Source organism: Streptomyces sp. NPDC007205, assembly GCF_040634095.1.
GTDB lineage: Bacteria > Actinomycetota > Actinomycetes > Streptomycetales > Streptomycetaceae > Streptomyces.
Genome location: NZ_JBEYEW010000002.1, coordinates 284,472 through 340,549 on the forward strand (window position 1 = coordinate 284,472; position 56,078 = coordinate 340,549).

The 56,078-nt window shown below is 71.4% G+C and carries 50 protein-coding genes, 1 tRNA gene and 7 pseudogenes (2 of these 58 cut by a window edge); 31 read left to right on the forward strand and 27 right to left on the reverse strand.

Going from position 1 to position 56,078, the window contains the following annotated elements; genetic code table 11:
• Together ABZ624_RS04825 and ABZ624_RS04830 are read right to left on the reverse strand one after the other, a co-directional pair.
• Positions 1–497, reverse strand: the 5' portion of a protein-coding gene (locus ABZ624_RS04825; RefSeq protein ID WP_360082630.1) for a methyltransferase domain-containing protein. The gene continues 325 nt to the left of window position 1, outside the view; the window shows 497 of its 822 coding nt (coding positions 1–497); the start codon lies at positions 495–497; its stop codon lies off the left edge, out of view.
• A 112-nt stretch (positions 498–609) separates the two neighbouring features.
• Entirely contained in the window at positions 610–2,103 is a 1,494-nt protein-coding gene (locus ABZ624_RS04830) for a phosphatase PAP2 family protein (protein ID WP_360082632.1), read from the reverse strand.
• Positions 2,104–2,183: 80 nt separating this feature from the next.
• Between ABZ624_RS04830 and ABZ624_RS04835 the strand changes: the two genes are divergently transcribed.
• Both ABZ624_RS04835 and ABZ624_RS04840 read left to right on the forward strand, forming a co-directional pair.
• The gene (locus tag ABZ624_RS04835) at positions 2,184–2,840 is read left to right on the forward strand and encodes a histidine phosphatase family protein (protein WP_360082634.1); all 657 of its coding nucleotides are present in this window, start codon (positions 2,184–2,186) and stop codon (positions 2,838–2,840) included.
• A gap of 153 nt (positions 2,841–2,993) precedes the next feature.
• Complete coding sequence (locus ABZ624_RS04840) at positions 2,994–4,613, forward strand: ATP-binding cassette domain-containing protein (protein WP_360082636.1); 1,620 nt, start codon at positions 2,994–2,996, stop codon at positions 4,611–4,613.
• Positions 4,614–4,699: 86 nt separating this feature from the next.
• Here the strand turns inward: ABZ624_RS04840 and ABZ624_RS04845 are convergent, their stop codons facing one another.
• Entirely contained in the window at positions 4,700–4,960 is a 261-nt protein-coding gene (locus tag ABZ624_RS04845) for a hypothetical protein (protein WP_360082638.1), read from the reverse strand.
• Positions 4,961–5,251: 291 nt separating this feature from the next.
• On the opposite strand from ABZ624_RS04845, the gene ABZ624_RS04850 reads away from it, so the two are divergent.
• On the forward strand, positions 5,252–5,539 hold the full coding sequence (locus tag ABZ624_RS04850) for a DUF6158 family protein (protein WP_360082640.1): 288 nt from the start codon (positions 5,252–5,254) through the stop codon (positions 5,537–5,539).
• Positions 5,540–5,602: 63 nt separating this feature from the next.
• On the opposite strand, the gene ABZ624_RS04855 is transcribed toward ABZ624_RS04850, so the two are convergent.
• Genes ABZ624_RS04855 through ABZ624_RS04870 form a run of 4 tightly spaced genes read right to left on the reverse strand, consistent with a single transcriptional unit; the run spans position 5,603 to position 9,006 of the window.
• Entirely contained in the window at positions 5,603–6,145 is a 543-nt protein-coding gene (locus ABZ624_RS04855) for a type 1 glutamine amidotransferase domain-containing protein (protein WP_360082642.1), read from the reverse strand.
• Positions 6,094–6,819: a diguanylate cyclase gene (locus tag ABZ624_RS04860; RefSeq protein ID WP_360082644.1), complete on the reverse strand. Its 726-nt coding sequence runs from the start codon at positions 6,817–6,819 to the stop codon at positions 6,094–6,096. The genes ABZ624_RS04855 and ABZ624_RS04860 overlap by 52 nt, the downstream gene beginning before the upstream one ends.
• Complete coding sequence (locus ABZ624_RS04865) at positions 6,816–7,193, reverse strand: DUF2795 domain-containing protein (RefSeq protein WP_351244501.1); 378 nt, start codon at positions 7,191–7,193, stop codon at positions 6,816–6,818. Before ABZ624_RS04865 ends, ABZ624_RS04860 begins: the two co-directional genes overlap by 4 nt.
• 16 nt (positions 7,194–7,209) lie before the next feature.
• Positions 7,210–9,006, reverse strand: coding sequence for a thiamine pyrophosphate-requiring protein (locus tag ABZ624_RS04870; protein WP_360082646.1), 1,797 nt, complete (start codon positions 9,004–9,006; stop codon positions 7,210–7,212).
• Positions 9,007–9,535: 529 nt separating this feature from the next.
• Here ABZ624_RS04870 and ABZ624_RS04875 point away from each other — a divergent pair.
• From ABZ624_RS04875 to dnaK, 7 genes are all read left to right on the forward strand, one after another.
• Entirely contained in the window at positions 9,536–10,360 is an 825-nt protein-coding gene (locus tag ABZ624_RS04875) for a hypothetical protein (RefSeq protein WP_360082648.1), read from the forward strand.
• A gap of 275 nt (positions 10,361–10,635) precedes the next feature.
• The gene (locus tag ABZ624_RS04880; protein WP_360082650.1) at positions 10,636–11,892 is read left to right on the forward strand and encodes an aminotransferase class I/II-fold pyridoxal phosphate-dependent enzyme; all 1,257 of its coding nucleotides are present in this window, start codon (positions 10,636–10,638) and stop codon (positions 11,890–11,892) included.
• Positions 11,889–13,073 carry an MBL fold metallo-hydrolase gene (locus ABZ624_RS04885; RefSeq protein ID WP_360082652.1) on the forward strand — a complete coding sequence of 395 codons (1,185 nt, stop codon included), beginning with the start codon at positions 11,889–11,891 and terminating at the stop codon, positions 13,071–13,073. The genes ABZ624_RS04880 and ABZ624_RS04885 overlap by 4 nt, the downstream gene beginning before the upstream one ends.
• A gap of 79 nt (positions 13,074–13,152) precedes the next feature.
• On the forward strand, positions 13,153–13,590 hold the full coding sequence (locus ABZ624_RS04890; RefSeq protein ID WP_360082654.1) for a hypothetical protein: 438 nt from the start codon (positions 13,153–13,155) through the stop codon (positions 13,588–13,590).
• Between the two features lie 47 nt (positions 13,591–13,637).
• Complete coding sequence (locus tag ABZ624_RS04895; protein WP_360083235.1) at positions 13,638–13,961, forward strand: hypothetical protein; 324 nt, start codon at positions 13,638–13,640, stop codon at positions 13,959–13,961.
• Positions 13,962–14,006: 45 nt separating this feature from the next.
• On the forward strand, positions 14,007–14,432 hold the full coding sequence (locus ABZ624_RS04900) for an OsmC family protein (RefSeq protein ID WP_360082656.1): 426 nt from the start codon (positions 14,007–14,009) through the stop codon (positions 14,430–14,432).
• A 139-nt stretch (positions 14,433–14,571) separates the two neighbouring features.
• Positions 14,572–16,449, forward strand: coding sequence for a molecular chaperone DnaK (gene dnaK / locus ABZ624_RS04905; RefSeq protein ID WP_360082658.1), 1,878 nt, complete (start codon positions 14,572–14,574; stop codon positions 16,447–16,449).
• 102 nt (positions 16,450–16,551) lie between these two features.
• On the opposite strand, the gene ABZ624_RS04910 is transcribed toward dnaK, so the two are convergent.
• The 3 genes from ABZ624_RS04910 to ABZ624_RS04920 form a co-directional block, all read right to left on the reverse strand.
• Complete coding sequence (locus ABZ624_RS04910) at positions 16,552–16,689, reverse strand: respiratory nitrate reductase subunit gamma (RefSeq protein WP_360083199.1); 138 nt, start codon at positions 16,687–16,689, stop codon at positions 16,552–16,554.
• Between the two features lie 86 nt (positions 16,690–16,775).
• The gene (locus ABZ624_RS04915; RefSeq protein WP_360082660.1) at positions 16,776–17,639 is read right to left on the reverse strand and encodes a helix-turn-helix transcriptional regulator; all 864 of its coding nucleotides are present in this window, start codon (positions 17,637–17,639) and stop codon (positions 16,776–16,778) included.
• 99 nt (positions 17,640–17,738) lie between these two features.
• Positions 17,739–18,659 carry a helix-turn-helix transcriptional regulator gene (locus tag ABZ624_RS04920; protein WP_360082662.1) on the reverse strand — a complete coding sequence of 307 codons (921 nt, stop codon included), beginning with the start codon at positions 18,657–18,659 and terminating at the stop codon, positions 17,739–17,741.
• A gap of 36 nt (positions 18,660–18,695) precedes the next feature.
• Here ABZ624_RS04920 and ABZ624_RS04925 point away from each other — a divergent pair, with 36 nt between their 5' ends.
• The 3 genes from ABZ624_RS04925 (at position 18,696) to ABZ624_RS04935 (ending at position 21,146) form a co-directional block, all read left to right on the forward strand.
• Positions 18,696–19,901: an ADP-ribosylglycohydrolase family protein gene (locus ABZ624_RS04925; protein WP_360082664.1), complete on the forward strand. Its 1,206-nt coding sequence runs from the start codon at positions 18,696–18,698 to the stop codon at positions 19,899–19,901.
• Between the two features lie 185 nt (positions 19,902–20,086).
• Positions 20,087–20,392, forward strand: coding sequence for a 4a-hydroxytetrahydrobiopterin dehydratase (locus ABZ624_RS04930; protein WP_360082666.1), 306 nt, complete (start codon positions 20,087–20,089; stop codon positions 20,390–20,392).
• A 4-nt stretch (positions 20,393–20,396) separates the two neighbouring features.
• On the forward strand, positions 20,397–21,146 hold the full coding sequence (locus ABZ624_RS04935) for a class I SAM-dependent methyltransferase (RefSeq protein ID WP_360082668.1): 750 nt from the start codon (positions 20,397–20,399) through the stop codon (positions 21,144–21,146).
• Positions 21,147–21,407: 261 nt separating this feature from the next.
• Here ABZ624_RS04935 and ABZ624_RS04940 read toward each other — a convergent pair.
• Positions 21,408–21,488: pseudogene (locus ABZ624_RS04940) on the reverse strand (hypothetical protein); the annotation flags it as partial.
• Here ABZ624_RS04940 and ABZ624_RS04945 point away from each other — a divergent pair.
• Entirely contained in the window at positions 21,469–21,606 is a 138-nt protein-coding gene (locus tag ABZ624_RS04945; protein ID WP_360082670.1) for a hypothetical protein, read from the forward strand. The pseudogene ABZ624_RS04940 and the gene ABZ624_RS04945 sit on opposite strands and share 20 nt — an antisense overlap.
• Before the next feature lie 36 nt (positions 21,607–21,642).
• Here the strand turns inward: ABZ624_RS04945 and ABZ624_RS04950 are convergent, their stop codons facing one another.
• The gene (locus ABZ624_RS04950) at positions 21,643–22,407 is read right to left on the reverse strand and encodes a phytanoyl-CoA dioxygenase family protein (RefSeq protein WP_360082672.1); all 765 of its coding nucleotides are present in this window, start codon (positions 22,405–22,407) and stop codon (positions 21,643–21,645) included.
• 145 nt (positions 22,408–22,552) lie between these two features.
• On the opposite strand from ABZ624_RS04950, the gene ABZ624_RS04955 reads away from it, so the two are divergent.
• A complete protein-coding gene (locus tag ABZ624_RS04955) occupies positions 22,553–23,452 on the forward strand; it encodes a class I SAM-dependent methyltransferase (RefSeq protein WP_360082674.1) in 900 nt (299 codons plus the stop codon).
• Between the two features lie 59 nt (positions 23,453–23,511).
• Here the strand turns inward: ABZ624_RS04955 and ABZ624_RS04960 are convergent, their stop codons facing one another.
• Positions 23,512–24,219 carry a glycoside hydrolase family 75 protein gene (locus ABZ624_RS04960; protein ID WP_360082676.1) on the reverse strand — a complete coding sequence of 236 codons (708 nt, stop codon included), beginning with the start codon at positions 24,217–24,219 and terminating at the stop codon, positions 23,512–23,514.
• Between the two features lie 212 nt (positions 24,220–24,431).
• Between ABZ624_RS04960 and ABZ624_RS04965 the strand changes: the two genes are divergently transcribed.
• A complete protein-coding gene (locus ABZ624_RS04965; protein ID WP_360082678.1) occupies positions 24,432–25,043 on the forward strand; it encodes a hypothetical protein in 612 nt (203 codons plus the stop codon).
• 300 nt (positions 25,044–25,343) lie between these two features.
• Here the strand turns inward: ABZ624_RS04965 and ABZ624_RS04970 are convergent, their stop codons facing one another.
• The 4 genes and pseudogenes from ABZ624_RS04970 to ABZ624_RS04985 all read right to left on the reverse strand — a co-directional run bounded on the left by ABZ624_RS04970 (position 25,344) and on the right by ABZ624_RS04985 (position 30,634).
• On the reverse strand, positions 25,344–26,180 hold the full coding sequence (locus ABZ624_RS04970; RefSeq protein WP_360082680.1) for an aldo/keto reductase: 837 nt from the start codon (positions 26,178–26,180) through the stop codon (positions 25,344–25,346).
• Between the two features lie 87 nt (positions 26,181–26,267).
• Entirely contained in the window at positions 26,268–28,094 is a 1,827-nt protein-coding gene (locus tag ABZ624_RS04975; protein WP_360082682.1) for an AMP-dependent synthetase/ligase, read from the reverse strand.
• Between the two features lie 337 nt (positions 28,095–28,431).
• A pseudogene (locus ABZ624_RS04980) lies at positions 28,432–29,612 on the reverse strand (MFS transporter); the annotation flags it as partial.
• Positions 29,613–29,764: 152 nt separating this feature from the next.
• The gene (locus ABZ624_RS04985; protein WP_360082684.1) at positions 29,765–30,634 is read right to left on the reverse strand and encodes a LysR substrate-binding domain-containing protein; all 870 of its coding nucleotides are present in this window, start codon (positions 30,632–30,634) and stop codon (positions 29,765–29,767) included.
• Between the two features lie 179 nt (positions 30,635–30,813).
• Here ABZ624_RS04985 and ABZ624_RS04990 point away from each other — a divergent pair, with 179 nt between their 5' ends.
• Positions 30,814–31,848 (forward strand): bile acid:sodium symporter family protein, encoded by a 1,035-nt coding sequence (locus ABZ624_RS04990; protein WP_360082686.1) that lies wholly within the window; start codon positions 30,814–30,816, stop codon positions 31,846–31,848.
• Here the strand turns inward: ABZ624_RS04990 and ABZ624_RS04995 are convergent.
• Both ABZ624_RS04995 and ABZ624_RS05000 read right to left on the reverse strand, forming a co-directional pair.
• Entirely contained in the window at positions 31,798–33,672 is a 1,875-nt protein-coding gene (locus ABZ624_RS04995; RefSeq protein WP_360082688.1) for a sialidase family protein, read from the reverse strand. The two genes, ABZ624_RS04990 and ABZ624_RS04995, sit on opposite strands and share 51 nt — an antisense overlap.
• A 134-nt stretch (positions 33,673–33,806) precedes the next feature.
• Complete coding sequence (locus ABZ624_RS05000; protein ID WP_360082690.1) at positions 33,807–34,724, reverse strand: zinc-binding dehydrogenase; 918 nt, start codon at positions 34,722–34,724, stop codon at positions 33,807–33,809.
• Between the two features lie 126 nt (positions 34,725–34,850).
• On the opposite strand from ABZ624_RS05000, the gene ABZ624_RS05005 reads away from it, so the two are divergent.
• Both ABZ624_RS05005 and ABZ624_RS05010 read left to right on the forward strand, forming a co-directional pair.
• Entirely contained in the window at positions 34,851–35,288 is a 438-nt protein-coding gene (locus tag ABZ624_RS05005) for a MarR family transcriptional regulator (protein WP_360082692.1), read from the forward strand.
• Between the two features lie 19 nt (positions 35,289–35,307).
• Positions 35,308–35,856 (forward strand): isochorismatase family protein, encoded by a 549-nt coding sequence (locus ABZ624_RS05010; protein ID WP_360082694.1) that lies wholly within the window; start codon positions 35,308–35,310, stop codon positions 35,854–35,856.
• Between the two features lie 214 nt (positions 35,857–36,070).
• Here ABZ624_RS05010 and fdhD read toward each other — a convergent pair whose 3' ends face one another.
• Together fdhD and ABZ624_RS05020 are read right to left on the reverse strand one after the other, a co-directional pair.
• Positions 36,071–36,919, reverse strand: a complete 849-nt coding sequence (gene fdhD, locus ABZ624_RS05015) for a formate dehydrogenase accessory sulfurtransferase FdhD (protein WP_360082696.1) — start codon at positions 36,917–36,919, stop codon at positions 36,071–36,073.
• A 7-nt stretch (positions 36,920–36,926) separates the two neighbouring features.
• A pseudogene (locus ABZ624_RS05020) lies at positions 36,927–37,055 on the reverse strand (Fe-S-binding domain-containing protein); the annotation flags it as partial.
• A 22-nt stretch (positions 37,056–37,077) separates the two neighbouring features.
• Here ABZ624_RS05020 and ABZ624_RS05025 point away from each other — a divergent pair.
• The 3 genes and pseudogenes from ABZ624_RS05025 to ABZ624_RS05035 form a co-directional block, all read left to right on the forward strand.
• Positions 37,078–37,263 (forward strand): annotated as a pseudogene (locus ABZ624_RS05025) (MFS transporter); the annotation flags it as partial.
• Positions 37,264–37,502: 239 nt separating this feature from the next.
• Positions 37,503–38,450: a beta-ketoacyl-ACP synthase III gene (locus ABZ624_RS05030; RefSeq protein ID WP_360082698.1), complete on the forward strand. Its 948-nt coding sequence runs from the start codon at positions 37,503–37,505 to the stop codon at positions 38,448–38,450.
• Between the two features lie 151 nt (positions 38,451–38,601).
• Entirely contained in the window at positions 38,602–39,279 is a 678-nt protein-coding gene (locus ABZ624_RS05035) for a GntR family transcriptional regulator (RefSeq protein ID WP_360082700.1), read from the forward strand.
• Between the two features lie 10 nt (positions 39,280–39,289).
• Here ABZ624_RS05035 and ABZ624_RS05040 read toward each other — a convergent pair whose 3' ends face one another.
• Positions 39,290–40,489, reverse strand: a complete 1,200-nt coding sequence (locus tag ABZ624_RS05040; RefSeq protein WP_360082702.1) for a low temperature requirement protein A — start codon at positions 40,487–40,489, stop codon at positions 39,290–39,292.
• Between the two features lie 471 nt (positions 40,490–40,960).
• Here ABZ624_RS05040 and ABZ624_RS05045 point away from each other — a divergent pair.
• Positions 40,961–41,045 (forward strand) — tRNA-Leu (locus ABZ624_RS05045).
• Positions 41,046–41,186: 141 nt separating this feature from the next.
• On the opposite strand, the gene ABZ624_RS05050 is transcribed toward ABZ624_RS05045, so the two are convergent.
• A complete protein-coding gene (locus ABZ624_RS05050) occupies positions 41,187–42,554 on the reverse strand; it encodes a recombinase family protein (RefSeq protein ID WP_360082704.1) in 1,368 nt (455 codons plus the stop codon).
• A 493-nt stretch (positions 42,555–43,047) separates the two neighbouring features.
• Here ABZ624_RS05050 and ABZ624_RS05055 point away from each other — a divergent pair, with 493 nt between their 5' ends.
• The 6 genes and pseudogenes from ABZ624_RS05055 (at position 43,048) to ABZ624_RS05080 (ending at position 50,092) form a co-directional block, all read left to right on the forward strand.
• Positions 43,048–43,611: a dihydrofolate reductase family protein gene (locus ABZ624_RS05055; RefSeq protein WP_360082706.1), complete on the forward strand. Its 564-nt coding sequence runs from the start codon at positions 43,048–43,050 to the stop codon at positions 43,609–43,611.
• Positions 43,612–44,505: 894 nt separating this feature from the next.
• Positions 44,506–46,605: a hypothetical protein gene (locus tag ABZ624_RS05060; RefSeq protein ID WP_360082708.1), complete on the forward strand. Its 2,100-nt coding sequence runs from the start codon at positions 44,506–44,508 to the stop codon at positions 46,603–46,605.
• Between the two features lie 259 nt (positions 46,606–46,864).
• Entirely contained in the window at positions 46,865–47,413 is a 549-nt protein-coding gene (locus ABZ624_RS05065; protein WP_360082710.1) for a CorA family divalent cation transporter, read from the forward strand.
• Positions 47,304–47,561: pseudogene (locus ABZ624_RS05070) on the forward strand (CorA family divalent cation transporter); the annotation flags it as partial. The gene ABZ624_RS05065 and the pseudogene ABZ624_RS05070, both read left to right, overlap by 110 nt.
• Before the next feature lie 461 nt (positions 47,562–48,022).
• Positions 48,023–48,730 carry a hypothetical protein gene (locus tag ABZ624_RS05075; RefSeq protein WP_360083201.1) on the forward strand — a complete coding sequence of 236 codons (708 nt, stop codon included), beginning with the start codon at positions 48,023–48,025 and terminating at the stop codon, positions 48,728–48,730.
• A gap of 444 nt (positions 48,731–49,174) precedes the next feature.
• Positions 49,175–50,092, forward strand: a complete 918-nt coding sequence (locus ABZ624_RS05080) for a YihY/virulence factor BrkB family protein (RefSeq protein WP_360082712.1) — start codon at positions 49,175–49,177, stop codon at positions 50,090–50,092.
• Between the two features lie 209 nt (positions 50,093–50,301).
• Here ABZ624_RS05080 and ABZ624_RS05085 read toward each other — a convergent pair whose 3' ends face one another.
• The 4 genes and pseudogenes from ABZ624_RS05085 to ABZ624_RS05100 form a co-directional block, all read right to left on the reverse strand.
• A complete protein-coding gene (locus ABZ624_RS05085) occupies positions 50,302–50,997 on the reverse strand; it encodes a polysaccharide deacetylase family protein (protein ID WP_360082714.1) in 696 nt (231 codons plus the stop codon).
• A gap of 518 nt (positions 50,998–51,515) precedes the next feature.
• Entirely contained in the window at positions 51,516–52,184 is a 669-nt protein-coding gene (locus ABZ624_RS05090) for a rhomboid-like protein (protein ID WP_360082715.1), read from the reverse strand.
• A 366-nt stretch (positions 52,185–52,550) separates the two neighbouring features.
• Positions 52,551–53,420, reverse strand: coding sequence for a trypsin-like serine protease (locus tag ABZ624_RS05095; protein WP_360082717.1), 870 nt, complete (start codon positions 53,418–53,420; stop codon positions 52,551–52,553).
• Between the two features lie 327 nt (positions 53,421–53,747).
• Positions 53,748–53,997 (reverse strand): annotated as a pseudogene (locus ABZ624_RS05100) (ATP-binding protein); the annotation flags it as partial.
• 159 nt (positions 53,998–54,156) lie between these two features.
• Here ABZ624_RS05100 and ABZ624_RS05105 point away from each other — a divergent pair.
• Positions 54,157–54,566 (forward strand): annotated as a pseudogene (locus tag ABZ624_RS05105) (IS110 family transposase); the annotation flags it as partial.
• Positions 54,567–55,039: 473 nt separating this feature from the next.
• On the forward strand, positions 55,040–56,078 hold the 5' portion of the coding sequence (locus ABZ624_RS05110) for an alpha/beta hydrolase-fold protein (protein ID WP_360082719.1). Its footprint extends 23 nt past the window's final position; 1,039 of the gene's 1,062 nt are visible here — the first part of the coding sequence; it begins with the start codon at positions 55,040–55,042; its stop codon lies off the right edge, out of view.

Sequence of the window (56,078 nt, forward strand, 5' to 3'; positions counted from 1 at the left end):
AGATCCAGCCAGTCCTCCAGTCCGGGCACCGCCGGGTACCAGGTCATCGCCGCGTAATCCGCGTCCCGTACGGCGATGAACCCGTCCGGCCTCGTCACCCGGCGCATCTCGCGCAGCGCCTGCACCGGGTCGCCGACGTGCTGGAGCACCTGGTGGGCGTGGACCACACAGAAGGAGTCGTCGGGGTAGTCCAGGGCGTGCACGTCGGCGACCGCGAAGTCCACATGGGTCAGGCCCCGCGCGGCGGCGGTGGCCCGGGCCCGCTCCAGGACGTCCGGCGCCCGGTCGACGCCGGTGACATGACCGTCCGGGACCCGCGCCGCCAGGTCGGCGGTGATGGTGCCGGGCCCGCAGCCGATGTCCAGGATCCTCATGTGGGGCTTCAGCGAGCCGAGCAGATAGGCCGCGGAGTTCTCGGCGGTCCGCCAGGTGTGCGACCGCAGCACCGACTCGTGGTGCCCGTGCGTGTAGACGGCGGTCTCCTGCGCTTTCGGCATGACTGTTCCCCTTCACCCTCGTCGCCGCTGTCGCGGCCGGCGGCTACGCGTCACCGTACGCGCCCATGCCGAATAATGAGATCCAGATTTCACAGTCTGGACTGACGGTTCGTCAGAGGCCGGTCCGCAGCGGCCGGTAGACCGTCAGGGCCTCCGGCAGCTTCTCCACGGTGAGCTCACCCGACACCGCCGTCACCTCGCCGTCGTACGCCAGCGGGGTGCCCGGTGCGATGCCGCTGAGCCGGAGCCGGTTCACCTGCACCGCGGCATGCTCCGGGGATCGGGTCAGCGGGCCCGCCGCGGCGGCGGCCAGCAGCCGCAGCGCCGGCCGGCGACCGCCGTGCACCACTCGCACGTCCAGCAGCCCGTCCGCGAGATCGGTACGCCGGCCGGGCGCGAGCCCCATCCGGTGGTAGACGCCGTTGCCGACGAACAGCAGCCACAGCGGCCGCCGTTCACCGCCCACCTCCAGCTCCAGCGGATGCCGGTCCGCGCGCAGCACCCGCAGCGCGCCCAGCACCCCGGCCGGCCAGCCACCGATCCGGTGCGACCAGCGTCCCCGCTCGCGCACCAGCTCGGGGTAGACGCCGAGGCTCAGCGTGTTCAGGAACAGGCCTTCGCCGTCGCCGGTGACGAACCGGCCCGCGTCCACCCGCACCGCCTCCCCGTGCCGGACCGCACGGGCCAGAGCGCGTTCGTCCTCCACGCCCAGGTCGTAGGCGAAGTGGTTGAGGGTGCCGCCGGGCAGCACCGCGAGCGGCAGACCGTGCCGCAGGGCGATCCCCGCGGCCGCGTTCACCGTGCCGTCGCCGCCGCACACGCCCAGCACCCGCGCCCGGGCCGCCGCCTTCGCCAGGGCGTCACCGACCTCCTCCGGCGCACACTCGACGACCTCCGCCCCCGGCAGCGCCTCCCGCAACGCCCGGACCCGGTCCGCGGTGCCCGAACCCCGGTTGGCGACCATCACCAGACCGTCGCCCTCCGGCAGCGCGGGCGCCTCCGCGCGCGGCCGGGCCGGCCGCCACGCCTGGGCGCGGGTCGGCACCAGCCGCCGTACCAGGAAGGCCGCACCCGCGCCGAGCGCCGCCCCGGCCAGTACGTCGCTCGGGAAATGCACGCCCGTGTACACCCGGGACGCCGCCACCGAGAACGCCACCGGCGCCACCGCCGCCCCCCACGCCGGGGACTCCAGCGCGACCCCGGTCGCGAAGGCGGCGGCCGACGCGGAGTGCCCGGACGGGAAGGACGTGGTGATCGGCTGCCGCTTCAGCTGCCGTACCAGCGGCACCGGGTCCAGCACCGGCCGCGCCCGGCGCACCGAGCGCTTGCCGATCGTGTTGATGGCAAGCGAGGCCACGCTGAGTGACGCCAGGCCCCGGGCAGCCGCCCGGCGAGCCCTCGGCGTGCGGCTCGCGGCCATCACGGCGGCCGTCGCGAACCACAGCACGCCGTGGTTCGCGCCGCGGCTGAGACGGGGCAGCACCCGCTCCGCGCCGGGCCAGTGCCAGGCGGCGGCCGCCTCGAACAGCCGGCCGTCCAGATCCAGCAGGCGGCACAGCGGGCTGTGGCCGGTCGTACGGGCAGTCAGGTCCAGGTCTGGGCTCATGGGGTGCGGTTACCCTGAAGTGCCCGCTTCGTGTTCCCGCCCGCGCCGGGACCCGGCCGGCGCGCAAGGAGTTCCCCCGCATGCGCCTGCTCCTCGTCCGCCACGGCGAGACCCCGTCCAACGTGAACCACCTGCTGGACACCGCCGTGCCCGGCCCCGGACTCACCCCGCTCGGCGAGGCGCAGGCCGCCGCACTGCCCGAGGCGCTCGCCGACGAGGACATCGAGGCCGTCTACGCCTCCCCGCTGCTGCGCACCCGACTCACCGCCGCCCCGCTGGCCGCCGCCGTCGGCCTCCGGGTGCTCGTCCGCGACGGCATCCGCGAGGTGTCCGCCGGCGCCCTGGAGATGCTGCCCGGCGAATCCCCCGAGGGCCGGCAGTACATGCGCACGGTGTTCGCCTGGGCGGCCGGCGACACCGCGCTGCGCATCCCCGGCGGGGAGAGCGGCGAGGAGGCCCTCGCCCGGTACGACGCCGTGATCGCCGAGGCCGTCGCGAGCGGTGCCCGTACCGTCGCCATGGTCAGCCACGGCGCCGCGATCCGCATGTGGACCGCCGCCCGCGCCGCCAACGTCGACATCCCCTTCGCCGCCGCCCGCCCCCTGAAGAACACCGGCGTAGTGATCCTCGACGGCTCCCCGCCCGACGGCTGGAAGGCCCTGTCCTGGGAGGGCGCCACGGTGGAACCGGCCGGCGAGAGCGGTCCCACGGGAGAGCCGGTGGAGACGGCGGAGTAAGGGGCCCTCCGGGAGAGGGAAGCCTGTCAGGCCGCCCCACCCTGCCGTCGGGGCCGCCCCACCCCGCCCGCGCCGCCGGCACCCGGTGCCGCCGCCGCGCCCGCCCGATATCAGTTTGCCGTTCACCCGGGTCGACCCGGAGAATGCCTGGCCATGGGACACCTGGAAGCCGCACACCTCGAGTACCACCTCCCCGACGGGAGGACCCTGCTCGGGGACGTGTCCTTCCGGGTCGGCGAAGGGGCCGCCGTCGCGCTCGTCGGCCCGAACGGCGCCGGCAAGACCACCCTGCTCCGGCTGATCTCCGGCGAGCTGAAGCCGCACGCCGGCACCGTCACCGTCAGCGGCGGCCTCGGCGTGATGCGCCAGTTCGTGGGCTCCGTACGCGATGAGACGACCGTACGCGACCTCCTCGTCTCCGTCGCCCCGCCCCGCATCCGCCAGACGGCGAAGGCCGTCGACGACGCCGAGCACGCCCTCATGACCGTCGACGACGAGGCCGCCCAGCTGACCTACGCGCAGGCCCTCGCCGACTGGGCCGAGGCCCGCGGCTACGAGGCCGAGACCCTGTGGGACATGTGCACCACCGCCGCCCTCGGCGTTCCCTACGAGAAGGCCCAGTGGCGCCTGGTCCGCACCCTCTCCGGCGGCGAGCAGAAACGCCTCGTGCTGGAGGCGCTGCTGCGCGGCACCGACGAGGTGCTGCTCCTGGACGAGCCGGACAACTACCTCGACGTACCCGGCAAGCGGTGGCTGGAGGAGCAGCTCAAGGAGACCCGCAAGACGGTCCTGTTCGTCTCCCACGACCGCGAACTCCTCGCCCGTTCCGCCGAGAAGATCGTCTCCGTGGAGCCGGGCCCGGCCGGCGCCGACGCCTGGGTGCACGGCGGCGGCTTCGCCACCTACCACGAGGCCCGCCGCGAACGTTTCGCCCGCTTCGAGGAGCTGCGCCGCCGCTGGGACGAGAAACACGCCCAGCTGAAGAAGCTGGTCCTGAACCTGCGCCAGGCCGCCGCCGTCAGCCACGAGATGGCCTCCCGGTACGCGGCCGCCCAGACCCGCCTGCGCAAGTTCGAGGAGGCCGGCCCGCCGCCGGAGCCACCGCGCGAGCAGGACATCACCATGCGCCTGAAGGGCGGCCGTACCGGCATCCGGGCCGTCACCTGCGGGCGACTCGAACTGACCGGCCTGATGAAACCGTTCGACCTGGAGGTCTTCTACGGCGAACGGGTCGCCGTCCTCGGCTCCAACGGCTCCGGCAAGTCACACTTCCTGCGCCTGCTGGCCGGCGAGGACGTCGCGCACACCGGCGAGTGGAAACTCGGCGCACGCGTGGTGCCCGGCCACTTCGCGCAGACCCACGCGCACCCCGAACTCCAGGGCCGCACCCTCCTCGACATCCTGTGGAAGGAGCACGCCCAGGACCGCGGCGCCGCCATGTCGAGGCTGCGCCGCTACGAGCTGACCCAGCAGGCCGAGCAGACCTTCGACCGGCTCTCCGGCGGCCAGCAGGCCCGCTTCCAGATCCTGCTGCTGGAACTGGCGGGCGCCACCGCGCTGCTGCTGGACGAGCCGACCGACAACCTCGACCTGGAGTCGGCCCAGGCCCTCCAGGAGGGCCTGGAGGCCTTCGAGGGCACGGTCCTCGCCGTCACCCACGACCGCTGGTTCGCCCGCACCTTCGACCGCTATCTGGTCTTCGGCAGCGACGGGCGCGTCCGCGAGACACCGGAACCGGTCTGGGACGAACGCCGCGTGGAGCGCGTCCGCTAGGGGCCGCCGGGGGGCCTGGACAGCAGGACAGCCGGCGGTGCCGCTCCGGCCGTCGGGGCGCGGGCCGCAGCGCGTGTGCCGGCCCGTCACGGCCGCCACTTCCAGCGCAGCAGCGCGCCCGGGCCGCCCGCCGCGACCTCGGCGCCGGTGTCCCGGAGCACCGGGGTGAGCGACACGACCGGCGCGTCCGTCACCACGGCCGCCCGGACCAGCGCGTCGTCGGCGCGGTCCTGGCACGCGGCCGGCGCGTCGGCGATCTCCTGCGCGTTGCGCTCCCCGGTGTTCTCACCTTCAGCCGGAAGTGCCGTTCGGACCAGTCGGAGGCCTTCGACCGGTGCACCGGCCACTGCCGGCTGCCACTGCCGGCTGCCCGTGACATGCCCGGCCTCCTCCCGGCCACCGCGCCGCGCAGCTCAAAGTCGGCTCCGGTCCGGTTGACATTCGCGACCAGCGCCGCCGGGTCCTCACCGGCCAGGTCCAGCAGCGGCGTCACCCGTCTTCGTCGTCCGGGACGGGCCGACGTATGCGGAGGCCCAGGACCCCGGATGTTCGTACAGTGGACTCAGGAACGCGAGCTCCACGGATTACTCCCGGAAACCGCTCGGGAGCAGTGCACGCCGGGCGGGTACCCGTAGCCCATGAACGAACACGACGAGCGGGGCACCACGATGACCGGAGTCGACGCCAGCCGGCTGGACGACCAGCAGCTCATGAAGGAGCTGGAGACGATCCACCGCACGCGCCACGACACTCTGCTGTACGGCTCCAACGACGCGCTGCGGGCCCACAACGAGCGCATGGCACAGCTGGAGGGCGAATACCTGCGCCGCAACCCGCGCCGTCTGGTCAGTGCCGGACGCACCCGCGAGGGCGCCCGCGAGCGCGGCTGCGGCGAGACGGCGAGCCCCGGCGTGCCGGGCACCTGACCGGCACGCACACAGCGAACGGGCCGGCCCGCGCGGGCCGGCCCGTCCCCTGGACGCCGCAGGTCAGCCGGGCTCCCCGGCGAACACATGCAGGAACGCGTCGCAGAACGCCTTCAGATCGTCCGGCTTGCGGCTGGTCACCAGCTGGTTGGAGCCGTGGTCGCAGATCTTCACCTGCTCGTCCACCCAGGTGCCGCCCGCGTTGCGGATGTCCGTCCGCAGGCTCGGCCAGGACGTCAGCACCCGGCCCCGTACGACGTCCGCCTCCACCAGCGTCCACGGCGCGTGGCAGATCGCCGCCACCGGACGGCCCCGGTCGAAGAAGTCCTTCACGAACGCCACGGCCGCCGCGTCCATCCGCAGAAAGTCCGGATTGGCCACCCCGCCGGGCAGCACCAGACCACCGAACGATGCCGCCGACGCCTCACCCACGACCTCGTCCACGTCAAAGGTGTCCGCCTTGTCGAGATGGTTGAACGCCTGGATCTTCCCCGGCTCAGTCGACACCAGCACCGGCTCGTGCCCGGCATCGGACGCCGCCTTCCACGGCTCGGTCAGCTCCACCTGCTCGACGCCTTCGGGCGCCACGAGAAACGCGATACGCATGATGCTCCGTTCCCTTTTGCTCCGTTCCCTTTCTGTTTCCTCACCGCGGCCCTGTCGGCGCGGGCGCGCCCCTTCGCCGCCCGGGCCGCCCGCCTGCACCGCCACAGCTCCTCGCCGTACGGCAGCAGCACGAACGCGCCGATCGCCACGCCGATGCCCGCCAGATAGCCGGGCGACAGCGGGCGCCGGCGCGGCTGCAGCCGCCAGGCGCCGGGATCCCCGCGCCCGCCCCGCAGCAGTGACCGCACCTGATCCGCGTGCAGACACATCAGGGACGCCACAGCCCCGAACGGCAGCGACTCCAGAAAACTGTGGATGTGCTGCTCGACGGGCTTGACCTCACGGTCGCTGTCCACGGCCGTGCGCACATCCCACAGCGCGGTCGCCTCGTGCACCGCCGCCGCCCCCAGCTGCACGCTCAGCAGCAGCGGATTGACCCGGTAGCGCAGGGTCAGCGCGATCGGTACACCGACCTCCGCCATCATCAGCGCATGGATCACCGACTCCTTCGTGCCCGCGGTCTCCTCGATCCGGGTGCGCCGGTGCATCACCCAGTCGGCGAGCCCCGGCACGAACCAGCCGGGCAGCAGTCCGTACAGCAGGAACCGGGTCGTCGCCACCTCGACGTCGACGCCGGCCCCGCTCGCGATCTCGGCCGCCTGGCCCCGGCTCATCCGCGGCCCACCAGCGCTTCGGCGAGCTGCTGGACGTTCTCGTAACGGGCCGAGTGCGGCAACCCGGCCACCGCGTCGCCCAGCGCGGCCGGCGCGTTCCGCCGGCGCAGCATCCGCGCCAGATCACGCGCCGTCGCCGGGAAGCAACTGCGGCTCAGGGTCCGCGCCAGCTCGGTGCGCACCCGCTCCAGCGACGCCGGCGAACCCAGTCCGCCCACCGGCCCGCTCCACACCTCCGGGTCGTCGTCCGCGGCCGGCTCCGGATCGTGCCACTCCTCCACCCGTGTCGGATGCCCGGACCTCAAAAGGCCCTTCAGCTCGTGCTTCATCTCGTCGTCCCGGTGGACGCTCAGCCGGTCACTGCCTCGCTGCATGTCTCCCTCCAGGGGACTAGCGCTTGTCCTTGCCGGGCAGGAACTCCTGCACCTTCGCCTTCAGCCCCTGCTTGACCATCGAACCGCGGTCGGCGTCGCCCTTCAGGATCGACGCGGCCGTCGCCTCCATCTGCTCCCAGGTGGCATGCGGCGGGATCGGCGGTACGGCCGGGTCGGTGAGGAACTCGACCACCGCGGGCCCGTCGGCCTCCAAGGCCGCCCGCCAGGCCGCCTCCACCTCCTCCGGCTTCTCCACCCGGATCCCGGTCAGCCCCAGCGAACGGGCGAACGCCGCGTACTGCACGTCCGGGATCGACTGCGAGGGCAGGAACTGCGGTGCGCCCTCCATGGCCCGCATCTCCCAGGTCACCTGGTTCAGGTCCTGGTTGTTCCACACCGCCACCACCAGCCGCGGATCCGACCAGCGGTCCTTGTACTTGGCCGCCGTGATCATCTCCGCCAGGCCGTTCATCTGCATCGCGCCATCACCGACCAGCGCGAACACCGGCCGGTCCGGATGCGCGAACTTCGCACCGATCGCGTACGGCACCCCCGGCCCCATCGTCGCCAGCGTCCCGGACAGCGAACCGCGCATCCCCGGCCGCATCGTGATGTGCCGCGCGTACCAGTTCGCGACCGAACCGGAGTCCGAGGTCAGGATCGCGTTGTCCGGCAGCAGCGGGTCCAGCGCACGCGCCACGTACTCGGGGTTGATCGGGTCGGCCGACAGATGGGCCCGCCGGTCCATGGTCGCGTGCCAGCGCCGCACGTTCGCGCACACCGTGTCGTACCACTCACGCCCGCCCCGGTCGGCGTTCAGCAACGGGATCAGCCGCCGCAGCGTCGCCTTCGCGTCACCGACGAGGTTCACCTCGTACGGGAACCGCATCCCGATCATGTGCGGGTCGATGTCGATCTGCACCCCGCGCGCCTTGCCGAAGTCCGGCATGAACTGCGTGTACGGGAACGACGACCCGATCGTCAGCAGGGTGTCGCAGTCCCGCATCATCTCGTACGACGGCCGGCTGCCCAGCAGCCCGATCGGCCCGGTGACGTACGGCAGCTCGTCACTGAGCACGTCCTTGCCGAGCAGCGCCTTCGCGACCCCCGCGCCGAGCAGCTCGGCGATCTCCTGCACCTCCGCGACCGCACCCGCGGCGCCCTGCCCGACCAGGACGGCGACCTTGTCGCCCTCGTTCAGCACGTCCGCCGCGCGGCGCAGCGCCTCGTCCGTCGGGGTCGCCGTGTAGTCGCTCATGCCCAGGCTGGAGGGCACCATCTTGAACTCGTGCGTCGGCGGCGAGTAGTCCAGCTCCTGCACGTCGGCCGGGATGATCAGCGCCGTCGGGCAGCGCCGGGCGTACGCGGTGCGGATCGCCCGGTCCAGCACGTTCGGCAGCTGCTCCGGCACCGTCACCGTCTCCACGAAGTCCGAGGCGACATCCTTGTACAGCGTGTGCAGGTCGACTTCCTGCTGGTAGGAGCCGCCCATCGCGGTCCGGTTGGTCTGGCCGACGATCGCCAGCACCGGCACATGGTCCAGCTTGGCGTCGTACAGCCCGTTCAGCAGATGGATCGCACCCGGCCCCGACGTCGCCGCGCACACCCCGATACGGCCGCTGAACTTCGCGAACCCGACCGCCTCGAACGCGGACATCTCCTCGTGCCGGGACTGGATGAACCGCGGCCGGTCCTCGGCACGACCCCAGGCGGCGAGCAGCCCGTTGATGCCGTCACCCGGATAGCCGAAGACCTGTTCCACGCCCCAAGCGCGCAGGCGCTCGAGGATGTGGTCGGAGACCTTGGTGCTCATGGAGGAACCTCCCGGTGAGGTGCGAAGCGGACGATCCGGTCAGCAGATACCGAGTCACCTGCGCAGGGCACGGAAAACCTCACAAACGCGTCAGGGCGCGGCAGGGCGCGGGAGGACGCGGGAGGGCGCGGGAGGGTGCGGGAGGGAGGGTGCGGGAGGGTGCGGGCCCGAAACCCGCGGCCGGTGTGAGTCACCCGGCCGGCCGTCCCTGTCCCGCGAATGGGGGCCGGCCGCGCGCGCCACGTCGCCGCGGGGGCTGTGATGGCAGCGAGGGCACGCCCCGTGCCCCGTACCCGTGACACCGCCGGGCAGTGCCACCGGCACCGCCGGTACCCGTGCCCGAGGCACCGTCCCACCGGTGTCCGGCGCACTGCCGTCCCGGTGCCGGACGCACCATCGTCCGTGCCGGACGTACTGCCGTCCCGGCGGCGGACGCACCACCGTCCGTGCCGGAGGCACTGCCGTACCGGTGTCCGGCGTACCACCACCACCGCCGACCGCCCGCCGCGCCCGCCGAGGAGCCCGACCCATGCGCCGCACCGCCCGTGCCCTGTCCATCGCCTTCATAGCCGGTGCCGCGTTCGCCCTGACCGGGCCCGCCGCACCCGCAGCCGAGGCCGGCTCCAGCCCCGTGTCCCCGACTCACACCGCCGGCCCCGTGTCCCCGACCCACACCGCCGGCCCCCTGTCCCCGGCCCGCCCCGTCGGCGGCGCCGACACCGGCCCGTGTGCCGCGCCGCAGCAGTGCGACGCGTCCCACGCCTGCGCGGACGCCGCCGCCCCCTGCGGCGACGGTGCCACGCCGTGCCGGGAGAGCGAGCCCTGCGAGGAGGACAACGGCGGCTGCCGCAGCCAGGAGCCCTGCCCGGATCCGGACGGTACGGAGTGCAGGGCGGGTGAGGACTGCCAGGGCGGAGGCTGCAGGGCCGGCGAGGACTGCCGGCACAGCGGGACCTGCAAGGCGGGTGAGGACTGCGGGGGTGGTGCGGGCTGCAAGGCGGGGGAGGACTGCGCGGGCGGTGCGGGCTGCAAGGCCGGGGACGCGTGCTCCGGCGGGAACGCGTGCCGTGAGGGAGGCCAGTGCCACGACGACGGCGGCGAGTGCGCCGGCGGCGGAGACTGCCCCGACGACGGCCACAGCTGCGGCGGACCCGACGACCGGCAGGGCGACGCCGACGGATGCGACCCGGCCACCGTGGAGCACGGAGTCGAAGCCGGCCAGGGCGGCACCTTCACCGACTCGGCCCCGGCCCTCGCCGGCGGCGCCGCCTTCATCGCCGCGGCCTGCGGCGGAGCCGGCTACCGGCTCTACGGCCGCCGGCGCGGCTCCGCCAACCGGACCACGGACGTGTGACCGGAGCAACGCCCGCCACTCCCATGGACGGCCGCCCGGCGGGTACACACCCTCACGAGGACACCGTCAACCGGCTCCACACCAGCCACCCCAGGCCACGAACACCCGGCCACAGACGCACAGCACACAGCAGCGCACGACGACACAGCAGTACAAAGTCACAGCAGCACCAACAGCAAACAGCAACGGCACAGCAGCACCACAACGACACAGCCCGCCCCGGCGACACCGCACCCGGCCGGGCGGCACCGGCACCGGACTGCGCGGAGGCGGACATGCGGCGGACGGACCCCGAAGGGCACGGCCCCGTCCGCTACGGCCCGCCACTGCCCGGCGACGGACTGCCCGTACTCCCCGAACTCACCGGCGTACTCGCCGCCGCGGCAAGCCGCACCGACGCCCAGCCCGTCGGCGGCGCCCCCGCCCTGCTCGAAGCGGCCTGCGGCTACTGGACCCGGCGCGGCCTGCCCACCGTCCCCGACCAGGTGGCCGCCGGCCCCGGCGCCCCCGCCCTGCTGCTCGCCCTCACCGCCGCACTCGCCTCGGACGGCGGCGACGTCCTCGTCCCCCGCCCCTGCGCCGCCTGGTGGGCCCCGTACGCCCGCGTCCTCGGCCGGCCCGCCTACCACGTGCCCACACCTCCCGAGAGCGGCGGCGTCCCCGACCCCTACGCCCTGCTGGAGACCGTCCACCGGGTCCGCGCGGAGGGCGGCGTCCCCCGGCTGCTCGTGCTGTCCATCGCCGACGACCCCACCGCCACCGTCGCCCCGCCCGAACTCCTCCACGAGACCGTCGAGGCCGCCACCGCCGAAGGACTGCACCTGGTCAGCGACGAGACCTGGCGTGACACCCTGCACCACCCCCACGACACCGTCCTGCTCAGCCCCGCCGAGATGCGGCCCGACCTGGTCACCGTCGTCACCGACCTCGCCGGATCCCTGCTGCCGCCCGGCTGGCCCGCCGCCGTCGCCCGCTTCCCGGCCACCGCACCCGGAGCGCACCTCCACGCGCGCGTGCTCGACATCCTCACCGCGCTCGGCGCCCGCATCGCCGCACCCGTCGCCGCAGCCGCCGGCTACGCCCTCGACGAACCCCCACCCGTCACCGAGCGCCGTGAGAGCGTCGTACGCCTGCACGCGCGCGTGGCCGCCGCCGCGCACACCGCCGTCGTCGCCGCCGGCGCGCTCGCCCGCCCCCCGCAGGCCGGCCGCCACCTGTACGCCGACCTCGGTCCGCTGCGTGAGCCCCTCGCCGCCCAAGGCGTCGGCGATGCACAGGAGTTGGAGGACCTCCTCACCACCCGCCTCGGCATGCCCGCCCCCGGCGGCCACCGCTTCGGCGACGACCTCGGGGCGCTGCGCGTACGACTCGCCACGGGCCCCCTGCTGGGCGGTACGGACGAGGAACGCATGGAATGCCTCACCTCACCCGCGCCGTTGGAACTGGCACACGTGCAACGCGCGTTGATCTCCTTGACGGCGGTTCTCGACGATCTCCGCGACGACGCTCAGCGACGGGAGCCTCCTCGATGACGCAGCAGACGCACGAGACCCAGACGCACGAGACCCAGACGCACGAGCCCGCAACGACCGGGCCCGGATCCACCGCGACGACCTCGACGGCAACGGCGACGACCTCGACGGCAACGGCGACCACGACGCCGCCGACGACGACCGCACACACCGGCGAAGCCGCCGAAACCGTCACGCCGGCCCCCCTGGCGCCCCCTTTCCCCCCGCTGGCCGAACCCCGCCCCCTCGGCGAACACCGCGTGTGGCCCCGCACCTTCCACGACCGGCTCACCGCCCCCCTGCCCGGCCTCAAGGCCTTCGCCCGCTTCGCGCGCGAAGGCGCCGTACGCCCCGGCCCCGAAGGCCTCGCCGACCTCACCCGGCTCCCCTGCGAGCCCGCCCCGCTGCCCCGCGTCGACACCCGCACCCTCGCCGTCACCTGGGCCGGACACGCCAGCTGGATCCTCCGGATCGGCGGGCTGACCGTCCTCACCGACCCTGTCTGGTCCCGCCGTATCCTCGGCACCCCCGCCCGCATCACCCCCGTCGGCGTCCCCTGGCGGACCCTGCCGCGCATCGACGCCGTCGTCATCAGCCACAACCACTACGACCACCTCGACGCCCCCACCCTGCGGCAACTCCCGCGAACCACCCCGGTGTTCGTACCGGCCGGCCTCGGCCGCTGGTTCCACCGCCGCCGCTTCACCTGCGTCACCGAACTGGACTGGTGGGAGGGCGCCGAACTGGCCGGCATCCGCTTCGACTTCGTCCCCGCCCACCACTGGTCCAAGCGCACCCTCACCGACACCTGTCACAGCCTCTGGGGCGGCTGGATCCTCACCGACGCCGACGGACAGCGCGTCTACTTCGCCGGCGACACCGGCTACGGCCACTGGTTCTCCCGCATCGGCCGCCGCTACCCCGGCATCGACCTCGCCCTCATGCCCATCGGCGCCTACCACCCCCGCTGGTGGCTCAGCGATGTCCACTGCGACCCCGAGGAAGCCGTCCAGGCCACCCTCGACACCGGCGCCCGCCGCATGGCCCCCATGCACTGGGGCACCTTCATCCTCTCGGCCGAACCGGTCCTGGAACCGCTCACCAGGGTGCGGGCGGCCTGGGAGAGGGCGGGACTGGACAGAGAGGACCTGTGGGATCTCCCGGTCGGCGCTTCAAGGGTGCTGAAGCGCAGCACCCCGTAAGGGACGCGGGAAACCGCGACTCCCCGAAGCCTGCGGGCAGGAGTAGGGTCTGCGGCGAAACCGGAGGTGAGGGGACGCCATGGGACAACCGCGGGGCACCTCCGGCACACCCGCGCCCACGCCGGTGCGGGTCATCGCCATCGCCAGCCTGACCCCCCTGGAAGAACTGGAAGCGGACCCCTTCCTCGTCGACTCCCGCAGCCAGCACGCCATGTGCGCCCGCTGGGCCGCCGAACGCGGATACGTCATCGCCCGGGAACTCCTCGCCGGCGGACTGCGCTTCGACCACTGCGCCCTGTGGGACGGTATCCGGCCCGGCGTGCACGTCTTCGTCGCACCCAGCCTGCGCGTACTCCGGCGCGCCGTGTCCTCCGTCGAGGCATTCACCGCCGAGTGCGCCCGGCGCGGCGTCCGCGTGGAAACCGTCGGGCGGGCCGAGCCGTCGTACGACGCGCAGATGAAAGCCCGCGTGCACCGCCGCCTGTCCATGCCGACGGCCGGCTACGACGGCCGCTAGGCCCGCCCTGCGGGCGAACGACGGGAATGTGACCGCAGGACCTAGGAGTGCCCCACGCGTTCGGCAGGGGGGAGTACACACAGCGCGCGGTGTCGAGGCCCGCGCCGCCGTCCGTGCCCGCGCTGCGCCGGCCCGTGGAGGAGAGGTGCGCGGAGAGGAACACGGCGGTGTGGTGCCGGGTACCCACGGCACCGAGATACCGCTCGCCGGGCTCGATGACGAGTTCGATGGTCAACTTCGAGGAGCAGATCGGCGCCCACGGCGGCCTCGGCGGCGCCCAGTGCCACCCGTTCCTGCTCTCCCCGCTTCAGCGCGTTCGCCCCGCGTGGGCCGGTCTTCAGAGTGCGACGAGCCAGGATGTGATCGGATAGGGAACGGAAAACCCCGGAACCGGGATCCGACGGAAAGGAATCATCGTGGCCACCACGCGCACCGCGCACACGGTCTGGGAAGGCAACCTTCTCGAGGGCAACGGCGTCGTCACCTTCGACTCCTCCGGCATCGGCGAGCAGCCGGTCACCTGGGCCTCGCGTTCCCAGGACGCGAACGGGAGGACCAGCCCCGAGGAGCTGATCGCCGGTGCCCACTCCAGCTGCTTCTCGATGGCCCTCTCGCACGCCCTGGCCGGCGCCGGCACCCCGCCCACCCGGCTGGAGACCAAGGCCGACGTGACCTTCCAGCCGGGCGAGGGCATCACCGGCATCCACCTCACCGTGCGCGGCGAGGTGCCGGGCCTGGACGCCGAGGGTTTCGCCTCGGCCGCCGAGGACGCCAAGAAGAACTGCCCGGTCAGCCAGGCCCTGACCGGTACGACCATCACCCTGACGGCCGAGCTGGCCTGAGGCCTCGCACGACCCCGGATGCCGCGTCCCGCCCAGGGGGCGCGGCATCGCCGTTCCCGGGGAACCCGGGCATTGACAGCGTCGCAGGCACGTCATGTCCTGGGAGAGCGGCAGGCGCCCGGGCGGAAGGGAACGGACCATGACACGTGCGGTCGGGATCGATCTCGGGACGACGAACTCGGTGGTGGCCGTCCTGGAGGGCGGCGAGCCCACCGTCGTCACCAACGCGGAGGGTGCGCGGACCACCCCGTCGGTGGTGGCGTTCGCGAAGAACGGCGAGGTGCTGGTCGGCGAGGTCGCCAAACGGCAGGCCGTGACGAACGTGGAGCGCACCGCCCGCTCGGTGAAACGCCACATGGGCGATGCGAGCTGGCGCTTTCCGGAGCAGGGCACGGTCGACGGCACCCGCCTGCGCGCGCAGGAGCTGTCCGCTCGGGTGCTGCAGAAGCTGAAGCGGGACGCGGAGGCCTACCTCGGCGAGGACGTCTCGGACGCGGTGATCACCGTACCCGCGTACTTCGACGACAGTCAGCGGCAGGCCACCAAGGAGGCCGGGGAGATCGCGGGCCTGAAGGTGCTGCGGATCATCAACGAGCCGACCGCCGCCGCCCTCGCCTACGGCCTGGACCGTGGCGAGGAGCAGACGGTGCTGGTCTTCGACCTCGGCGGCGGGACCTTCGACGTGTCCCTGCTGGAGATCGGCGACGGCGTCATCGAGGTGAAGGCCACCAACGGCGACACCCACCTCGGCGGCGACGACTGGGACCAGCGGGTCGTCGAGCACCTGGTGAAGCGGTTCAAAGGGCAGTACGGCATCGACCTGGCCGCCGACAAGATGGCGGTGCAGCGGCTGCGGGAGGCCGCCGAGAAAGCCAAGATCGAACTGTCGTCGTCCTCGGAGACGACCATCAACCTGCCCTACATCACCGCCTCCGCCGAGGGCCCGCTGCACCTGGACGAGAAACTGACCCGGGCCCAGTTCCAGGAGCTGACCGCCGACCTGCTCGACCGGTGCAAGAAGCCCTTCCACCAGGCCGTCCAGGACGCCGGGATCGAGCTGTCCGCGATCGACCACGTCATCCTCGTCGGCGGCTCCACCCGGATGCCCGCCGTCACCGAGCTGGTCCGCGACCTCACCGGCAAGGACCCGCACAAGGGCGTCAACCCCGACGAGGTGGTCGCCGTCGGCGCCGCCCTCCAGGCCGGCGTCCTGCGCGGCGACGTCAAGGACGTACTCCTCCTCGACGTCACCCCGCTGTCCCTCGGCATCGAGACCAAGGGCGGCATCATGACCAAGCTGATCGAACGCAACACCACGATCCCCACCCGCCGTTCGGAGATCTTCACCACCGCCACCGACAACCAGCCCTCGGTCGGCATCCAGGTCTACCAGGGCGAACGCGAGATCGCCGCCTACAACAAGAAGCTCGGCGTCTTCGACCTCACCGGGCTGCCGCCCGCCCCGCGGGGCGTCCCGCAGATCGAGGTGGCCTTCGACATCGACGCCAACGGGATCATGCACGTCTCCGCCAAGGACCTCGCCACGGGGCGCGAGCAGAAGATGACCGTCACCGGCGGCTCCGCCCTGCCCAAGGACGACATCGACCGCATGATGCGGGAGGCGGAACAGTACGCCGAGGAGGACCGCAAACGCCGCGAGGCCGCCGAGACCCGCAACCAGGCCGAACAACTCGTCTACCAGACCGAGAAGTTCCTCCGCGACAACCACGACCGCGTCCCCGCCGACACGCGCGGCGAGGTCGAGACGGCCGTCACGGAACTGAAAACCCTGCTGGAACAGAACGCCGACACCACTGCCCTGCGCACCGGGGTGGAGAAGCTCGCCACCGTCAGCCAGAAGATGGGGCAGGCCATGTACGCGGCCGCCTCCTCCCAGTCCTCCACCACCACCGACGGCGGTCCGGCCACGGAACACGGCTCCGCCCCCGACGAGGAAGGCGTGGTGGACGCCGAGATCGTGGACGAGGACAGGGACGAGAAGGGAGGCGCGGCCTGACTCCCCAGCCCCTCCCAGCCCCGCCGCTCCGGCCGCGGGTCCAACCGCCGTGCATTTCGCGTGCGGTAGACGATATGCAGCTGTCGATATACGGCAGACGATTTACAGCAGACGATTTACAGCAGACGATTTACAGCCGTAACAGATACGGCAGACGGTATACAGCCGGAACAGATACGGCACCGGCGCGCTGACTGTATGCACCAGGCGGCTGCACGGCAGGAACGCGATCAGCATCATGCCGATCACCGCGTGCGGCCTGGTCCAGCTGGATCGGCCGGTGCGGGGGGCTGGTCCGGAGGAGACGTCATTGGGTCTGAGGGACGTCACAGGCTCCTGCGGAACTCCCGCAGGAGGGTCCGGGTGCGCTGTGCCGACGCCGCCCGCGCCGTCATGTGGTCCAGGACCTCCAGATGCGCGGCGACCTCACGGCGGGCGTCCAGGTAGAGGGCGCCGGTCAGGTACTCGGTGAACACCATGTCCGGCAGCTCCGGTTCGGCGAACCGGAACAGCGTGAACGGCGCGTACGTCCCCGGATGCGGGCCCGCCGCGAACTCGGCGAGCTGCAGGGTGACCCGGTCCCGCTCGGCGTACTCCAGCAGCCGGTCCAGCTGCGTGCGCATCACCTCGCCGCGCGTGCTCACTGGACGCCTGAGCACCGTCTCGTCCATGATCACCCACAGGTGCGGCGGGTCGTCCCGCTCCAGCAGCCGCTGCCGTTCCATGCGCAGCGACACATGCCGTTCCACGGTCTGCGGAGAGGTCTGCCCGATCGTCCCGGCCTGCAGCACCGCCCGCGCGTAGTCCTCGGTCTGCAGCAGTCCGGGGACGAAGTGCGGCTCGTAGGAGCGGATGATCCGGGCGGCGCCCTCCAGACTGACGTACAGGCTGAACCAGTCCGGGAGCACGTCGTGGAACCGCTGCCACCAGCCCGGCTCGTTCGCCTCCTCGGCCAGCCGCACGAACGCGGCCGCCTCCTCCTCGGCCACCCCGTAGGTGTCCAGCAGCACCTGCACGTAAGGGATCTTCAGCGCGACCTCGGCCATCTCCATCCGCCGTACGGTCGCGGGCGCCACCCGGAGCACCCGGGCGGCCTCCTCGCGGCCCAGGCCCGCCGCCTCCCGCAGCTCCTGCAACCGCTTGCCGAGGACCACCTGGCCCACGGTGGGCGCAGCCCGCCGCTCACTCACGCCACGCCCTCCCCTTACGCGCCGAAGTACCCGGGCAGTCTGCCATGCGATCCGCGCCCGCACACCGGTCCGAGGAGGATCCGGGCGGCGGGGTCGGCGTCAACCAGCCAGGGAGTGCAGGTACTTGGCGGTCGCCGGGTCCGCCGGCAGGAACGTCTCGATGGCGAGTTCCGCGACCGTGACGTCCATCGGCGTGTTGAACGTCGAGATCGACGACACGAACGACAGGATCCGGCCGCCGAGTTGGATGCGCAGCGGCAGCGCGAAGTACGCGACGGGCTCCTCCGCCTCGCCGGCCGGCGCGTCCTCCTGCGGCACCGGGTAGGCTGCCACCTCCTCGTACAGGGTGCGCAGCCGCTCCGAGCGCTCCAGGGCGATCTGCCGCTCCATCTGCGCCAGCAGATGCCCGCGCCACTCGCGCAGATTGCGGATGCGCGGCGCCAGCCCCTCTGGGTGCAGGGTCAGCCGCATGGCGTTCGGCGCCGGACTCAGCAGCTTCTCCGGCACGCCCTCCAGCAGCATCGCGATGCCCCGGTTCGCGGCGACGACCGTGTAACCGGCGTCGACCACCAGCGCCGGGTAGGGCTCGTAGCCCTGGATCAGGCGCTCCATGCCGTCGCGCAACGCGTCGAGCGCGGGGTCGTCCAGCGGGGTCTCCGGATAGCACGGGGCGTAACCGGCCGCCAGCAGCAGGGAGTTGCGCTCGCGCACCGGCACGTCCAGATGCTCGGCGAGCCGCAGCACCATCTCCTCGCTCGGCCTCGACCGGCCGGTCTCGATGAAACTGATGTGCCGGGCCGAGGAGTCGGCGCGCAGCGCCAGCTCCAGCTGGGAGATCCGGCGCCGCTCCCGCCAGGCGCGCAGCAGCGGGCCGACGCCCTTGCCGGAAGCGGCGGAAGCGGCGGAAGCGGCTGAAACGCCGGAAGCGGCTGAAACGCCGGAAGCGGCTGAAACGGCGGAGGCGACCGGGGCGGCTGGGGCGGTGGCGGACGCGGCGGGGCCGGCAGCGACAATGGTCATACGTCCGACCGTAGTCGAGGAGTTGCGGAGCCACCCATGAACGAACCGTGGTCGAAGCCGTGGCGGATCTCGTCCCCCCTGGCGTCCCTTCAGACCGCGGCCGTGTACCGGGCCCGGGTCCGCGGCTGTCTCCTCGGCGGCGCACTCGGTGACGCGCTCGGCTACCCCGTGGAGTTCGCCTCCCTGGACCGCATCCGCGCCTCGCACGGCCGGCACGGCGTCACCGGTCTCGTGCCCGGCGCGCAGGGCGCCGTCGGCCTGATCAGCGACGACACACAGATGACCCTGTTCACCGTCGAGGCCCTCATCCAGGCGCACGCCCGGGAACGCGAGAAGGGCATCGGCGGCGCCTGGCCGCTGCTGCTGCGCCAGGCGTACGAGCGCTGGCTGGAGACCCAGTCCAAGCCGGGCCCGCCGCAGCCGGGCCCGCCGCAGCCAGGTCCGCTGCTGTCCGGATCGCCGCAGCCGGGTGCGCCGCTGTCGGCACCGCCGCAGCCCGGCCCGGGGCAGCCGGCACCGTCGTATCCCGGCGTCCCGGCCGGCGGCCTGGTCACCGAGGCCTGGCTGTACGCCCGCCGCGCCCCGGGCAACGCCTGCCTGTCCGGCGTCGCCCAGATGTACGCGCCCGACCCCGCGCTGCCACTCGACGGCACACCGGGCGAGGTCAACCCCGACTCCAAGGGCTGCGGCACGATGATGCGCTCGGCCCCCTTCGGCCTGGCCGCCTCCGCCGACGCCGCCTTCGCGATGGCCGCGCGCGGTGCCCAGATCACCCACGGCCACCCCACCGGCTACTACGCGGCGGGTGCCCTCGCCGCGATCGTGGCCCACCTGGTCGCCGGGGACTCCCTGGAGGGCGCGGTGCTGCGCACGCTGCGGCTGCTGGAACGGCACCGCGGTCACACCGAGACGACGGCCGCCCTGCGCGCCGCCCTCGAACTCGCCGCCGACGGGGCACCGACGGCCGAGAAGGTGGAGTCCCTCGGCGCGGGCTGGGTCGCCGAGGAGGCCCTCGCCATCGGCGTCTACTGCGCGCTCGCCGAGCCCGTCGCCGTACGCGCCCTGCTGCTGGCCGTCAACCACTCGGGCGACAGCGACTCCACCGGCTCGATCTGCGGCAACCTGCTGGGCGCCCGGCACGGCGACACCGGCCTGCCGCACACCTGGGTGGCCCAGGTGGAGGGCCGGGCCAGGATCGCCGCACTCGCCGACGACCTCGCCGCGGAGTGCGCGCGCGGCTGATGTGAGCAGTGCGCGGCCGGCCGGCGTGGCGGAGTGTGCGGGCGGCTCATGCGGGGGAGTGTGCGCAGGACCGAACCAGGGGAGGGCGTGCGCAGGCGGCCGACGCGGGCGGAGTACGCGCGCGGCCGGCGTGGCAGGCTGATTGCGTACCCCTCCTTCCCGCCGCCCCGAAGGGAGCCCCGGCCATGGCCGTCGAACCGCTGTCGCAGAAGGAGATCGAGGACCGGCTCGCCGAACTGCCCGGCTGGTCGGTGGAGTCCGGCCGGCTCACCCGCTCCTACCGCCTCGCCTCGCATGTCGCGGCGGCGGCGCTGGTCATGCACATCGCCGCCGTCCAGGACGAGCTGGACCACCACTCCGACCTCGGCCTCGGCTACAACACCGTCTCCCTCAGCGTGCACACCCACAGCGCGGGCGGTGCCGTCACCGCGAAGGACTTCGGTCTCGCCCGCAGGGTGGAGGACATCGCCCCAGGCCACGGCGCACACTGAGGGCGTGCTCGACTACGACCAAGAAGCGGACGCCTACGACGCGTCCCGGGGCGGCGAGGCCCGCGCCGCAGCGGCCACCGAGGCGATCCTCGGCCTGATCCCCGACGGCCCCGGCCGTCTCCTCGACATCGCCTGCGGCACCGGCACAGTCACCCGCCGGCTGGCCGCCGGCCGCCCCGCGCTACGGGTGACGGGCGCGGACCTCGCCCCCGCCATGGTCCGCATGGCGGGCGCCCGGCTGCCGGGTGCGGTGGTACGGGCCGACAGCCGCCGCCTGCCCTTCGGCACCGGCACCTTCCACGCGGTCACCAGCATCTGGCTGCTGCACCTGATGGCGGACCCCGAGGACGTCCGGGCCATCGTCGCCGAGTGCGCCCGCGTGCTGCGCCCCGGCGGGGTGTACGTCACGACCGTCGACAAGGCCGCGGCGCACGACGTCGGCAGCGACATCGACGCCGTCCTCGCCTCCCGCCCGCACCGCCCCGCCCGGGACGCCGCCGCCGCCGTCACCGCGCACGCCGTCCGGCACGGGCTGCGGCCGGCCGGCGACACCGTGTTCCCCGGCATCGGCCAGGGCCGCAGCCCCCGCACCACCGTCGCCGACCTGCGCCGCGGCTGGTTCACCCTGCTGCCACCGGGTGATCCCCGAACGGCGGACTTCGCCACCCGCCTGACCCGCCTGCCGGACCAGGACCGCCCCCGGCCCGACCCGGTGTTCGCGCTGCGCGCCTACCGCAAACCGGTGGCGGGCTGAGGGGCGGGAGCGGCGCCTTCCCCGTGAGCGACGGCGAGCACGGCCGGGAGAACACGGTCTGCGCATGGTGGGGGTCCTTCCGAGCGCGAGCAGGCATGACGTGACGACCGGGCGGTCCCCCTGTGCGGGTGGGGAGCGCCCGGTTCTTGTGTGACCCCGTCGACCGGCGCCGGAGCCGTACGCGCGGAGCACCGGCGGGGACGATTCGAGGAGCTCCGCGTACGAGCCCATGGCCAGGGCGATGTCCGCCTGGGCCCAGAAGCGGTGGTAGGTGAAGACGGGTGCGGCGCCGCCCTTGAGGTAGGTCTCGATCTTCGACCGGATGTGCGACCCGACGTACACGGGCAACGCCCGGAACAACAACATGTCCGGTGCCCTGCCGAACGCGCCGCTGGCCGGGCACTGGTTCTCCGCCCAGTTCCAGCAGCTGATGGGGAACGCCCACCCGCCGCTGTCGTGACTCCGGCGCGGTGAACGTCCGCCGGGGCCCTGACCGTCAGCGGCCGAGGCCCCGGCGGATCGCCTGCTCCACCGGCGAGTACGCCCCGTCGGTCCGGTCCAGCTCGTACGGCACCGCCGGATCCAGCGGCGGCTGCGCCATGAAGCGGGGCCGGGTGCCGTGGTGCGGCTGGGCCGCGTGCACCAGGAAGGGATGACAGAGGTAGACGTCGCCGGGGTGGCCGGTGGCGTACGCGAGCGGGCGGTGCGCCGAGGCCTGCACGAGCTGCGGCGCGATCTCCAGGCCCGACACCCCGGCCTCGCCGTAGGGTTCCAGCAGCGGGGGCACGTCCAGGTGTGAGCCGGTCCGGATCCGGGTCGGCGCGTCCGCCTCGGTGACCTCGCTGAACAGGAACAGCATCAGCAGCGCGCGGTCCCTGGAGCGCAGGTTGGTGAAGTACCACTGCTCGCCCTCGGGCAGATAGCTGCCTTCGATGTGCCAGCCCGCGTCGTCCGGCTCGACCGGGTGCGGGAACCGCAGTGGGAAGGTGCCCAGCGAATACCGCGGCTCCCACCGGCCCTCTCCGACGAGCAGGTCGAACGCCTCGTGCAGTACGGGGGAGTTGGCGGCTGCCGCGAACGGCCCCTGCGCCATGCCGCCCAGCCGGACCACCGGCTCCTTCCAGGTGCTCGGGTCGTCCGGGGCGTACCCCGTCTCCCGCCACAGCAGCCGGGCGCAGTCCGCGGCGACGCGCGGGGGGAAGGCACCTTCGATCTTCACGAAGCCGTCGGTGAGGAAGCGTGTCACAAGGCCGTCGTCCACGGGTCCATGCTGGCCGCCCGGCCGGCTCCCGTGCATCCGAGTTTCTTGCGGCACCGGAGCATTTTTTGCGGCATCGGCAAGGAAGGTGGCACCGCCCCCGTGCGCTGTCGCAGGCTGGCCGCACCCGAGCGAGAGGCTGACCACCATGGCACACGACCACCACATCCCCCGCCGACAGCACGGCCACGCCCACGGCCACGGGGGCGACACCGACTGGGCCGCCATGGCGGCGCTGCTGGAGGCGGAGGCCGAGGTGTTCGGTCCGGCGTACGCCCGGGCCCTGGCCTGGCTGGCGAAGGAAGTGACCGAGCCCGGTCTGGTCGTGGACGTGGGCAGCGGACCCGGGGTCGTCGCCTGCCTGATCGCGGAGACGTTCCCCGGCGCGCGGGTGGTGGCCGTCGATGGCTCCGCGCCCCTGCTGGAGCGCGCCCGCGCCCGCGCCGCCCGCCAGGGCGTCGCCGACCGCTTCGGCACCATCGCCGGTGAACTGCCCGCAGTTCTGGCCGAGTTGGACTATCCGGCGGACCTGCTGTGGGCCGGCCGCAGCCTGCACCACCTCGGCGACCAGAAGGCCGCGCTCGCCGCGTTCGCCGCCCGGCTCGCGCCCGGTGGCACGCTGGCCGTCCTGGAGGGCGGCCTGCCCGCCCGCTACCTGCCCCGCGACATCGGCTTCGGCCGTCCCGGGCTGCAGGCCCGCATCGACGCGGCCCAGGAGGACCGCTTCGCCCGGATGCGCGCCGAGTTGCCCGGCGCGGTCGCCGAGACGGAGGACTGGGCCGCCCTGCTGGCCGCGGCGGGCCTGAAGCACACGGGCACCCGCAGCTTCCTCCTCGACGTGCCCGCCCCCGTCCCGGACCGGGCCCGGGCCTTCGTCGTCGCCGCCCTGGCCCGGGCCCGGGAGGTCAGCGCCGACGTCCTGGACGCCGGCGACCTCGCCACCCTCGACCGTCTCCTCGACCCCGCCGATCCCGGCAGCGCTCACCGGCGTCCCGACGTGTTCGTACTGGCGGCCCACACGGTGCACCGGGCGGTACGGCCCGTCTGACGACGTCAACGCCGTGGTCGTACGCCCGCCGGGTCGGCTCGACGGGCGTACGCGGGTCGTCAGCCGGCGGCGAGGAACTGTTTGGCCAGCTGGTCCCCGAGGGAGGCCGCGGCGCCGTGGCTCTCGATGGGGGAGACCTTGGAGTTCTTGAACAGGATGTAGGTCACGCCCGAGTCGACGCCGCCGTGGGCCGGGTCGGGGTCGATGCCGAGGGCCTTGGCGGTGGCGTACGACGCCTCGCCGATGAGCTGCGTGGGGCCGGTGTCGCCGACGACGGCGTACTCCACCTTGTCGCGGTAGATGACCGCGACCACTCCGCCGCCCTTGATGCCGGCGCCGGCGTAGTTCCAGATGCTGCTGGAGCCGGGGACCACGACGTACGGCAGCGACTCCGCCTTCAGCGGCTTGCCGTCGGACTGGTGGAAGGCGGTGTCGTCCTGGTACCAGGGGTCGTGGTCCTCGTTGCAGTAGGCGGTGCGCTGGCCGTCGCAGTCGACGTCCATGTCGGCCTTCCAGAACACCGCGCCGTTCTTGCCGCACACGGGGACGGTGGCCGATGTCTCGTCGTCCGTCTTGTACATGCCGTTCGATATCTGTGAACAGGACGTCACCTTGGCGAGCAGGTCGGCCGCACTGACCGAGCCCTCCTGGGCGCGGCGCGGGGCGGAGCGCGCCGCGGAGCGGGCGGAGGCGTGCGCCGGAAGGACTCCGGCGGTGAGCAGCGCGGCTGCCGAGGCCGCGGCGAGGGGCAGGGTTCGAAGGCGCACAGCGGGAAGCCCTTCTGTTAGGAAAGTTTCCTTATGGAATGCCATTCACCGTGGGCCTGTATGCATGTCCTCGTCAACTCCGCCGGGGCGAACCGGTGAAACCCTCGCGTATTGCGGTGATTTGTGACCATGGCAAGACTGAAGAAAACGGCCAGTGCGGACAGGTCGGCCACTGGCGGCCGACACGGTCACGGCCCCGGGAGGCGAGGCGCATGTTCGTACGCACGGTGTACGCGACCGGCGATCCGGCGCAGCTGGACACGGCCGTCCGGGCCCTGAACACCCGCGGGCACGACCTGCTGGAGGAGCGCCCCGGCTACCGGGGAGCGGGCGTCTTCGTCGACCGTGACCTCGGCAAACTGCTCACGGTCAGCTGGTGGGAGTCCGCGGACGCGCGGCGCGTCAGCGACGAGGTGATGAGCGCGCGGCGGCCGGAGCTGCTGCAGCCCTTCGCCGACACCGTCGCGGTCGAGAACTACGAGGCCGCCGTCTTCCACGCCGGGCAACGGACCCTCTCCGGCGGCGGCCTGCGGCTCACCCGGCTCGCGTTCGAACCGGCGGACGCGGACCTCGCCGCCGACACCTTCCACGCCGGCGTGCTGCCCCGGCTGGAGACACTGCCGGGATTCGCCGGGGCGGCCCTCTTCCTGGACCGCGAACGCGGCCGTGGCATGACCGGCGTCCTCTTCACCGACCGCGCCTCACTCGCCGCTGCCCGCGCCCGTCAGGCCGCGATCCGCCGCGAGGGCACGGCCAAGGCGCACGCCACGGTGATCGCCCTGGAGGAGTTCGAGGTCCTGCACGCGGACGTACGGGGCGACTGAACGGCGGAGCGCGCCGCCGAGCGGGGTGGGCGGGGCGCTGTGCGGGTGAGGGTCGGCGTTGTGAGGGCGGCGCAGCCGCGAGGGCCGGGGTCGGCACGGTCGCAGTGGCCGCGCGGCGCGCGGGCGCATCCGGAAGCACGCGGCCTGTTGACCCGGGCCGCCGTCTCCCGGTCCTTGTCGCGAGTGTGCTCGCACGGCCCCCGGCCGGTGACATGGCACGCGGCGGCCCCGGTCCCCGGAACGCGGACGGCCGCCCGTGCCGCCGGGCAGGCGGCGTGGACGGCCGTGGCGCGCGGGGGGTCAGGCCATGTCGAAGGTGGCCGGGTCGGGGCCCAGCCGCCGGTCCTCGTTGAGCGCGCTGATCGCCGCGAGGTCCTCGTCGTCCAGGCTGAAGCCGAAGACCTCGATGTTCTCCTTGATCCGGGACGGCGTCACGGACTTCGGGATCACGACATTGCCGAGCTGGATATGCCAGCGCAGCACGACCTGCGCCGGCGTACGCCCGTGCTTCTGCGCGATGGCGACGATCGCCGGGACCTCCAGCAGGCCCTTGCCCTGGCCGAGCGGCGACCAGGCCTCGGTCGCGATGCCCTGCTCGGCGTGGAACGCGCGGGCGGCGTGCTGCTGCAGATGCGGATGCAGCTCGATCTGGTTGACCGCCGGGACGACCGAGGTCTCGGAGATCAGCCGCCGCAGGTACTCGGGAAGGAAGTTGGACACGCCGATGGCGCGGACCCGGCCGTCGCCGAGCAGCTTCTCGAACGCCTTGTAGGTGTCGATGTAGGCACCGCGGGAGGGCAGCGGCCAGTGGATCAGATACAGGTCGACGTAGTCGAGACCCAGCTTCTCCAGCGACGCGTCGAAGGCGCGCAGCGTGGAGTCGTACCCCTGGTCGCTGTTCCAGACCTTGGTGGTGACGAAGATGTCGTCGCGGGGCAGACCGGAGGCGGCGATGGCCTTGCCGGTGCCCTTTTCGTTGCCGTAGATCGCCGCTGTGTCGATGCTGCGGTACCCGGCCTCCAGTGCCGTGGCGACGGCCTGCTCGGCCTCGTCGTCCGGCACCTGCCAGACGCCGTAGCCCAGCTGGGGCATCTCGACGCCGTTGTTGAGGATGATCGGAGGGACCTTGCTGCTCACGAGCTTCTTGATCCTTCGGTTGTCGACAGGTGGTACTTCCATCGTCAACGATCACGCCCCGCGACGCATTCCTGACCGCGCACCGGGTCAGGTCCGGTAGAGGGCCTCGACCTCGTTGCCGTACGCCTTCTCGATCGCCTTCCGCTTCAGCTTCAGCGACGGGGTGAGCAGGCCGTGTTCCTCGGTGAACGGCTGCGCGAGGATGCGGAAGGTGCGGATGGACTCGGCCTGCGAGACGAGGGTGTTGGCGGCGACCACCGCCCGCCGCACCTCCGTCTCCAGGTCCGGGTCGCACACCAGCTCGGCCGGGGTCATCCGCGGCTTCCCGCGCATCTGCAGCCAGTGCTCCACGGCCTCCTGGTCCAGGGTGACCAGGGCGGCGATGTAGGGGCGGTCGTTGCCGACGACGATGCACTGGTTGACCAGCGGATGCTCGCGGACCCGCTCCTCCAGCACACCGGGGGAGACGCTCTTGCCGCCGGAGGTCACCAGGATCTCCTTCTTGCGGCCGGTGATGGTCAGATAGCCGTCCTCGTCGAGGGAGCCGAGGTCGCCGGTGGCCAGCCAGCCCTCGTGCAGGGTCTCGTCGGTGGCCTTCGGGTTGTTGAGGTAGCCCTGGAAGACGTTGCCGCCGTGCAGCCAGATCTCGCCGTCGTCGGCGATGTGCACGGTCACGCCGGGGATGGCCTGGCCGACGGTGCCGTAGCGGGTGCGCTCGGGCGGGTTGGCGGTGGCCGCGGCCGTCGACTCGGTCAGACCGTAGCCCTCGTAGATCTGCACGCCGGCGCCCGCGAAGAACAGCCCCAGCCGGCGGTCCATCGCCGAACCACCGGACATCGCATTCCGTATACGACCGCCCATCGCCGCGCGGACCTTGGCGTACACGAGCTTGTCGAACAGCTGGTGCTGCATGCGCAGCCCCGCCGACGGGCCGGGCCCGGTGCCCCACGCCTTGGCCTCCACGGCCTCCGCGTACTTCACCGCGATGTCGACGGCCTTCTCGAACGGCCCGGACCTGCCTTCCTTCTCCGCCTTCCGGCGGGCCGCGTTGAACACCTTCTCGAAGATGTACGGCACCGCGAGGATGAAGGTCGGCCTGAAGGCCTGCAGGTCGGGCAGGAGGGCGGCGGCGTTCAGCTGCGGCTGGTGCCCGAAGCGGACCCGGCCGCGGATCGCGGCGACCTCCACCATTCGCCCGAAGACATGCGCGAGCGGCAGGAACAGCAGGGTGGAGGCCTCGTCGTCCTTCTTGGTGTGGAACACCGGCTGCCACCGCTGGATCATGGTGTCCGCCTCGTACATGAAGTTGGCGTGCGTAAGGACACAGCCCTTGGGGCGGCCGGTGGTGCCGGAGGTGTAGATGATGGTGGCGACCGACTCCGGGGTGACCGCCTGCCGGTGCCGGTCGACCAGCTCGTCGTCCAGGTGCGCCCCGGCGTCGTACAGCTCCTGCACACAGCCCGCGTCCAGCTGCCACAGCTGGCGCAGCTGCGGGAGGCGGTCGATGACGGTGGCGATGGTCATCGCGTGGTCCTCGTGCTCCACGATCGCCGCGGACACCTCGGCGTCGTAGAGCATCCAGAAGCACTGCTCGGCCGAGGACGTGGGGTAGACCGGCACCACCCGGGCGCCGATCGACCACAGCGCGAAGTCGAACAGGGTCCACTCGTAGCGGGTGCGGGACATGATCGCGACGCGGTCGCCGAAGCGGATGCCGCGCGCGAGCAGGCCCTTGGCGAGGGCCAGGACCTCGTCGCGGAACTCGCCGGAGGTCACCTCCCGCCACTGCCCGGAGGCGTCCTTGCGGCCGAGGGCGATGTGTGCGGGATCCGTCCGGGCATGCTCGAAGACCACATCGGCCAGACCGCCCACCGGCGGCGCCGACGTGAGCGGCGGGTTGGTGAACTCGCGCAAACCTCGCTCCCCGATCCTCGCTGCTTGGTCACGCCCGTGATACGCGGCACAGCGCGGTGAAAGCTACCCCACCCCGTCACCGGGCGGGAGGGGGTAGGAAACCGAGCAAACCTCACGTTTCTCCCCACGGGTGACCGGAAAATGCCCGCACATGGGGAAGGGCCGGACACGATACTGACGGGTCAGTAAGTTTCGGTGCCGTAATCTCCACCGAATCTGTACGCGGCGATTACCGTGCATACCGTACCCATCACTGCACACGGGGCACCGTCCGGTCCGGCGGACGCGCCCGCGCGAGAGCGGCTGCGAGTACCGCCCTCGGCCGGGCCGGGCGGGGTCACCGGTGGACCGGTACCACTTGCTGCGGCTGCACGCCGGACGGCTTCCGCGGCACCGGCCGGCCCCTTCGCACCAGCAGCAGCACCAGCACGCCCGCAGCCATGCCGGCCACCCCCGCCATCACCAGCGCGCCGTTCAGGCCCGAAGCGAACGCGGCGCGCAGCGTGTGCTCCGGGAAGCCGCCGCGCAGCGCACCGGCTCCGCCCCCGGCCAGGGCGTGGGCCGCGCCGCCCGGCAGCGCGCCGGCCATCCGGGAGGTGAGCACGGTGCCGAAGACGGCCACGCCCAGCGCGTACCCGAGCTGCCGGACCGTGTCACCGCGCCCCCCGCCATCCCGGCCCGCTCCGGCGGCACCGCGGCGAGCGCCGCCCCCGACACGGTCGGTACGACGAACCGGTGCCGGCCCCCACCAGCACGAACCCGGGCACCAGCGCCGTCCAGCCGGAGCCCGCGTCCAGCACCGCCTGGCACAGCGTGCCCGAGGCGATCAGCAGCAGCCCGCCGGCGACCGTCAGCCAGGCCGGCACCCCATGCAGCAGCCGCCCCACCGCACCGCCACCAGCATCGACACCACCGTCATCGGCAGCAGCGTCAGCCCGCCGCGCACCGGAGTGAGGCCCAGCAGAGTCTGCATCCACAGCGACAGATAGGGGATCCCGCCGAACGCCACCCCGTTGAAGGCGAACGAGCCCACCATCACACCGACGAACGCCGGCCGGCGCAGCAGCGACAGATCCAGCAGCGGATGCGCCACCCGCCGCTCCACCAGCACGAACACCGCCAGCGCCAGCGCCGCCACCGCGAACGCCGTCAGCGTCGCCGCCGTCCAGCCGTCCTCACCGGCACGCACCACCGCGACGTCGCACCGCCCGCGAACACCGCGAACGCCGCCGTACCCGCCCAGTCGACGCTCATCCCGCGCGCCCCGCGCGACTCCGGGACCACCCGCAGCGTCAGCCACACCTCCAGCACGCTCACCGGAAGGTTCACGAAGAAGATCCACCGCCAGCCCGGCCCCTCGGTGAGCAGCCCGCCGAGCACCGGCCCGACCGCCGCTGCCCCACCGCTGACCGCGCCCCACACGCCGAGCGCCGCCGACCGCTGCCGCCCCTGGTAGACCGAGCCCAGCAGCGGCAGGGTCGTCGCGAACATCGCCGCCGCGCCGAGACCCTGCACCGCGCTGTTCCGCAGCACTGCCGGTCTGTACACCTACCTCAGCGGCTCCCTCGGCGGCCTGGCCGGCGTCCAGCACGTGGAGACCACGCCCTTGCTGCGCCAGGTCAAGAACTCACCTACCCGATGCCCCGCTGACCGACCTCGGGCGACGGACCTCAGCCGCCCCGCCGGCTGAGGCGTTCCCCACCCGCCAGCACCGCCGCCGCCAGCGCGTTCGCGGCCCCCTCCGCCGCGCCCCTTCGGCGGCCGTGGACGAGCACGAAGTCGACCTTGCCCAGGCCGGGCAGGCCGGACCGCTCCGGCAGCCGGAACAGGCCGGGCGGCGTCAGGCGCCGGGAGTGGGCCATCACCCCGAGCCCGGCACGTGCCGCCGCGATCAGCCCGTTGAGGCTGCCGCTGGTGCACACGATCCGCCACGCCCGGCCCTCGCGCTCCAGCACCTCCAGCGCACGGGCCCGGGTGATGCCGGGCGGCGGATACACGATCAGCGGCACGGGCCGGTCGGCGTCCAGGCGCAGCCGCTCGGCGCCGATCCACACCAGGTCGTCGCGCCAGACCAGCGCGCCACCGGGATCCTCCGGGCGCCGCTTGGCCAGCACCAGGTCGAGCTTCCCGGCGGCCAGCTGCTCGTGGAGGGTGCCCGACAACTCCACCGTCAGCTCAAGGTCGACCTCGGGATGGTCGCGGCGGAAGCCCTCCAGGATCTCCGGCAGCCTGGTGAGCACGAAGTCCTCCGACGCCCCGAACCGCAGCCGGCCCCGCACCCGGGTGCCGGTGAAGAACGCCGTGGCCTGCTCGTGCACCTGCAGGATCCGCCGGGCGAAGCCCAGCATCGCCTCGCCGTCCTCGGTCAGCTCCACCGAATGGGTGTCCCGGGTGAACAGCTGCCGCCCGGCCGCGTCCTCCAGCCGGCGCACATGCTGGCTGACCGTGGACTGGCGCAGCCCCAGCCGGCGCGCGGCCTGAGTGAAGCTGAGCGTCTGGGCCACGGAGAGAAAAGTGCGCAGCTGCGCCGGGTCGTACACACCTCCAGGCTACGGCGTTATCCCATTTCATGATGACAGTCAGAGTGGTGTGCGGGATTCCCGATCGGCGTGGAGAGGGGGACGATGGAGGAGGCCCTGCGGGCCCGGAAAGCGACACCCCAGTACCGACCCCGTACAGCAATCGGAGCACTGTGAAACGCCTGCGCCCGCCGCGTTGGATGCCGATCGACCCGTACATCGTCCTGCTGCTCGGGACGGTGGGCCTCGCCGCGCTCCTGCCGGCCCGGGGCGCCGCCTCCGACGTGGCCTCGGGCGCGTCGACGGCCGCGATCGCCTTCCTCTTCTTCCTTTACGGCGCCCGGCTCTCCACCCGGGAGGCACTGGACGGACTGCGCCACTGGCGGCTCCATGCCACCGTGCTGGCCTGCACCTTCATCCTCTTCCCCGGGTTCGGGCTGGCCGCGCGGGCACTGGTGCCGGGACTGCTGACCCAGCCGCTCTACCAGGGGCTGCTGTTCCTGACGCTGGTGCCGTCCACGATCCAGTCGTCCATCGCGTTCACCTCGATCGCCCGCGGAAACGTACCGGCGGCGATCTGCGCCGGGTCCTTCTCCTCACTCATCGGCATAGTGGTCACCCCGCTGCTCGCGGCCGGACTGCTCGGCAACAGCGGGGGCGGGTTCTCCGCCGACTCACTGATCAAGATCGTGCTGCAGCTGCTGGTGCCGTTCCTCGCCGGGCAGGTGCTGCGGCGCTGGATCGGAGGCTTCGTGGCCCGGCACAAGAAGGTGCTCGGCCTGGTCGACCGCGGCTCGATCCTGCTGGTCGTCTACACCGCCTTCAGCGAGGGCATAGCCCGCGGCATCTGGCACCAGGTCAGCCCGGCACGGCTGGGCGCGCTGCTCGCCGTCGAGGCCGTCCTGCTCGCCGTCATGCTGCTGCTGACCTGGTACGGCGCCCGGGCGCTCGGCTTCGGCCGCGAGGACCGCATCGCCATCCAGTTCGCGGGCTCTAAGAAATCCCTGGCCTCCGGTCTCCCCATGGCCGGCGTCCTGTTCGGGGCGCAGGCCTCCCTCGCCGTGCTGCCGCTGATGCTGTTCCACCAGATGCAGCTGATGGTGTGCGCGGTCATCGCCAAGCGGCGCGCCCGGGATCCGGAGGACGCCCCGGACGCCCCGGACGCCCCGGACGCTCCGGGCGCGTCAGCCGCGGACGCGGTCCAGGGGCAGCCACAGGACCGTGTCCTTCGCTGACCTGAGCGCCTTCGGATCCGACAGCTCCTCGTCGGTGAGCGCCCGGCCCCAGACGTGCACCTCGTCGATCGCGCCGGTGAAGAAGGCCCGGCTGTCCATGCGCTGACCGATGTGCACACCGAAGGGGGAGTTACGGCTGACCGTCCCCGGTATGTCGTCGACGGACGACTGCATACCGTCGACGAACAACGACAGCCGCCCTCCGCCCCGGCGCAACGCCAGGTGATGCCACTGGCCGTCGTTGTATGCAGTATCCGTACGAACGTAGACAGTCTGCGGCGCGATCGCCCCGTCCCGCACCGTGATCAGCCCCTGGATCCGGTGGTTCGCCGGCTCGCCGCGCACCCACACCTGCGGCTGGGTGGTGCCGGCCCCGCCCATCCACAGCAGCGGCTGCTCGCCGGTCGTGGCTGTGTACCGGAACCACAGGGACACCGTGAAGTCCTTGGCCCCCAGGGGCAGCCCGCTGCGGAACGGCAGGCGTACGGCGTCGTCGGTGCCGTCGAACTCCAGCGCCCCGCCGAAGACCCCGTCCGTCTCCTCCGCGCCGCCGAGCACCGCCGCCGGGCGGGCGTGCGGGGCCCGGTCGGCGGTGACCGGGTCGGGGCCGCGGCGCGGGGCGAGCCAGTCCTCGGTGAAGCGGGCGAAGCGGATCTCGTCGCGCGCGTCCACCGCCCCGCCCTCGTAGATCAGGCCCACCGTGTCCCCGTCGGCGCGGACCAGGTCCGAGTAGCCGGACCAGTCGGTGGTCACGACCGTGCCGCGGTCCACGCTGTCCCAGGTCCGGCCGCCGTCGTAGGAGGAGCGGATCATCATCGTCCGCCGCCGGTCGGGGTCGGCGGGGCAGGCGAGCAGCAGCCGGTCGCCCAGGCGCAGCAGGGAACCCTGGACCTGCGGGGCGTACAGGTCGGGCAGGTCGTGGAAGGGGGCGGTGAAGCTGCTACCGCCGTCGCGGCTGACGGCCTGGGTGCGGTGGCCGAGGTCGGTGCCGTCCTGCTCCCGGCCGCTGACCAGGATCGAGCCGTCGGCGCGCTCGGCGAGGGCCAGTTCGGACGGCTTCTGCCGGAAGGTGCCGTCGTCGGCGATGGGCCAGGTGTCCGTGGCGCCGATCCGCCAGTGGCCGCCGTGGTCGTCGCTCACGATCAGCGCCGCGTGGTTGGCGGTGACCCGGCTGCCGTCCCAGGTCTCGGTGTTGACCCCGAAGACCAGCCGGCCCGCGTACCTCCCCCGGGTGAGCTGGATGCCGTGCACCGGCCCGGTCGCGTACCAGGAGTTCCAGTCGGCGGGCAGGATCTCCGGACTCAGATCGCGCGGCACGGACCAGCTCCGGCCGTCGTCGTCGCTGTACTGCAGATGCGGGGTGCGGTCGCAGGGGATAGAGCAGCTGGAGCTGTCGGTGCGGCCCGTGTTGTACGTCTCCGCAAGCCAGATCCGGCCCGTTTCGCGGTCCACGACCGGCGCCGGATTGCCGTGCGTGTCACCGGCGCCCTCGCTGACCACCTGCAGCGGGCCCCAGGTGCGGCCGCCGTCGGCGGAGCGCTTGAGCACGATGTCGATGTCGGCGGCATCACCGCAGTTGAGGACCCGGCCCTCGGCGAACGCCAGCAGGGTGCCGTCCGTCGTCCGCACGATCGCCGGGATGCGGAAACAGGCGTAGCCGGGGTCCTGGGCGGCCTTGAAGAGAATCTGCTGCTGGAACTCGGCCGTTGCGGCGCCCGGTTGGGCGTGGGCCGTGGTGCCGGGGAGGAACGCTGCGAGGACCGCCGCCGTGGTGACGGCGACGGCGAGTGCGGCTCTGAGGCGGGCGCGTAGACCTGACGGCATGGTGGGACCTGCCCTTCGTCGGCCGGGCATCTGGACATCCGGACATCCCATGTCCAACGTGCGCCCCATCGAAGGTAGTTGGGGCCAGACCGCCCCACAAGAAGCGTGCAGCACAAGGGGTGCGCGCGAAGGGACTACGGGCGCAGCACGACCTTGCCGAGGTTGGCCCGCCGCTCGATCACCTCGTGCGCCTTCGCCGCGTCCTCCAGCGCGAACTCGGCGTGCACGGCGGGCTTCAGGGCGCCCTCGGCGAACAGCCGCCACAGCTCCTTGCGCCACTGCTCGTACACGTCCGGCCGGCCGCGGGCGATCAGAGCCATCTGGAATCCGATCACCGACTTGGCGCCCACCAGCAGGTCATACGCCCGAAGGGTGCCACCGCCGGAGCTGTAGGCGACGAGGCGGCCGTGCGGAGCCAGGGCGGCGAGGGCGGGAGTGAGCAGGTCACCGCCGACGGCATCCAGGACACAGTCGACGGGATCCCCCCAACTGTCGTCGCCATACTGAATACAGTCGTCCGCGCCGAGCGAGCGGACGAAGTCCGCCTTGCCCGGGTCGGATACCGCCCCCACCACCCGCCCCGCACCCCGCGCCCGCGCCAGCTGCACGGCGAGGTGCCCGACCCCGCTCGCCGCCGCCGTGACGAGCACCGCCTCGCCCGGCACCGGGCGCGCCGCTTCCAGTGCCCCGAACGCCACCAGGCCGCTGCGCACGAGCGCGATCGCGTCCACGGCGTCCGCGCCGTCCGGTATCGGGGAGGCCATGGCCTCGTGCAGCAGGGCGAAGTCGGCGTATCCGTGTCCGAAGCACAGCCCGGTCACCCGGTCGCCCGGCCGGTATCGGGTCACGCCCTCGCCGGCCGCCACCACCTCGCCGGCGATCTCCCCACCGAGCGGGATCGGCTCGGCGGCCTCGGTGACCTTCCGCACCACGGGCAGGGTGACGCCGACGGCCGCGCAGCGCACCAGCAGCTCGCCGGGACCGGGTTCGGGGACGGAGGTCTCCTCGAGGAACAGCGGGCCGCCGGTGGACTCGTATCGGACGCGACGCATCACACATACCTCCAGGCCGGTAATCCGGCACATCGATCGTTGGTAACACCCATGAATTTGTTGGGAGCCCCAACGGTAGCGGAGATTCGTGGGGGCGTCCAACGGTTCTCGGTATACGCTGCCCACATGGCCGAAGCACCCCTGCCCGCGATCCGCTCCCTGCCCAGCTGGCTCCTCGGCCGCGTCGCCGGCCGGGGGCGTGCCCTGGTCGCCGACGCCCTCGCGGCCGAGGGTCAGAAGATGTGGCACCACGTGGTCCTCTCCGCCGTCCGCGACCTCCAGCCGGTCGCCCAGGCCGACCTCGGCCGCAGCGTGGGCCTGGACCCCAAGGACCTGGTCGGCGTGCTCAATGACCTGCAGTCCGCCGGCCATGTCGTCCGCGCCCCCGACCTCAAGGACCGGCGCAAGAACGCCGTGTCCCTCACCAGCGACGGTGCCCGCCTCCTCGCCCGCTGCGAGAAGGCGGCCCGCGCTGCCAACGACGAGTTGCTCGCCCCGCTGTCGGCCGCCGAACGCGACCAGTTCATGGGGCTGTTGATCCGGATTTCCGGCACGGGCGGCTGACCGCGGCTGACGTTTCGTCATGACCGCGGCTCATGTGCTGCCCGATCCGCAGCGCACCGCCCCGATCCTCGTCGACCTGGTGGAACGCGACGTCCCGCTGCCCCTGGAGCCCCGCAAAGGCACCGAAGCGCTTGGCGCCGCCGAGGAGTTGGCGCACACCTTTCGCGCCGCTGGAGCACCTGCCGTCCTCGTCCGGGTCGAACGCCCTCGGTCGCCGAACAGCCGCCCGCAGTGCCCTCGTCCCCGGCCTCGCGGGGCACGGCGACCTGTGGAGGTGGCCAAGCGGACCATCGGCGCCTTCCAGGGCACCGGCCCGGATAAGCGGCTGCGCGAACGCCGCGTCACCACCCTGGTGTTCGGCGGCATCTCCACCAACCTCGCAGTAGAGTCCACCGCCCGGGCCGCCGCCGACCTCGGCTACGACCTCGACTTGGTCGCCTCAGGTCCACCTGACCGCCCAGACCGGCGCGCCGCCCGCGTCCACGACGCCCGGCCGGATCGCCCCCGACATCACCGAAGCCGGACATCAACTCATCGGCAGCGTATGTCAGTTGCAGACTCTGACTGACGGGAACCGGCGCCGCCTCGAACGGGCCGCGCATACGTGCCGTGCCCGTGCCGGATGCCGAACCCGATCAGGCCTTCCTCGCCTGAAGGTCGGCCCCCGTTCACCCCTGATCGCGGCGTTCGTCGTAGCGGCGCAGCCCCCGGCTGAGGGGGCCCGCCGGCGCAGGGGGCGTTCCCCGTCGGCCGGGGCCCGTCGCCGTGCCGCGGGGAGTGCCTCAGCGCTGGGCGGTCGCCTCCCGCAGGGCGATGCGGTCCTCGCCCGCGTATACGTTCATCGAGCTGCCCCGCAGGAAACCCACCAGGGTCAGCCCCGTCTCGGCGGCCAGGTCCACCGCCAGCGATGACGGCGCCGACACCGCCGCTAGCATGGGGATGCCCGCCATCACGGCCTTCTGCGCCAGCTCGAACGAGGCCCTCCCGGAGACGAGCAGGATCGTCCGCGACAGCGGCAGGTCGCCGTTCTGCAGGGCCCGCCCGACCAGCTTGTCCACCGCGTTGTGGCGGCCCACGTCCTCGCGTATGTCCAGCAGCTCCCCGCCCTCGGTGAACAGCGCTGCCGCGTGCAGGCCTCCGGTACGGTCGAACACCCGCTGGGCCGCCCGCAGCCGCTCCGGAAGACTCGCCAGCAACTCCGGGGTGACCCGCAGCGGGGGAGTATCGGCGATCGGAAAGCGCGCGGTCGTACGGACGGCGTCCAGGCTGGCCTTGCCGCACAGGCCGCACGAGGAGGACGTGTAGACGTTCCGCTCCAGCGTGAAGTCCGGCAGAGCGACACCCGGTGCGGTCTTCACGTCGACGACGTTGTAGGTGTTTGAGCCGTCCACGGTCGCCCCCGCACAGTAGACGATGTTCTGCAGATCGTATGCAGTCGCCAGTACACCCTCGCTCACCAGGAACCCCGCCGCCAGCGCGAAGTCGTCGCCCGGTGTGCGCATGGTGATCGCGAGCGGCTTGCCGTTCAGCCGGATCTCCAGGGGTTCCTCGGCGACGAGCGTGTCCGGCCGGGTGGAGACCGCCCCGTCCCGGATGCGGAGGACCTTGCGTCGTTCCGTGACTCGTCCCATGTCCTGATCAGCCCCGGTTCTGTACGTGCTGGTAGCCGAAACGGCCCTTGATGCAGAGATTGCCGTGGGTCACCAGGTTGTCGTGCGGTGAGGTGACCCTCACGATCTCATTGTCCTGCACATGGACCGTGAGGTTGCGCTCGCAGTACACAGGCCGAGTCGCCGACCGGCAGAAGGAGGCCGGCAAACACGGCCCGTCGCTGTACGGGCTGTCGTTCGGCATCATGATCGGCCTGCTCGTCGTCGGCTTCGTCGCCAACGAACTCGTCCGCCCCGTCCACACCCGCCATCACGTCCCCGCCTCGAGGGAGGCCGCAGATGCCCAGCGACAGCAGCCCGCCTAGCCGGCGGGGCCTGATCACCCTCGCCTCGTTGTGGGTCGGAGCACCCCTCGCATACGGGATCCACGAACTCGTACACAAGGCGACCCAGCTGTTCACGGGGTGAGTGCTCGGGCGTCCGAGGGCCTGAGCGAAGCCGACAACGCGGGCGCCCGATTCCTGTGGCTTCACCTGCCGTCGTACTCGCCAGTCACTGATCAGACTGGTGCATCCCGCTACGACGGAAACGAGGGACCCCCGCCATGAACGGCTCGCGCATCGCCGCCATCGGTCACTACCAGCCCGCCCGGGTGCTCACCAACGAGGACCTCGCGGGCCTGGTAGACACGAGCGACGAGTGGATCCGCAGCCGGGTCGGCATCAGGACCCGGCACATCGCCGGTCCCGACGAGCCGGTCGACGAGCTGGCCGCGCACGCCGCAGCCAAGGCCCTCGCCGCCGCCGGTCTCACCCCCGGCGACATCGACCTGGTCCTGGTCGCCACCTCGACGGCGATCGACCGTTCCCCGAACACCGCCGCCCGGGTCGCGGCCCGGCTCGGCATCCCGCAGCCGGCCGCGATGGACGTCAACGTGGTGTGCGCCGGGTTCACCCACGCGCTGGCCACGGCGGACCACACCGTCCGGGCCGGCGCGTCTCGCCGGGCGCTGGTCATCGGCGCCGACAAGATGTCCGACGTCACCGACTGGAGCGACCGCAGCACCTGTGTCCTCGTCGGCGACGGCGCCGGAGCCGCCGTGGTCGAGGCCTGCGCGCCGGGGCAGCAGCCGGGGATCGGGCCGGTGCTGTGGGGGTCGGTGCCGGAGATGGGGCACGCGGTACGGATCGAGGGCACACCACCGCGGTTCGCGCAGGAGGGACAGAGCGTCTACCGCTGGGCCACCACCCAGCTGCCGGCCATCGCGCAGCGCGCCTGTGAGAAGGCCGGCGTGGCCCCGGCGGACCTAGCGGGCGTCGTCCTGCACCAGGCGAACCTGCGCATCATCGAACCGCTGGCGGAGAAGCTCGGTGCCGTCAACGCGGTGGTCGCCCGCGATGTCACCGAATCCGGCAACACCTCGGCGGCCAGTGTCCCGCTCGCCTTCTCCAAGCTGATCGAGCAGGGAGCGCTCAGCACCGGCGACCCGGTGCTGCTGTTCGGCTTCGGCGGCAATCTCTCGTACGCCGGGCAGGTCGTACGCTGCCCGTGAGCGGGCGCAGCCGGTGCACACGGCGGGATTCTGTATACCGGCAGCCCGGATGTTGTACACCGTAGACTGCAGACAAAAGACACGATATCGAGCTCATCGATACCGAGCGTCCAGGGTTCACGCGCCAGCGCTGCCCAGGAGGGGGACCGCGATGTTGTCGACCGGACTACCGCAGGGGTCGATGCCGAAGCTGGAACGTCCCGGACCGCTGCGCGAGCGCGTCTACGAGGCGCTGCTGGAACTCATCACCACCCGCGCCCTGCAACCCGGCCAGCATCTGGTCGAGAGCGAACTCGCCGGGTACCTCGGTGTCTCCCGGCAGCCGGTACGCGAGGCGTTGCAGCGGCTCAACACCGAGGGCTGGGTCGATCTGCGGCCCGCGCAGGGCGCCTTCGTGCACGAGCCGACCCAGGAGGAGGCCGACCAGCTGCTCACGGTCCGCACCCTGTTGGAGGCGGAGGCGGCCCGGCTGGCGGCCCTCAACGCCGGCGAGGAGGGGGTCGAGGCCCTCTTCGACATCGTGAAGGAGGGCCGGACGGCGGTCGCCGCCGACGACGTGACCCGTGCCGTGGCGCTCAACACGGCCTTCCACGCCAAGGTCATGGAGCTGGCCGGCAATGCGGTGCTCGCGGAGCTGGCCGCCCAGGTCGACCGGCGCGTCCGCTGGTACTACACCCCCGTGGCCCGGCTGCGCGGCGGCACTTCCTGGAGCGAACACTCGGACCTGGTGTTCGCGATCAGGGACGGGGACGCGGAGCGGGCCGGCCGGCTGATGCGCGAGCACACCGAGCACACCCGGCACTCGTACCGCCACCGCACCGAGACCTGACCGGACGCTGTCACGTCCCGGACGGACCGGCGTCCGGCGTCGCCGTGACGCAGGACCGGGCTTCCACCGCCAGCATCCCCGCCAACACGCAGACCAGCAGCAGGAGTTCGCCGTAGGCCGGCATACGGACGCCGGCCCCGGCGGTGGCCAGGGCGAGGACGGCACCGGCCGCGCGGTGGCGAACCGGCCGCAGTCGAAGAGCCGTACGGAAGGCCGCGTCGCCCGCGAGGAACAGCGCCACCCCGCCCGCGAGCGCCAACGCAGGCCCCGGCTGCGGGTGTTCGGTCAGATGGCCGAGGGTCTTCTTGATGCCGGCCGCGAGGTACGCGATGCCGAGCAGCATCGGAACGAAGGCGTAGTAGTACGCGTTCATCGCCAGTCTCCAGCGGGCCGGCGGCGGTGTCGCCCGGAACGCGGCCTCGGCCGCCTCCTCGTCCCGTACGAAGTACGTCCACCACAGCGCGACCGACAGGGCCAGCGCGAGGAACGCGCCAGAGAACAGCCCCGGTGTGAGCGGCAGATCACCGATGCCGACCCCGATGGAGATCACGGACTCGCCGAAGGCGATGATCAGCAGCAGCCCGTGCCGCTCCACGAAGTGCGCCGGGTCGAGCGCGCCAAGCTGCATCCGCAGCGTCGCCGCACTGCGCCCGTCCCGGTGGCCCGGCCCGTGCTCGGCCACCAGCGGCGTCACGAACTGCAGGGTGATCGCGAGCAGCCACAAACCGTCCGCCGCAAGCCCGTCGACGATCCCGGCGGCGGTCACGGACAGGGCCGCGAGCGCGTTGGGGACGCCGTACCAGATGGAGTCCCAGCCGTGGCCGCGGGTGTACAGGGCCGTGTGGACGGCCACCACCAGCAGAAAACCGAGACCGAAGAGCACACCGGTGTCCTCGAAGACCCGGGGGATGGCCAGCGCGCACACCAGGAACGCGGCCATGCCGAGCATCAGCAGCAGCCGCCGGGAGGGGCGGTCGGGCGGCACCTGGTTGGTGAGGTAGGCGTAGGCGCCGTACATCCAGAACAGCACGACGAGGATGAGCGCCACCCGGCCGGCCGTAGCGAAGGACAGGTCGTGCGCGAGCAGCACGGTGAGCTGGGTGAGGGTGAAGACGAAGACCAGGTCGAAGAAGAGTTCCAGGGTGGTGACCCGGCGCCCGGGCTCCTCGGCCGCCGTGCCGGACGGCGTGGTCAACGGCTCGATGTGCATACGGTGTTCCCCCTCCGGCGTTCGGTGAGCAGATCGTAGAGGGGTACATCCACAGAGCTGCGCTCAGGACGCCGGCCGTGACCGCGGTGCCACGACGGCGGGCTCGGCCCTGTCCCGGCCCGGCTGACCCGGCAGCGAGTGCGGTCCTCGCTGCCGCCACGATCGACCAAGACCGGACACGGCGCTTCCTGGCGGGGCGCCTTCGCCCTCGGCGACCTCCCGGTGCGCGCCGTGGCCCGGCAGCCGGCGGCGGAGCGGCTGCCCGGGGCTTCCCCGAGTGCCGGCTCATGTCCAGACCCTCACCGTCCGCATACGGCATATTGCATGCTGTATACCGTAGCCAATTCGGGCGCCGGGTTCGGCCCGGGCCGCCGCCGGCGGGGCGGATACGCAGGTGAAACGCACTCCGAAACCTTGGTATTGTTGTCCATGTCGCCGCGGGGAACACGCCCGCAAGGCGGCAGACACCTAGTCCGGGTGGCGGAATGGCAGACGCGCTAGCTTGAGGTGCTAGTGCCCTTTATCGGGCGTGGGGGTTCAAGTCCCCCCTCGGACACAGAGTTGCCCCATGGCGCCCCGTTTCTGGCTAAGGGTAAATCGGCACCCGTTTCCGGCTCCTGGCCGGGGCGGGTGTTCGTCGTTTGCGGTGCCTTCAGTGTGGCTGCTTCTCCTTCGCCGCCTTTTCGCTGGGCCTTGGTCAGCTGATGGTGATCCTTTCTGCCTGGGGTGTGTTCGCGGTCAGGGTCCTGGCCGCGGGGTCGTAGGCCAGGGTGATCTCCTCGCTGTGGAGGTGGGCGATCGCCTGGGCCGGTGTGGGGCGTACCGAGTTGCTGCTCACCGAATCCGGTCCAGGAGGATCCAGGTGGCCGGTGAGGCGGAAGTGCAGGGCCGGCAGGTGTGGCAGGACGTGATCCTCGCGTACGTACGCGTTGGGGGCGCGGCCGGGATCGGGGCGGATGGCGCTGGTATGGCCGTGGCGGCACCGGTAGCCAGCACGGTGGTGGGTCCAGTGGGACTCCATGCGCCGGCCGCAAACACCGCAGCACAGCAGCCCGGCCAGGAGATAGATGCGTTCGGGTGCCGTCGCTCGGCGAGTGGGGAGGTTCTGGACTGTGATGAAGTCGGCCTCGCTGACCAGCGCCGGGTGCGCGGGGCGGGCGGAGATGATCCAGTCGGTGGGGGTGTTCCAGCGCATGACGTCGCGGTGGCCGAGGGTGGTGTTCGCAGGATCGATCAGGTCGTGGTCGGTGCGCTGGCGATTCCACACCTGGCGGCCGGTGTAGCGGGGATTGGTGAGGATGGACCGCACTGTGTTCAGTACCCACCGCTGACCGTTACGGTGCGGGTTTCGGATGGGGTCTGCGGCGGCCGGGCAGGGGATACCGGCGTCGTTCAGCGCGCGGGCGATACGGGCGATGCTGTGGCCGGCCAGCCGCTGGGCGAAGACCCAGGACACGATCGGCCCGCACTCGGGATCGGTGTCCAGACGCTGTATGCGTACGCTGCGGCGGGCGAGGGACCGGTTGGGGTGCGGGCCTGCGTTGACGAGGCGGTAAACGTAGGGTGGGCGGCCGCCGAGGTAGCGTCCCTGGTCGCGGGTCTGCACAGTCATGGCGGCTCGGGTGCGGATCCGGGCGCGGGCGATCTCCCGCTTGGACAGGATGCCGAGCAGGATCATCAGCTCCTCCTGACCCGCCGTCTGCGGATCCACCGCGCCGCCCAGCTCCGGCACCCACACCTCGACGCCGTAGTGGTCGAAGAGCGGGGCCATGGTCGCGAACTGGTCGCCGTAGAAGGCACGTTCACTGGAGCCGGTGACAACGGCATCGAACTCCCGGTCGGGGTCGGCCATCGCCGCCAGCAGCGCGGTGGCTTGGAGCCGCCGCGCCCAAGGGATGGTGCGGCTGTGGCCGGTGTCGAAGAACTCGGAGACGATCCGCCCGTGCCCGGACACCAGGGCCTGCGCGCCGAGCAATTGCGAGGCCTGCGACGTGGCGGGGTCCTGATGGTCCTCGGTCGACACCCGGCCGTAGAACGCAAACCGCAGACCACTGGCGGACGGCATGCCGACGGGGGAGGAGCCGGGAGTCCGATTACGGGTTCAAGCCGTCAAGAAGACTTGACCCGTAGGGGGCTGTTCGGCCGGACGGTGGGGCGCTCCCATGATCGGCGCCTCCCCTTGCTCGCTGTGCGTTGCCTGACCGTGGACCTGCCCGGACAGAGTGGGTCGGCTGCACAGAAATACAGAATGTTGGCCCGAACGAGTGAAGATCGCTGTGCAATGCAGGGCCAGGTTCAGTGCCACGTGAGGAGCCTAGATCAGCGGGTTCAAGGCTCCGCCTGCGTGGCCTGATTGCGTGGCCCCGGCGACTCCATGCGTTGAGATTTGGTCATCGTCCTTGACGATGCCCTGCGCACTTGATGCCTGTGAGGCAATGAGGATTTCTCAACGGAACGATCTCGTGAGCTGACTCAGCCCAGGAGGTTCCGCGAGCCGCGATGAGTCCTGCGGTGTCCGGCGGTCGTACTGTCGAACCCGTTACCGAGGAGGACTTCTGATGCGTAGCGTGACCTATTCGATGGGCGTCTCACTTGACGGTTACATCGTCGGGCCGGACGGCGGCTTCGACTGGACGGCGCCCGACGAGGAGGTCTTTCGCTTCGCCACCGACGAGGTGCGAGAGGTGGGCGTCCACCTGTTGGGGCGGCGGCTGTACGAGACGATGCTGTACTGGGAGAGCGCCGACCACAATCCATCGCTCGACTTCTCGACTCTCGAGTTTGCCGCGATCTGGAAGTCGCTGCCCAAGGTGGTGTTCTCCACCACGTTGTCGGCAGTCCAGGGCAATGCCCGCCTGGCCTCAGGCGGCCTGGCGGAGGAGATCGAGCGGTTGCGAGCCGAGCCGGGAGAGGGTGACATCGCGATCGGCGGCGCGACTCTCGCCGCCGAGGCGGCCGCGTCGGGTCTGATCGACGAGTACCGGGTCCGGGTCCACCCGGTGCTGGTCGGCGGGGGCATTCCCTTCTTCCCCCAGCACGAGCGCCGGGTGGATCTCGAACTCCTCGAGACCCGCCCCTTCAGCTCGAGAATCGTCTACCTCCGCTACCGCGTGAGGCGCTAGCCGTAGGAAGGCGAGTTCGCCGTCGCCGGGTGCGACCTCACCGGCGGCCACGCAGGCGAACTTGGCCACGACGATCTGTCGGAAGGGCGGCTACACCAAGAACATCAGGCCGCCGGAGGCGATCACGCGGAAGGAGAAGGCGGCGAACGCCGCCTCGTACGGCTACAAGGGCAGCCTCAAGGATTCTGAGTACGACCACCTCCTGTCCCTGCAGCTCGAGGGTGACCCGAACGACGCCCGCAACCTGTGGGTGGAGGCGGCCGATCCGGGTCACAAGGCGGCGGCATCAACAACAAGAAGGAACCCGTGGAGACGAAGGTGCACACGGCCGTCTGCTCCGGGAGGGCCTCCCTTGCCGCCGTGCAGCGCACCATCGTCACCGACTGGACTACAGCCCTCAGCAGGCTCGGCATCAACTGAGCTTCCTCTGCTTCACGAACAGCAGCTGCGCTGCTGGTGTGGCATCGTGGTGGCTTGCTGGGCCCGCCGCTTTCCCCCGTAGCGGCGGGCCCAGTTCTCGTCTTGACTCTCCGCTCTCGCTGGGAACGGCCCACGTTACCCGGGGGGACCGTGGACGCACGCCGCGCGTCCACTGCCTCCGAGAAGACCGCAAGGCCTGGAATCCACCGGCGATCGCAGCACTCCCCGGCCTCCACCAGTAGGCCTTCGCGCGCGGCGCTTCACCCTGATCCCGCTGTGCGTCCGGGAGCCGGCGCCAGCCGCCGACTCATTATCAGGCCAATTCGCCCCATGGTTCGATCACCGAGCAACAGTGCCGTACTCTCTGCTAGTCCTATCGTCGGCGTGGCGGAGAGTCACGCCAAGCGGGGGGAATTCAGCCCAAAAGTGAGTAGAACTGCCGGGCACCGCGCGAGTCGGCGCGGTGCCCTTCTCGTGGCCGCCGCCGGCGTGATCACCGCGCTGGTCGGAACTCTCTTCGTCTCGGTCGATACGGCGGGCGCCACGAACGCCCCTCCGGCGTACACGTCCGCGATACCGGACACCGCCCCGCGTCTCCCAGCCGCCGCGCCGCACTGGACAGCCTTTGCGGCCAAGCGGTTCTGGACCGCGCAGCGCATGGCAGAGGCAAAGCCGCTTCCGGACGCCAAACCGCGGACCGCGGGCAAGACCGCCCACCCCACGCTCCAGGGGCTGGTCAAGCCGTCGGTGACCGGTGGCGTGAACGCCCAGGAGCTGCGCGAGGTCCCGATGGACGCCACGCCGACCGACACCGCCGGCCCGACGGACACACCCACCGACACCTCGACCCCGGATCCCTCCGCCACGGCTACGGACACTCCGACCGTCGGCCCGACGGACACCTCGTCCGCCTCTCCGAGCACCTTCCCCAGCGCGTCGGGCCCCTCGAGCCCCACCGCCTCGCCCAGCCCGTCCCCCACGAGCACGGTCGGGACAGGCCCCGTCAGCTCCTCCTTCGGCGGGCTGGCGATGGTCGGCCGGATGTACATGCAGACCAGCAGCGGCTCCTACTTCTGCACCGCGAGCGTCATCAACAGCCCGCACCACAACATCGTGCTCACCGCCGGGCACTGCATGGACGGGCGGGCAGGCGGCGGCTCGCTCGCGTTCGTCCCCCAGTGGACCGCGGCCAATCCCCAGCCGTACGGTGTCTTCCCTGTCGCCACCGACTCCGAAGGCCGCAGCCGGGTCTGGATCGATCCCCGCTACTACGACCGCGGACACGTCCGGGGCGCCCCGTGGGATGTGGCGTTCGCCCAGGTCGGCGCGCGCAGCGACGGCAAGCAGGTGCAGGACGTGGTGGGCGGCAACAACCTGGCCACCGGCCGCGGCTACGCCTTCCCCAGCATTCGGCTGGTCGGCTACCCTGGCACCGCCGCGCAGCCCCTGACCTGCGAAAACAACACCACTCAGTACACCCCGACCGACGGCACCCCCGGCTCGTACCTCCGGATCGCCTGCAACGGCTACGCATCCGGCACCAGCGGCAGCCCGTTCCTGGAGAACTTCAACCCGACCACCGGCACCGGCGACGTGGTCGGCAGCATCGGCGGCTGGGACACCGGCGGACCGACCGACGACGTCTCCTACAGCTCCTCCTACGGCTCCGACGTCCAGAACCTGTACAACGCAGCGGTCGCCGGCACCGCCCCCGCACGTCCCAATGTGCTGCCCGGCGCCTCCACACTCACCCATGCCACCCTCGTCACCTCCGGCTCCTTCACGCCCTCGCCTTCGCCCGATCCGGACAAGAGCGACCTGATCGTGCGCTGGTCGGACGGCGAGCTGACGCTGTACCGAGGCGGTGGCAACGGACGGTTCGACAAGGAAATACGGCTCGCCGCGGCCAACACCACCTGGTCGAAGGCCGTCTCCATCACGGCCGGCGACTTCACCGGCGCCAACACCTACGACCTGCTGGTGCGCTGGAGCGACGGCAGCCTCACCCTCTTCCCCGACGTCGACGCGCGCGGCCTGCACAGCCAGATCACACTCGTCAAGCCGGGCACCCTGTGGCAGCACGAGGTCGCCATGACCGCGGGCCGCTACACCACCGACGACCACTGGCCCGACGACCTGATCGTGCGCTGGTCCGATGGCGAGACCACTCTCTACAAGAACCTCAACTCCACCGGCCTCCACGCCCAGGTCCGCCTCAACCCTCCCAGCTCCACCTGGACGCACGCCACATCCCTCACATCCGCCGATCTCGCCGGAACCAACGAGTCAGACCTCGTGGTCCGCTGGTCCGACGGCGAACTGACCCTGTACCCGGACATCAACCAGTACGGCTTCCACACAGAGGTGCGACTGCGGGCCCCAAGCGCGCTGTGGACCCACGCCACGCTCACCACAGCGGGCAACTTCACCAGCACCGACAACCGGCTCAACGACTACCTCGTGCGCTGGTCCGACGGCCAACTGTCCATGTACCAGGACAGCGGCAACAGCCTCGGCACGGAAGCCGTACTCGCGACCGCATCCGGCTCGACGCTGCCCTACTCCCGGCGCTGACCACGAAGTCCTCTGGGCCTCGGCCCAGAGGACTCCTAGCGTGATTTGGTGGAGACGAAGCTGCACCCTGCCGCCTACTCCGGGAAGGTCATCCTGGCGGCTGCGCAGCAGGCCATCGTCACTGACGGGACCACAGCCCTTGAATCATGGTTATGATCGGCAAGCTGGTTGAAGAACCGGCGATTGGGGCAGGCCGGCCTCGCCTGGAGCTCGCCGAACCAGACCGCCGAGACCGCGCTCGCCCTTATGGTGCGTCGCCATGATTCGCACACGGCTCTACCGCAGCGGCTCCCTGATCCTGGAGGACTTTCCGACCGCGGACATCTCGGAATACGTGAACGATCCGGACGTGGCGGTCTGGCTCGACCTGTGCGCTCCGTGCTCCGCCGACTTCGCGATGATCAGCAAGGAGTTCGGTCTGCACGAGCTCGCAGTGGAGGACGCACGTCACGAGTATCAGCGGCCCAAGCTGGACCGCTACCGTACCCATGCCTTCCTCAGTGCCTACGGCATCAGTACCGACGAGACCGGTGGACAGCTGGCCGCGAGTGAATTGGCCGTGTTCATAATGCCTACGGCGTTGATCACCATTCGCCCCGACCATCGGTTCGACATCGAGAAAGTCGTCGAACGCTGGCACAACAACAGTGATCTCGCCAAGTACGGGGGGATTCCTGCTGTACGGACTGCTCGACCACATAGTCGACGGGCACTTCGCCGCTGTGCAGGATCTCGACGACCGTATCGAAGCAGTGGAGGATCTGCTCTTCGGCGAGGGGCGCGAGCAGATGTACTCCGTCCAGCGTGACTCCTACGTGCTGCGTAAGAACCTCACGAAGCTGCGCCGCGTGGTGTTGCCGATGCGGGAGGTCCTGAACAGCCTCCTCCGGCGTGACCTGCACATCGTCGCCGAGCCCTTGCTCCCCTATTACCAGGATGTGTATGACCATGTCCTCAGGGCCACCGAGTGGACCGAGTCGCTGCGGGACATGATCACGTCCATCATGGAGACCAATCTGGGACTGGATCTGACCCCGACCCCGGCAGGGACCGGGCTGACTCCGGGCCACCGGGTGCGGGTCGGGCCGGACCGAGCAGCCCCTGTTGTCGGGCCAGGCGCAGAGACTGCGGATGAGCCGCCGCCGACGTCGTTTCCCCGGTGGTCGGGGCCGAGTTCGATCCGCGCGAGGTGGATCTCCGTCGGCCGGTCTCCGACGTGGAGCATCCTCGCCTTGCCGCCGGCGGCGGTGATTCGGCTCCCGGCGGAGGGTGCTCGACGGCGGCCGTACGTGGGAGACGCTCGTCGCCCACGAACTCGTCGACCAGTGGTACGGCAACAGCGTGAGTCTGCGGGACTGGGGACATCTGGCTCAACGAGGGCTTCGCCACCTACGGGGAGTGGCTGTGGTCGGAGCACATCGGCGAGGACTCCGCCGACACCATCGCGAGGGCAGCCTGGCACGCGCTGGCGAAGAAGCACGACGGCCTGCGGATCGCCGACCCCGGACCGGGCCGCATCTTCGACGACCGCGTCTACACCCGAGGCGCGTGCACCCTGCACGCGCTGCGCCTGACACTCGGCGACGAGCGGTTCTTCGCGATGCTGCGCGACTGGCACGACATCCATCGTGGTACCAGCACAGACACCGCAGTCTTCATCGCCCACGCCGGACGGTCCACGCCTGCGACCTCGAGCCGCTGCTCAGTGCCTGGCTCTACGGCACACGCCTCCCGCCTCTGCCCCCGCCATGCGCTGAGAGCGCGCGGAGCTGACGTCGGCGGCCCGTTGCCGAGCCCGGAACAACCATCGGCCGGGGGTGCACCGCGACCGGCCCGGCCGCGGGCCGGCGCCCCGTCATGTTCTTCGTGGGCCTGCACGGGGGCTGGTCGCCTCCCGGCCCGGCATGCCGCTGTCGGGCAGGCGCCGACGGCAGCGGTGGTCGGCATGCTGGATCTATGCCGGATCCCGTCCCGGGCGGGCGGTGCGACCATTGAAGGTGGCAGCCCGGCGGAAATCGGCTACGAGGGGGAGCAGCGTGGAGCTTACTCAGATCGTGGCCATGCCCTTCGGGCGGTGTGCCGTCCGCAGCACCTCAGCCAACCGCTCGGCCCGAATGGATGGTAATGGGCGAAGGCGGCACATCACTCCGGACAAGAGGGGAAGACGGGCTGAGCACACCTCAAGTGACGGACGAGCGAGGGTGGGGACGACGAGCGTGTCGAGAAGAAGCGGTCAACACCAGCGACAAGATCAAGGACAGGGGGAGGAAGCCCCCGACAGGACAGTCGGCAACGAGCGTCGTGCAATGGAGGGCCGGGCCGACCAGGGGGAAGCGCGTCAAAGAGACTTCCCGTGAGGCCGAGGACGCCGTCAGGGACGTCGTCGAAGGACTGAGCCCTGCGATCGGCATCCGGAGGAAGGCGGGCGAGGTATCGGCTTCCGGTCGGTTCCCTCCTCGCGCGCCACACGGCGCACGTCGGTCATTGGCGCACCGCATCCGGCGGCAACTGCCGGAAAACAGTAAGAGGGCAGTCGACGTCGCTTGCTGCTGGAGGGGGTGCTAAGACGGTGAGCAGCGAGAACATCAGCGCCGTGCATGAGCCCGGCAACCGGAGGGGCCGGTGGTGGAGTGCGTTGCGCCGGACTCCGGTTGCGATCTGGAACGACGACGTCACGGACTGGGCTGCGGCTTTGACCTACTACGCGGTCTTGGCCTTGTTCCCCGTACTGCTGGTGCTTCTCTCGGTGCTGGGGCTCACCATGCCCACGGCGCAACCCGAAGTGGTCGACCGGGTCTCTCGGGTCGTCCCCGCCGCATCCCGCAGCCTCCTGCGCAGCGCTCTCCAGCAGATGGCCGACCAGTCGTCCGCAGCCTGGGTGCTGGTCTTCTTCGGTGCGGTGGGGGCCTTGTGGTCCGGCTCCAGCTACTTGAGCGTCTTTCGCCGGGCGCTGCACGCCATGCACAACGTCAGCTCGCATCGGCCGGTGTGGCGGACCGCCCCACGCATCCTCGTCACGGCCGTCGTGCTGATCACCCTCCTGCTGACCACGACGCTCGCTCTGCTGCTGAGCGGCAGCCTGGCGCGGCGTCTGGGGCAGGCGCTGAACATGGGAACCGTTCCCGAAGCGGCATGGGACGCCCTGCGCTGGCCCGTTCTGGCGGGGGTGGCCCTCACCCTGGTCCTGGTGCTCTACCGCTCCGGGCCGGACTCATCGCGTCCCCTGCGAAGGATGGCGCCGGGCGGAACCCTGGCGATCGTGCTCCTGCTGTCGGCTTCCCTCGGCTTCACCGTTTACGCCTCTCACGCCAGCACCTACCACCGTCTGTACGGATCCCTGGCCGGCGTCGTGGTCTTCCTCGTCTGGCTATGGCTTTCCAACCTGGCACTGCTGGCAGGTGCCCAGTTCAACATCGAGCTGGCGCGGCAAGCCGACCATGCCCCCTGCACGGACATCGGTGATCCTCAGGATCGCCTGCCGCCCTGAGGCGCGATCCCCTTGAACACCGCGTGTGACAGGCAGAGCACCCGTGCTCATGTCCGAGCGGGCGATGAGCATCGTCCGACCGGGGTGATCTCTCTGCCGATTTTGTCGAACAGCCTGGCGGCGCCGACGACATGCCCATCCCCGTGACCTCGCTGGACCGGTCTCACCGGGTCGGCCTGGCGTCATGGTGGGACACAGCGTGCGGGGGGTCACGGGCTCGGCCCTCGGTGGTACACGATGCCGCTGCGCAGGCCGCCACTGGTGGCGAAGAGCTCGGGAACGGTGACGAGGTGGTATCCGCGGCTCCGCAGCACATCGATCAGACGGGGCACGGCCGGCGGGGTCGTCGCGTACCGGTCATGCAGGAGGATGATCGCGCCCGGCTGCACCGGGGCGAGGACGGCCCGGTCGATCGAGGTCGGGCCGTGGTGTTTCCAGTCCTGCGGGCTGGGGCTCCACATCACCACCGCCATTCTCGCCGTGCCGACCACCTCTTGCACGCGCGCGTCCGACGCCCCGAACGGCGGACGGAAGAGGGCAGGCCTAGGGCCCGTGACCCAGGCGATCTGCTGTGCTGCGGAGTCGATCTGGAGGGCGATCCGAGACCGGGGCAACAGGGTGAGGTGGGGATGGGTGACCGTGTGGTCGCCGATTGCGTCGCCGTCCCGGTACTCCCTCAGCACGTCCGCGCGGTGCCGACGAGCATGTGGTCCGATCAGAAAGAACGTCGCGCGCGTGTGGCTGCGTTCCAGGATGTCGAGGAGGGCGGCCGTGTATCGGGTCGGGCCGTCATCGAAGGTGAGGGCGACGCATTTCTCCGGCAGTTGACGGCCCGGGTGTGCGCCGAGCGCGTGGGCGGTGGGTGCTGTGGGGCGGCCGACCCCGTTGTCACGTTGGGTGCGCACGCGGCCACGGAGAGAACGGTGACGGCGACAGCCACCGCCGTACGGCGCCGTACGGCGCCGACCCGGTCTGGCAGTCATAGCGCACCTCGCCAGTCGCGGCCGCCCCTCGCGGGTGGCCTGGCTGGTTTCAGTCTTGTCAACGGTCCAGGCCCTCGCACGCCGTGGACAACGGCAGAGGTAAGAGAGAGCCGAGCGGTGGCGCAATCCAGCGGCACCGCACCCAGCGTCGGCAAAGGGGCGCGGCAGGCTCCTGGTTCTCCTGCTTGCACGGCCGCCCGAGAAACGGCTGGATGCCTTCGACACCCACGAAAGCTGCGTTCGACCGCTTTCTGGCTGAGCATGAGGGACCACTCGAACGGCTGGTGGCTTTCCCCCATGACATGTCGCAAATGATCGGCGAGGCGAAGTGGGGGCGCGATTGCCGGCAGTACTGGCCCGGCCCTGTCGAGGGCCGGGAAGGCAGCCGGCCCGGAGGCCTGCGGTTCGGTACGGCACCGGCGTACCGATGCCCTTGTTCCTCACAGGGAACTCCCGCTCGGCAGTGCGTCGGCGCTGCCGGGATCCGGTGGGACGGGCTTCGTGCGTACCGGGCCGAACGGGGTACGCAGCCATGCCGTACGCGCGGCTAGGTAGCCCAGCGCGAAGGAGGCCAAGTGGCCGACGTCGGCGAGTTCCTGGTCGTACAGCAACGCGGCCGTCAGCGCCGCAGCCAGCAGAGGCAGGCCGTAACGCCGCAGCGGGCCGTCGGCGAGTGTGAGTAGGCAGGCGCCGGTTGTCACCAGGCCGTAGCTGATGCCCACGTCACGGGACCGGGTCGGGACGCCCGGCAAATGAGCGACGTGCATCAGCCATAGGGCGCCCTCAGTGAGCAGGGTCGCGGTGAGATGGCCGAAGACGAACACGCCGCAGGCGCGCCGCGTGCCCCAGCGCCATTCGGCGCATCCCAGGACCCCGGCCACGGCGGCGATACCGACCAGGGTCGGCACGCCGTCGACCACCAGACCGCTGGTGAACAGGGTCCACCACTTGCCGACATCCATGTGATGGACGTTGCTGCTGTTGTGGCGCACGAAACGGGCGCGCTCTGCCGCACGTTGTCCCTTCAGCCACCACGCGGTCAGCAGCAGGGCCGTCACATACACGGCGGTACCCGGCAGCCGCCGCCTCAACGTCCTCGCAGCCCTCATCCCCATCCGTCTCATGTGCTTTGTTCTTCTCGGCGCGTGCGCTCGGGTACTCACGGGCGATGTGCCCGGCCTTCTCGGGAAGAGACCGTCGGTCGCTGCGTCAGGTTCCGACGGCGGCCAACATAAAGGGCGTTCTCATCCAGCGATGCTGTATTGCCCCGCATCGATCAGTGGTCCGGGACAAGGGGAAGGAGTTCGCATGGTGGAACGCTGGACGGAGGCGTCTGTGCGGACGTCGCGCGGCAGAGGCGTGGGTCGCGCGTCAGCCGGTCGGCGCCGGGCGTTGGCCGCGATGGCCGCGTCCGCGGTCCTTGTAGGCTGCGCGGCTTCAGTCTTCGCCGTGGGCGGGGTGCGGATGAGCTGGGCTCAGTCCTCGTCCTGGGCGCGCCGGTAGAGCTTGGCGATGTCGTCGTCGAAGTACGCGGCGTAGGAGACATCGTCCTGGTCGCCGCCGCCCTCGTGGCCGCCCAGGACGCCGATGACCGTGCCGGTGTGTCTCTTGGCGTCGTAGTCGGCGAGCCAGGGGCTGCCGCTGGTCCCGTCCTCGAGGTGGGTGCACTGGATGCGCAGCTGGGTGTCGCTGAACTTCGTGGTGCGGTTCTGGCATGAGATGGGGGTGTCGCGGCTGGTGGGGTAGCCGGTGATCTTGACCTTGTTGTCGAAGCCGCGGTTCGTGCCGAGGGTGTTGCCGCCCAGGAGGTCCTGGATGTCCTTGCCGTCCTTCTGGTCGAGGACGAGGAAGGCGACGTCGAGGTCCTCGTCCTGCGACTTGGCCCAGCGGTCGTCGACGACTACCTTGCTGACCTTCCACAGGCCGGTGGGTTCGTCGCCGTTGCGGTAGCCGGGGGCGAAGACCAGGTCGTTCACCGGCTGTCCGGAGTCGGCGTCGAAGGCACAGTGGGCCGCGGTGATCAGCATGTTCCGGCCCGGACTCTGCACCACGCTCGCCGTGCAGAAGTGGGCGCCGTGGTCGTCCTTCTCGAAGACCGCGCCGATCCGGGCGTTCTCCTCGGTCCTGCGTGGGGTGTACGCGTTGCCGTCCTTGGCCGGGGCCGTAGCGGGGATGTCCTGGTCCTGGCCCCGCTGGGATTGGCCCGGCTCGCCGGACTTGCCGAAACCGCTGCGCCCGCTGCTTCTGGCCGCATGGGTTTCCCCCGCGGCGTCGCCCATCACTGCGGCTGCTCCGACGATGACCAGCGTCAGGGGCAGGATGGAATTCCTGACTAGCGAGCGCACAAGGTCATTATCGACGCGGGCCGGGAGTTCGGGAGGTGCTTCACCGGCGACTCCCGTCACATCGCCCGGATCGGCCATCGGTACCCTGGCCGAGCGTGTCACCAGCGGCGTCATGCTCCTGCACCTGTTCGGCGCCCACGGCGTCGAAAGCGTCCGGGAGGCGCTGGTCACCACTCCGACGGTCCCTGACCTGGGCCAGGGGAGCGAGATGGGCGCCCACGGCGCGTTCACCATCGCCACCGGCATCCCGGTCTGCTCCGGCAGCACTTCCCAAGGGCACCGACCTGTCGGTCCTCACCCGCAGGGACCCCGGACACCGTCGCCGCCGAGCTCAAGCTCGACCGCATCGAGCTCGGAGCGGGTACAGGCCACGCCGAGATCGCCCTCGTCAAAGGCGCCGGTGACCATGAGCGGAATGCCGCCGACGATCCTGGATGGGATGGCTGTGGATCTCGTCGTCGCCGAGCGGTCGCAGCAGCCGGGAGCCGCGTCCGGGTGGCTTCTTGACCACGGCTTCGAGGGACGTGATCCGCGGGTTGATGCCCCGCAGGTGCTCCTTGGTTTCGCCCCTGCGCGCGCCCGCAGGCGGCCGTCAGAGCCGTCCTCTGTCGGACACGCGCGCGTGGTGCACGCCGACGGAGCCAGGGCGGGGGCCCTCTGGGGTGGCTCCCTGGGTTTCGTATGCCTGCACACCGCGGTGGTCGTCGCCGCCGTACGGGCCTGGGTGTGCCGGTGGAAGAAGGCGCTCGACAAACGACTGCCCAACAGCGAGCCGAAGTTGCGTGAGGCCTTCGAGAACCTGCAGTCCAAGCACGGGATAGTGCTTGTAGTGGTCGACCAACCCGCGTCGATCGGCGCCCTGCCCCTGGCGGTCGCCCGCAACGCAGGCTGCAGGTTGTCTATCCACCCGGACGGACCATGCGCCGGATCGCCGACCTCTAGCCGGGCGAGGCCAAGACCGACGTGAGGGATGCGTTTCATCATCGCGGACGCGCCCGCGTCATGCTCCACACCCTACGGGCCGTCGAGCTGAGCGACCAGATGGTCGCCGAGCCGGAAATGATCTTCGGCTTCGACGACGACCTCGCAGGGGAAACCACCCGCATCGCCAACCGGCTGCGCGGTCTGCTCACCCAGATCCACCCCCTCGCTGGAACGGGTACCGGTCCCGCGCGTCCAGCACCGTGCTGTTGACACGCTTCGGCTCCCCGGCAGTTGAGGAAGGCCGGACGCCGCCACGAGGGGAAGACCCCGAACGCGGACGAACCCTACGACGAGGCCCTGGACTGCCCCGGGCCCAGCGGCGCCGGCCGAGCGTTCCCGTCGGCCCGGGACTTTCCGGAGACAGACCCTGCCGACGGCGCCGCCTCACCGGCCGAGGGCCCACGGTCACGCCTTCACACCCGGCCGGAAAGCCCGGCTGCCGGGCTCCGGCCGTCACGCGAGCACCCCGGGCCCCGCAGGCCGCCGTCGCCCGTGCCACCGCCCTCTGACGATCACTCGCCTAGTCCTGTCCCGTCGGACGGAACCGGTGATCGGCGGGTCCCCTCTAGCCAAGTAGCCGGTATGCGTGGCCGCTACATCCCGTAGTGCCCGCTTCACTCCAGAAAGATGGTCGTGTGTCTCTCACCGGAACGCCGTTCTTCGTCGCCCTCATCGTCGCGACGGTCGTGGCGATGGTTGGCACGATCGCCCTGTGGACCAGGATCCGCGGGCCCAGGACGGTGCGTTGGCTGGCGCACGCCGTGATGATCGGCCTGTGCCAGCTCACCGCGATCAGCGTCGTGGCTACCTGGATCAACAACAGCTACGGGCTGTATGCGTCCTGGGACGACCTCATGGGCAACACGGACAACACCAACGCGGTCGCGATGCCAGGGCCGCCGGTGCAACGCGCGAAGTTCAACCACAGCACCAAGGGCGGCGTCCTGGACACGTACTTCCACGGCCAGAAGTCCGCCCTGTCCGGGCAGGTGCTGGTGTGGAAGCCGCCGCAGTACGACGAGCCGGCCTACAAGAACAAGCGGTTCCCGGTCATCATGCTGCTGCACGGCGTGCCCGGATCCCCGGAGTCCTGGCTGGAGCACGGCGGCATGCCGGGCGCCTTCACGGACCTGCTGAGGCAGGCCAAGGTGCACCCCTTCATCCTGGTGATGCCCGTGGTCAACCCGGGCAGTGTGGACACCGACTGCACCGACCTCCCCAACCGCAAGGTGGCGACCTGGATATCGGTGGATGTCCCGGACCTGGTCAGTCACAAGTTCCGCACCCTGCGGGGTCCCGGTGGCTGGGGCGTGATGGGCTTCTCGACCGGCGGCTTCTGCGCCGCGAAACTGCCCCTGCAGTACTCGAACGTCTTCGGCGCGGGCGCAGCGCTCGACCCCGACCCGCTGACCGGCGACGAGTCCGTCCTCCCGGACCCGACCGTGCGCCGGCTCAACAGCCCGACCTACCTGGTGCGGCACACGAAGTCCCGCGTCTGTCTGTTCCTCGCCACCTCACGCGAGGACCGTCTCAGCCCGCCCTCCTCCATCACGCAGTTCCAGGCGGCCGCGGCGTCCTCACCGGTCACGGTGCGCACGCTGTTCCTGCCGAACGGCGGCCACAACTACAACACCTGGTCCGCGGAGTACCCACCGGCGTTCGCTTGGCTCAGCC

What these genes read in the sequence shown, in the direction of transcription:
- ABZ624_RS04830 (WP_360082632.1), bottom strand. Translation starts at nt 2,103, where the DNA reads ATGAGCCCAGACCTGGACCTGACTGCCCGTACGACCGGCCACAGCCCG.
- ABZ624_RS04835 (WP_360082634.1), top strand. Translation starts at nt 2,184, where the DNA reads ATGCGCCTGCTCCTCGTCCGCCACGGCGAGACCCCGTCCAACGTGAAC.
- ABZ624_RS04840 (WP_360082636.1), top strand. Translation starts at nt 2,994, where the DNA reads ATGGGACACCTGGAAGCCGCACACCTCGAGTACCACCTCCCCGACGGG.
- ABZ624_RS04850 (WP_360082640.1), top strand. Translation starts at nt 5,252, where the DNA reads ATGAACGAACACGACGAGCGGGGCACCACGATGACCGGAGTCGACGCC.
- ABZ624_RS04855 (WP_360082642.1), bottom strand. Translation starts at nt 6,145, where the DNA reads ATGCGTATCGCGTTTCTCGTGGCGCCCGAAGGCGTCGAGCAGGTGGAG.
- ABZ624_RS04860 (WP_360082644.1), bottom strand. Translation starts at nt 6,819, where the DNA reads ATGAGCCGGGGCCAGGCGGCCGAGATCGCGAGCGGGGCCGGCGTCGAC.
- ABZ624_RS04865 (WP_351244501.1), bottom strand. Translation starts at nt 7,193, where the DNA reads ATGCAGCGAGGCAGTGACCGGCTGAGCGTCCACCGGGACGACGAGATG.
- ABZ624_RS04870 (WP_360082646.1), bottom strand. Translation starts at nt 9,006, where the DNA reads ATGAGCACCAAGGTCTCCGACCACATCCTCGAGCGCCTGCGCGCTTGG.
- ABZ624_RS04875 (WP_360082648.1), top strand. Translation starts at nt 9,536, where the DNA reads ATGCGCCGCACCGCCCGTGCCCTGTCCATCGCCTTCATAGCCGGTGCC.
- ABZ624_RS04880 (WP_360082650.1), top strand. Translation starts at nt 10,636, where the DNA reads ATGCGGCGGACGGACCCCGAAGGGCACGGCCCCGTCCGCTACGGCCCG.
- ABZ624_RS04885 (WP_360082652.1), top strand. Translation starts at nt 11,889, where the DNA reads ATGACGCAGCAGACGCACGAGACCCAGACGCACGAGACCCAGACGCAC.
- ABZ624_RS04890 (WP_360082654.1), top strand. Translation starts at nt 13,153, where the DNA reads ATGGGACAACCGCGGGGCACCTCCGGCACACCCGCGCCCACGCCGGTG.
- dnaK (WP_360082658.1), top strand. Translation starts at nt 14,572, where the DNA reads ATGACACGTGCGGTCGGGATCGATCTCGGGACGACGAACTCGGTGGTG.
- ABZ624_RS04910 (WP_360083199.1), bottom strand. Translation starts at nt 16,689, where the DNA reads ATGATGCTGATCGCGTTCCTGCCGTGCAGCCGCCTGGTGCATACAGTC.
- ABZ624_RS04920 (WP_360082662.1), bottom strand. Translation starts at nt 18,659, where the DNA reads ATGACCATTGTCGCTGCCGGCCCCGCCGCGTCCGCCACCGCCCCAGCC.
- ABZ624_RS04925 (WP_360082664.1), top strand. Translation starts at nt 18,696, where the DNA reads ATGAACGAACCGTGGTCGAAGCCGTGGCGGATCTCGTCCCCCCTGGCG.
- ABZ624_RS04930 (WP_360082666.1), top strand. Translation starts at nt 20,087, where the DNA reads ATGGCCGTCGAACCGCTGTCGCAGAAGGAGATCGAGGACCGGCTCGCC.
- ABZ624_RS04945 (WP_360082670.1), top strand. Translation starts at nt 21,469, where the DNA reads ATGTGCGACCCGACGTACACGGGCAACGCCCGGAACAACAACATGTCC.
- ABZ624_RS04955 (WP_360082674.1), top strand. Translation starts at nt 22,553, where the DNA reads ATGGCACACGACCACCACATCCCCCGCCGACAGCACGGCCACGCCCAC.
- ABZ624_RS04965 (WP_360082678.1), top strand. Translation starts at nt 24,432, where the DNA reads ATGTTCGTACGCACGGTGTACGCGACCGGCGATCCGGCGCAGCTGGAC.
- ABZ624_RS04990 (WP_360082686.1), top strand. Translation starts at nt 30,814, where the DNA reads ATGCCGATCGACCCGTACATCGTCCTGCTGCTCGGGACGGTGGGCCTC.
- ABZ624_RS04995 (WP_360082688.1), bottom strand. Translation starts at nt 33,672, where the DNA reads ATGCCGTCAGGTCTACGCGCCCGCCTCAGAGCCGCACTCGCCGTCGCC.
- ABZ624_RS05000 (WP_360082690.1), bottom strand. Translation starts at nt 34,724, where the DNA reads ATGCGTCGCGTCCGATACGAGTCCACCGGCGGCCCGCTGTTCCTCGAG.
- ABZ624_RS05005 (WP_360082692.1), top strand. Translation starts at nt 34,851, where the DNA reads ATGGCCGAAGCACCCCTGCCCGCGATCCGCTCCCTGCCCAGCTGGCTC.
- ABZ624_RS05010 (WP_360082694.1), top strand. Translation starts at nt 35,308, where the DNA reads ATGACCGCGGCTCATGTGCTGCCCGATCCGCAGCGCACCGCCCCGATC.
- fdhD (WP_360082696.1), bottom strand. Translation starts at nt 36,919, where the DNA reads ATGGGACGAGTCACGGAACGACGCAAGGTCCTCCGCATCCGGGACGGG.
- ABZ624_RS05030 (WP_360082698.1), top strand. Translation starts at nt 37,503, where the DNA reads ATGAACGGCTCGCGCATCGCCGCCATCGGTCACTACCAGCCCGCCCGG.
- ABZ624_RS05035 (WP_360082700.1), top strand. Translation starts at nt 38,602, where the DNA reads ATGTTGTCGACCGGACTACCGCAGGGGTCGATGCCGAAGCTGGAACGT.
- ABZ624_RS05040 (WP_360082702.1), bottom strand. Translation starts at nt 40,489, where the DNA reads ATGCACATCGAGCCGTTGACCACGCCGTCCGGCACGGCGGCCGAGGAG.
- ABZ624_RS05050 (WP_360082704.1), bottom strand. Translation starts at nt 42,554, where the DNA reads ATGCCGTCCGCCAGTGGTCTGCGGTTTGCGTTCTACGGCCGGGTGTCG.
- ABZ624_RS05055 (WP_360082706.1), top strand. Translation starts at nt 43,048, where the DNA reads ATGCGTAGCGTGACCTATTCGATGGGCGTCTCACTTGACGGTTACATC.
- ABZ624_RS05065 (WP_360082710.1), top strand. Translation starts at nt 46,865, where the DNA reads ATGATTCGCACACGGCTCTACCGCAGCGGCTCCCTGATCCTGGAGGAC.
- ABZ624_RS05090 (WP_360082715.1), bottom strand. Translation starts at nt 52,184, where the DNA reads ATGAGGGCTGCGAGGACGTTGAGGCGGCGGCTGCCGGGTACCGCCGTG.